This is a genomic window from Streptomyces sp. NPDC088785 (assembly GCF_044750685.1).
Lineage (GTDB): Bacteria > Actinomycetota > Actinomycetes > Streptomycetales > Streptomycetaceae > Streptomyces.
Window position 1 is genome coordinate 736,087 of record NZ_JBIVKH010000002.1, and the last position, 57,151, is coordinate 793,237.

47 protein-coding genes and 1 tRNA gene (2 of these 48 running past the window's edge) are annotated in these 57,151 nt (G+C 72.3%); 21 read left to right on the forward strand and 27 right to left on the reverse strand.

The features are described 5' to 3' along the window. The 5 genes in view from ACIP5K_RS08990 to ACIP5K_RS09010 are tightly spaced (at most 38 nt apart) and all read right to left on the reverse strand, a layout consistent with a single transcriptional unit that may run on beyond the window. Positions 1-16, reverse strand: the 5' portion of a protein-coding gene (locus ACIP5K_RS08990) for an ADP-ribosylglycohydrolase family protein (protein ID WP_401406972.1). 1,067 nt of this gene lie to the left of the window's left edge; the window shows 16 of its 1,083 coding nt (coding positions 1-16); the start codon lies at positions 14-16; its stop codon lies off the left edge, out of view. Positions 17-54: 38 nt separating this feature from the next. After that, positions 55-1,350, reverse strand: a complete 1,296-nt coding sequence (locus tag ACIP5K_RS08995; RefSeq protein ID WP_401406974.1) for an ABC transporter substrate-binding protein — start codon at positions 1,348-1,350, stop codon at positions 55-57. Continuing rightward, complete coding sequence (locus tag ACIP5K_RS09000; protein ID WP_401406976.1) at positions 1,350-2,192, reverse strand: carbohydrate ABC transporter permease; 843 nt, start codon at positions 2,190-2,192, stop codon at positions 1,350-1,352. The genes ACIP5K_RS08995 and ACIP5K_RS09000 overlap by 1 nt, the downstream gene beginning before the upstream one ends. Next, positions 2,189-3,166: a carbohydrate ABC transporter permease gene (locus ACIP5K_RS09005; protein WP_401406978.1), complete on the reverse strand. Its 978-nt coding sequence runs from the start codon at positions 3,164-3,166 to the stop codon at positions 2,189-2,191. Before ACIP5K_RS09005 ends, ACIP5K_RS09000 begins: the two co-directional genes overlap by 4 nt. Before the next feature lie 19 nt (positions 3,167-3,185). Next, the gene (locus tag ACIP5K_RS09010; protein WP_401406980.1) at positions 3,186-4,223 is read right to left on the reverse strand and encodes a LacI family DNA-binding transcriptional regulator; all 1,038 of its coding nucleotides are present in this window, start codon (positions 4,221-4,223) and stop codon (positions 3,186-3,188) included. Between the two features lie 289 nt (positions 4,224-4,512). Between ACIP5K_RS09010 and ACIP5K_RS09015 the strand changes: the two genes are divergently transcribed. The 3 genes from ACIP5K_RS09015 (at position 4,513) to ACIP5K_RS09025 (ending at position 11,646) form a co-directional block, all read left to right on the forward strand. Then, complete coding sequence (locus ACIP5K_RS09015) at positions 4,513-5,244, forward strand: VIT1/CCC1 transporter family protein (RefSeq protein ID WP_401406982.1); 732 nt, start codon at positions 4,513-4,515, stop codon at positions 5,242-5,244. A gap of 344 nt (positions 5,245-5,588) precedes the next feature. Beyond that, positions 5,589-10,190 (forward strand): glutamate synthase large subunit, encoded by a 4,602-nt coding sequence (gene gltB / locus ACIP5K_RS09020; protein WP_401406984.1) that lies wholly within the window; start codon positions 5,589-5,591, stop codon positions 10,188-10,190. Then, the gene (locus ACIP5K_RS09025) at positions 10,183-11,646 is read left to right on the forward strand and encodes a glutamate synthase subunit beta (protein WP_401406986.1); all 1,464 of its coding nucleotides are present in this window, start codon (positions 10,183-10,185) and stop codon (positions 11,644-11,646) included. Before gltB ends, ACIP5K_RS09025 begins: the two co-directional genes overlap by 8 nt. 107 nt (positions 11,647-11,753) lie before the next feature. On the opposite strand, the gene ACIP5K_RS09030 is transcribed toward ACIP5K_RS09025, so the two are convergent. The 5 genes from ACIP5K_RS09030 to ACIP5K_RS09050 form a co-directional block, all read right to left on the reverse strand. Continuing rightward, positions 11,754-12,200, reverse strand: coding sequence for a hypothetical protein (locus tag ACIP5K_RS09030; RefSeq protein ID WP_401406988.1), 447 nt, complete (start codon positions 12,198-12,200; stop codon positions 11,754-11,756). Between the two features lie 8 nt (positions 12,201-12,208). Beyond that, on the reverse strand, positions 12,209-12,541 hold the full coding sequence (locus ACIP5K_RS09035) for a hypothetical protein (RefSeq protein ID WP_401406990.1): 333 nt from the start codon (positions 12,539-12,541) through the stop codon (positions 12,209-12,211). Next, positions 12,538-17,751 carry a caspase family protein gene (locus tag ACIP5K_RS09040; RefSeq protein ID WP_401406993.1) on the reverse strand — a complete coding sequence of 1,738 codons (5,214 nt, stop codon included), beginning with the start codon at positions 17,749-17,751 and terminating at the stop codon, positions 12,538-12,540. The genes ACIP5K_RS09035 and ACIP5K_RS09040 overlap by 4 nt, the downstream gene beginning before the upstream one ends. Before the next feature lie 136 nt (positions 17,752-17,887). Further along, entirely contained in the window at positions 17,888-18,400 is a 513-nt protein-coding gene (locus ACIP5K_RS09045) for a lamin tail domain-containing protein (protein ID WP_401406995.1), read from the reverse strand. A 185-nt stretch (positions 18,401-18,585) separates the two neighbouring features. Then, positions 18,586-19,494: a chitosanase gene (locus tag ACIP5K_RS09050; RefSeq protein ID WP_401406997.1), complete on the reverse strand. Its 909-nt coding sequence runs from the start codon at positions 19,492-19,494 to the stop codon at positions 18,586-18,588. A gap of 141 nt (positions 19,495-19,635) precedes the next feature. On the opposite strand from ACIP5K_RS09050, the gene ACIP5K_RS09055 reads away from it, so the two are divergent. From ACIP5K_RS09055 to ACIP5K_RS09065, 3 genes are all read left to right on the forward strand, one after another. Next, the gene (locus ACIP5K_RS09055; protein WP_401406999.1) at positions 19,636-19,884 is read left to right on the forward strand and encodes a hypothetical protein; all 249 of its coding nucleotides are present in this window, start codon (positions 19,636-19,638) and stop codon (positions 19,882-19,884) included. Next, complete coding sequence (locus ACIP5K_RS09060; RefSeq protein ID WP_401407001.1) at positions 19,881-20,996, forward strand: hypothetical protein; 1,116 nt, start codon at positions 19,881-19,883, stop codon at positions 20,994-20,996. The genes ACIP5K_RS09055 and ACIP5K_RS09060 overlap by 4 nt, the downstream gene beginning before the upstream one ends. Positions 20,997-21,089: 93 nt before the next feature. Next, on the forward strand, positions 21,090-21,692 hold the full coding sequence (locus tag ACIP5K_RS09065) for a HutD family protein (RefSeq protein ID WP_401407003.1): 603 nt from the start codon (positions 21,090-21,092) through the stop codon (positions 21,690-21,692). A 160-nt stretch (positions 21,693-21,852) separates the two neighbouring features. Here ACIP5K_RS09065 and ACIP5K_RS09070 read toward each other — a convergent pair whose 3' ends face one another. The 4 genes from ACIP5K_RS09070 to ACIP5K_RS09085 form a co-directional block, all read right to left on the reverse strand. Beyond that, entirely contained in the window at positions 21,853-22,578 is a 726-nt protein-coding gene (locus ACIP5K_RS09070; protein WP_401407560.1) for an SDR family NAD(P)-dependent oxidoreductase, read from the reverse strand. Positions 22,579-22,756: 178 nt separating this feature from the next. Next, the gene (locus ACIP5K_RS09075; RefSeq protein WP_401407005.1) at positions 22,757-23,809 is read right to left on the reverse strand and encodes an acyl-CoA dehydrogenase family protein; all 1,053 of its coding nucleotides are present in this window, start codon (positions 23,807-23,809) and stop codon (positions 22,757-22,759) included. After that, entirely contained in the window at positions 23,809-24,948 is a 1,140-nt protein-coding gene (locus ACIP5K_RS09080; RefSeq protein WP_401407007.1) for an acyl-CoA dehydrogenase family protein, read from the reverse strand. Before ACIP5K_RS09080 ends, ACIP5K_RS09075 begins: the two co-directional genes overlap by 1 nt. Beyond that, positions 24,948-25,820, reverse strand: coding sequence for an enoyl-CoA hydratase (locus ACIP5K_RS09085; protein WP_401407009.1), 873 nt, complete (start codon positions 25,818-25,820; stop codon positions 24,948-24,950). The genes ACIP5K_RS09080 and ACIP5K_RS09085 overlap by 1 nt, the downstream gene beginning before the upstream one ends. Positions 25,821-25,951: 131 nt before the next feature. Here ACIP5K_RS09085 and ACIP5K_RS09090 point away from each other — a divergent pair, with 131 nt between their 5' ends. The 5 genes from ACIP5K_RS09090 to ACIP5K_RS09110 all read left to right on the forward strand — a co-directional run bounded on the left by ACIP5K_RS09090 (position 25,952) and on the right by ACIP5K_RS09110 (position 30,662). Continuing rightward, complete coding sequence (locus ACIP5K_RS09090; RefSeq protein WP_401407011.1) at positions 25,952-26,734, forward strand: SDR family oxidoreductase; 783 nt, start codon at positions 25,952-25,954, stop codon at positions 26,732-26,734. Between the two features lie 28 nt (positions 26,735-26,762). Further along, positions 26,763-27,377, forward strand: a complete 615-nt coding sequence (locus ACIP5K_RS09095; protein WP_401407013.1) for a TetR/AcrR family transcriptional regulator — start codon at positions 26,763-26,765, stop codon at positions 27,375-27,377. A 34-nt stretch (positions 27,378-27,411) separates the two neighbouring features. Next, the gene (locus ACIP5K_RS09100) at positions 27,412-28,569 is read left to right on the forward strand and encodes an acetyl-CoA C-acetyltransferase (RefSeq protein WP_401407015.1); all 1,158 of its coding nucleotides are present in this window, start codon (positions 27,412-27,414) and stop codon (positions 28,567-28,569) included. A 179-nt stretch (positions 28,570-28,748) separates the two neighbouring features. Further along, positions 28,749-28,952: a cold-shock protein gene (locus ACIP5K_RS09105; protein WP_004985680.1), complete on the forward strand. Its 204-nt coding sequence runs from the start codon at positions 28,749-28,751 to the stop codon at positions 28,950-28,952. Between the two features lie 93 nt (positions 28,953-29,045). After that, positions 29,046-30,662, forward strand: coding sequence for a DEAD/DEAH box helicase (locus ACIP5K_RS09110; RefSeq protein ID WP_401407017.1), 1,617 nt, complete (start codon positions 29,046-29,048; stop codon positions 30,660-30,662). Between the two features lie 28 nt (positions 30,663-30,690). Here ACIP5K_RS09110 and ACIP5K_RS09115 read toward each other — a convergent pair whose 3' ends face one another. The 4 genes from ACIP5K_RS09115 to ACIP5K_RS09130 form a co-directional block, all read right to left on the reverse strand. Beyond that, positions 30,691-31,743: an NAD(P)H-dependent flavin oxidoreductase gene (locus tag ACIP5K_RS09115; protein ID WP_401407562.1), complete on the reverse strand. Its 1,053-nt coding sequence runs from the start codon at positions 31,741-31,743 to the stop codon at positions 30,691-30,693. Between the two features lie 56 nt (positions 31,744-31,799). Then, positions 31,800-32,555, reverse strand: coding sequence for a CoA-transferase subunit beta (locus ACIP5K_RS09120; RefSeq protein ID WP_401407019.1), 756 nt, complete (start codon positions 32,553-32,555; stop codon positions 31,800-31,802). Further along, positions 32,552-33,394 (reverse strand): CoA transferase subunit A, encoded by an 843-nt coding sequence (locus ACIP5K_RS09125; protein ID WP_401407564.1) that lies wholly within the window; start codon positions 33,392-33,394, stop codon positions 32,552-32,554. Before ACIP5K_RS09125 ends, ACIP5K_RS09120 begins: the two co-directional genes overlap by 4 nt. 164 nt (positions 33,395-33,558) lie before the next feature. Continuing rightward, positions 33,559-34,344, reverse strand: coding sequence for an enoyl-CoA hydratase family protein (locus ACIP5K_RS09130; RefSeq protein WP_401407021.1), 786 nt, complete (start codon positions 34,342-34,344; stop codon positions 33,559-33,561). A gap of 86 nt (positions 34,345-34,430) precedes the next feature. Between ACIP5K_RS09130 and ACIP5K_RS09135 the strand changes: the two genes are divergently transcribed. After that, positions 34,431-35,180 carry an SDR family oxidoreductase gene (locus ACIP5K_RS09135; protein WP_401407023.1) on the forward strand — a complete coding sequence of 250 codons (750 nt, stop codon included), beginning with the start codon at positions 34,431-34,433 and terminating at the stop codon, positions 35,178-35,180. 1 nt (position 35,181) lies between these two features. Beyond that, positions 35,182-36,111 carry an SDR family oxidoreductase gene (locus ACIP5K_RS09140; protein WP_401407025.1) on the forward strand — a complete coding sequence of 310 codons (930 nt, stop codon included), beginning with the start codon at positions 35,182-35,184 and terminating at the stop codon, positions 36,109-36,111. Positions 36,112-36,540: 429 nt separating this feature from the next. Here the strand turns inward: ACIP5K_RS09140 and ACIP5K_RS09145 are convergent, their stop codons facing one another. Both ACIP5K_RS09145 and ACIP5K_RS09150 read right to left on the reverse strand, forming a co-directional pair. Beyond that, a complete protein-coding gene (locus ACIP5K_RS09145; protein ID WP_401407027.1) occupies positions 36,541-37,446 on the reverse strand; it encodes a hypothetical protein in 906 nt (301 codons plus the stop codon). A gap of 108 nt (positions 37,447-37,554) precedes the next feature. Beyond that, positions 37,555-39,405 carry a beta-galactosidase family protein gene (locus tag ACIP5K_RS09150; RefSeq protein ID WP_401407029.1) on the reverse strand — a complete coding sequence of 617 codons (1,851 nt, stop codon included), beginning with the start codon at positions 39,403-39,405 and terminating at the stop codon, positions 37,555-37,557. 207 nt (positions 39,406-39,612) lie between these two features. On the opposite strand from ACIP5K_RS09150, the gene ACIP5K_RS09155 reads away from it, so the two are divergent. From ACIP5K_RS09155 to ACIP5K_RS09175, 5 genes are all read left to right on the forward strand, one after another. Next, the gene (locus ACIP5K_RS09155; RefSeq protein WP_401407031.1) at positions 39,613-40,500 is read left to right on the forward strand and encodes a helix-turn-helix domain-containing protein; all 888 of its coding nucleotides are present in this window, start codon (positions 39,613-39,615) and stop codon (positions 40,498-40,500) included. 6 nt (positions 40,501-40,506) lie between these two features. Further along, a complete protein-coding gene (locus tag ACIP5K_RS09160; RefSeq protein ID WP_401407033.1) occupies positions 40,507-40,851 on the forward strand; it encodes a chorismate mutase in 345 nt (114 codons plus the stop codon). 198 nt (positions 40,852-41,049) lie between these two features. Continuing rightward, positions 41,050-43,557, forward strand: coding sequence for an aminopeptidase N (pepN, locus tag ACIP5K_RS09165; RefSeq protein WP_401407035.1), 2,508 nt, complete (start codon positions 41,050-41,052; stop codon positions 43,555-43,557). A gap of 407 nt (positions 43,558-43,964) precedes the next feature. Further along, a complete protein-coding gene (locus tag ACIP5K_RS09170; RefSeq protein ID WP_401407037.1) occupies positions 43,965-45,350 on the forward strand; it encodes a pyridoxal phosphate-dependent decarboxylase family protein in 1,386 nt (461 codons plus the stop codon). Beyond that, a complete protein-coding gene (locus ACIP5K_RS09175; RefSeq protein WP_401407039.1) occupies positions 45,347-46,789 on the forward strand; it encodes a lysine N(6)-hydroxylase/L-ornithine N(5)-oxygenase family protein in 1,443 nt (480 codons plus the stop codon). Before ACIP5K_RS09170 ends, ACIP5K_RS09175 begins: the two co-directional genes overlap by 4 nt. A 27-nt stretch (positions 46,790-46,816) precedes the next feature. On the opposite strand, the gene ACIP5K_RS09180 is transcribed toward ACIP5K_RS09175, so the two are convergent. After that, positions 46,817-48,622, reverse strand: a complete 1,806-nt coding sequence (locus tag ACIP5K_RS09180) for a bifunctional metallophosphatase/5'-nucleotidase (protein ID WP_401407041.1) — start codon at positions 48,620-48,622, stop codon at positions 46,817-46,819. 185 nt (positions 48,623-48,807) lie between these two features. Between ACIP5K_RS09180 and ACIP5K_RS09185 the strand changes: the two genes are divergently transcribed. Further along, positions 48,808-49,527, forward strand: coding sequence for an SIMPL domain-containing protein (locus tag ACIP5K_RS09185; protein ID WP_401407043.1), 720 nt, complete (start codon positions 48,808-48,810; stop codon positions 49,525-49,527). A 140-nt stretch (positions 49,528-49,667) separates the two neighbouring features. After that, positions 49,668-51,104, forward strand: coding sequence for a pyruvate kinase (gene pyk, locus ACIP5K_RS09190; RefSeq protein ID WP_401407045.1), 1,437 nt, complete (start codon positions 49,668-49,670; stop codon positions 51,102-51,104). A 101-nt stretch (positions 51,105-51,205) separates the two neighbouring features. Here the strand turns inward: pyk and ACIP5K_RS09195 are convergent, their stop codons facing one another. After that, the gene (locus ACIP5K_RS09195) at positions 51,206-51,970 is read right to left on the reverse strand and encodes a transcriptional regulator (RefSeq protein WP_401407047.1); all 765 of its coding nucleotides are present in this window, start codon (positions 51,968-51,970) and stop codon (positions 51,206-51,208) included. Between the two features lie 106 nt (positions 51,971-52,076). Next, positions 52,077-52,149: transfer RNA gene (locus ACIP5K_RS09200), tRNA-Leu, on the reverse strand. Positions 52,150-52,257: 108 nt separating this feature from the next. Here ACIP5K_RS09200 and ACIP5K_RS09205 point away from each other — a divergent pair. After that, positions 52,258-52,914 carry an ANTAR domain-containing response regulator gene (locus tag ACIP5K_RS09205; RefSeq protein WP_401407049.1) on the forward strand — a complete coding sequence of 219 codons (657 nt, stop codon included), beginning with the start codon at positions 52,258-52,260 and terminating at the stop codon, positions 52,912-52,914. 76 nt (positions 52,915-52,990) lie between these two features. Here ACIP5K_RS09205 and ACIP5K_RS09210 read toward each other — a convergent pair whose 3' ends face one another. The 4 genes in view from ACIP5K_RS09210 to ACIP5K_RS09225 are tightly spaced (at most 5 nt apart) and all read right to left on the reverse strand, a layout consistent with a single transcriptional unit that may run on beyond the window. After that, positions 52,991-53,707, reverse strand: a complete 717-nt coding sequence (locus ACIP5K_RS09210; RefSeq protein WP_401407051.1) for an ABC transporter ATP-binding protein — start codon at positions 53,705-53,707, stop codon at positions 52,991-52,993. After that, the gene (locus ACIP5K_RS09215; protein WP_401407053.1) at positions 53,704-54,570 is read right to left on the reverse strand and encodes an ABC transporter ATP-binding protein; all 867 of its coding nucleotides are present in this window, start codon (positions 54,568-54,570) and stop codon (positions 53,704-53,706) included. Before ACIP5K_RS09215 ends, ACIP5K_RS09210 begins: the two co-directional genes overlap by 4 nt. Further along, the gene (locus tag ACIP5K_RS09220) at positions 54,567-56,369 is read right to left on the reverse strand and encodes a branched-chain amino acid ABC transporter permease (RefSeq protein ID WP_401407055.1); all 1,803 of its coding nucleotides are present in this window, start codon (positions 56,367-56,369) and stop codon (positions 54,567-54,569) included. Before ACIP5K_RS09220 ends, ACIP5K_RS09215 begins: the two co-directional genes overlap by 4 nt. A 5-nt stretch (positions 56,370-56,374) precedes the next feature. Further along, positions 56,375-57,151, reverse strand: the 3' portion of a protein-coding gene (locus ACIP5K_RS09225; protein WP_401407057.1) for a branched-chain amino acid ABC transporter permease. It continues 153 nt past the right edge of the window; 777 of the gene's 930 nt are visible here — the last part of the coding sequence; its start codon lies off the right edge, out of view — the gene reads right to left on this strand; its stop codon occupies positions 56,375-56,377.

The following is a 57,151-nucleotide window of genomic DNA, read 5'->3' on the forward strand; positions in this document are numbered from 1 at the left end:
CGACGCTGACGCTCATGGTGATGCTCATTTCTGGGGTCGTGCGGGTGGTGCCGCTCAGCGCTGGTAGCGGTCGAGGATGCGGTTGCCGTCCCCGGCCAGGCGCCTGCGCAGGTCGGCGATGCCGATCGCGCCGTTGTAGTACTCCTGGTAGGCCGGAGTGGCGATCTTGTCCTTCCACTCGGCGTAGCCGCGCACCCCGAGGACGGGGGAGGGGCGCAGGGACGCCGCTATGTCGGCGCCGGTCCTCCAGCCGTACGCCGTCGTGGTGAGCGCGGGGTCCTTCAGGGCCTCGGCGCTGGTGGGCAGCAGCCAGTCGCCGCGGGCCAGTTGCACCTGGTGCCGGGCCTGGGTGAGGTAGGCGACGAAGGCGGCGGCCTCCTTCTTGTGCCGGCTGTCGGCGGAGACCGAGAGGGTCTGCGGCGCGGTGCCCTGGGCCAGGCCCCCGGCGCCCGCGGGCATCGGCAGGACCGTCCAGTCGAAGCCCTTGGGCGCCTGCTGCTGCACCTGCTGGCGGTAGGAGAAGTTGAGCGGCAGCATCGCGTAGCGGCCGGCGAAGAAGCCGGGCAGGGTGTCCGAGCCGGACATGCCGAGGCCCGACGTGGGGGCGGTGCGGTCCCGGCTGACCTGGCGGTTGATCAGCTGGGCGATCGCCGAGTCGGCGCCGTCGTAGCGGATCTCGTTCTTGCCGTCCTTGTCCCGGTAGAAGATCCGGCCGCCGGTGGACAGGGACAGGTTCACCGACTGGCTGACCGGTTCCTTCATCGACCAGGCGACGCCGTAGCGGCTCCTGCCGTGGGTCAGCCGCTTGGCGACGGCCTCGAACTCGTCCCAGGTCCAGGGGTGTGCGGCGGTGGGGATCCGGACGCCGGACGCCTTGAGCAGCTTCGCGTCGGCGATGATCACGCGCGGTTCCTGGAGGAACGGCACGCCGTAGATCCTGCCGTCGTACGTCGTCGTCGCCCAGGCCGCCTTCGGGATGTCCCGCGTCAGGGACGCCGGCAGGTACGGGGACAGGTCAGCGAGGTAGCCGCCGTAGCCGAAGTCGGTGAGGTCGGAGGCGTCGTCGTGGAAGATGTCCGGCGCCTCGCCGCCCTCGAAGGAGGTGAGGAGCTGGTCGTGGATGTTGTCCCAGCTGCCCTGGATGTACTTGACCCGGACGTCGGGGTGGGCCCTGTTCCACCGGGCGACGAGCGCCTTGTTGGCGTCGACGGACTCCTTCTGCCAGGCCAGGCTGAGGAATTCGAGGGTGATCGTGCCGTCGGCCGACTCGGGGTCCGGGCCGCCGCAGCCCGCGACGGCGGTCGTGGCGAGGCCCGCCGCGGCGGCGGTGAGGAAGGTGCGCCTGCGCATCAGCCCTTCACCGCCCCGCTCATCATGCCGCCGACCAGGCGCCGCTGGAGCAGCGCGAAGAAGACGAGGCTGGGGATGGTGGCCAGGACCGACGCGGCCGCCAGCGGGCCGAGGTCCGCGACGCCCTCGGCGCCGAGGAAGCGGGTGAGGATGACCGACATCGTCTGGTTCTCCGGGGACTTGAGGAGCACGAGGGCGAAGAAGAACTCGTTCCAGGCGGTGACGAAGGAGAACATCAGCGTCGCCACCAGGCCGGGTGCGAGGAGCGGCAGGACCACGCTGACCAGCGTGCGCAGCCGGCTCGCGCCGTCCATCGCCGCCGCCTCCTCCAGGGAGGCCGGCACGGACTTGACGTAGCCCTGGAGCATCCACAGGGAGAACGGCAGGTTCCAGACGACGTACACGATGATCAGGCCCAGCAGGCTGTCGATCATGTGCAGGTTCTTCAGGACCAGGAACAGCGGGATGATCACCAGGACGAACGGGAACATCTGGCTGACCAGGATCCAGGCGGTGCCCGCCTGGCCGACCCGCGACCTGTAGCGCACCATCACGTACGCGGCCGGGACCGCGATCGCGACCGAGATCACCGAGGCGCTGACCGCGACGAGCAGGCTGTTGAGCGCCGAGCGCAGCAGCGGCTGGGCGTCGAAGGCCGCGCGGTAGTTGTCGAGGCTGGGGTGTTGCGGGATCCACGTCGGGTCGATCGAGCCCAGCTCCTGCGCGGACTTGAAGGACGTGGAGAGCAGCCAGAGGAAGGGGAAGGCCAGGAAGACCATGTAGCAGAGCAGGGCCAGGTACTGTCCGGCCCGGCCGGCCGCCCGGGGGAGGGGAGTGCTCATGCCGCGGCCTCCGTGCCTGTCGCGTCTTCCTTGAGCTTCTTGCGCAGGAACACGGTGAGCAGCACCGCGATCACCGCGACCATGACCAGGCCCATCGCGGCCGCGTAGCCGAACTGGCCGTACTTGAAGGCCTCCTCGTACGCGAACAGCATCGGCAGCCGGGTCTTGCCGCCGGGACCGCCCTGCGTCAGCACGTACACCAGGCCGAAGGAGTTGAAGTTCCAGATGAAGTTGAGCGCGGTGACGGCGAGGACGACGGGCTTGAGCGCCGGCCAGGTGACGGTGGTGAAGCGGCGCCACAGGCCCGCGCCGTCGATCTGGGCGGCCTCGCGCAGCTCGTGCGGCACGTTCTGGAGGCCGGCCAGGAGCACGACCGTCGTCTGGGGCATGCCCGCCCAGACGCCGACCACGATGACCGCGGGCAGCGCGTAGGACAGGTCCGAGAGCCAGTCGACGTTCTCGTGGATCAGCCCGAACTGGGTCAGCGTCTTGTTCAGCACGCCCGCGTCCGAGTGGTAGACGAGCCGCCACATGATGCCGACGACGACCTCGGGCATCGCCCAGGGGACGAGCGCCAGGGTGCGGGCCAGCCAGCGGAACCGCAGGTTCTGGTTGAGCAGCAGGGCGAGGCCGAGGGCCAGCGCGAACTGGAGCGCGGTGACGCAGACCGCCCAGGTCAGGCCGATGCGGAACGACTCCCAGAACAGCCCGTCGTGGCGCAGGTCGAGGAAGTTGTCCACGCCGGCGAACCGGGTGGGCGCGGTGCGGCCCGCCTGGGAGTCGGTGAAGGCGAGGGAGATGCCGTACAGGAGGGGGCCCACGCTGAGTATCAGGATGGGGATGAGCGCGGGGAGCAGCAGGAACCAGGCGCCCCGGTCCAGACCGAGCGCGCGCTTGCGCTGGTCCGGGGTGCGGGGCGGCGGTGTGCCGCGGCTGCCCGGGACGGCGCTGTCCCGGGAGGCGGTGAGACTCATGGTGCGAACCTCGTGACTCTCAGCTGTCGGGCGCCGCCCGGCCCGTGGAGGCGCGGACGACGAGGCGGGGCGGGGCGGTGGTGGAGCGGGGGGTGGTGGTCCCGGCCACCGGCTCGGCGGGGTCGAGGCGGTGCAGGAGGAGTTCGGCGGCGCGCCGGCCGCGTTCGGTGGAGCCCAGGTCGACGCTGGTCAGGGGCGGCCAGCCGGCCTGCGCGAGCATGCTGTCGTCCATCCCGGCGACGGCGACGTCCTGCGGTATGCGCAGGCCGCGGGCGTGCAGGGCGCGGGCGGCGCCGAGCGCGAGCTGGTCGTTGGCGCAGAAGACCGCGTCGGGGCGGCCGTCCGCGAGCAGCCGGTCGGCGGCCTCGGCGCCCGATTCGATGCCGAAGTCCGTGTGCACGACCAGCTCCGGGTCGTATACGAGTCCGCAGTCGGCCAGCGCGGTCCGGTAGCCCTCGTCGCGGTTGCGGCCGGGGACCGTGTCGGCGGGGCCGTTGACGAAGGCGATCCGGCGGCGGCCGGTGGCGTGCAGATGGCGCACGGCGAGCGCGGCGCCCGCGACGGAGTCGGCCCGCACGCTGTCCACGGGCACGCCGTCGGGCAGCGAGCCTATGACCACGACCGGGCCCGCGGCGCTGCGCAGGGCCTCGATGTGGGCGTCCGTGATGCGGATGGGGCAGAGGATGAGACCGTCGCTGGTCCGGTCGCCGAGGCTGCGCAGCACCGCGAGTTCGTCTGCGACGACGGCGTCCGTGGAGTGCAGCAGCAGCCGGTAGCCGGCGGTCTTGGCGACGGCCTGGATGGCGCGGACCATCGCCACGTACACCGGGTTGCCGATGTCGGGCATCGCGAAGGTGAGCTGGCGGGTGCGGCCGCCCTTGAGGGAGCGGGCCACCGCGTTCGGCACGTAGCCGAGTTCGGCGGCGGCGCGCTCGACCGCGAGGACGGTGTCGCGACGGGCCCCCACGCCGTTCAGGACGCGGGAGACGGAGGCGATGGAGACGCCGGCGCGCTCCGCGATCGAGACGATCGTCGGTTGACCCGTGCTCGTGCCCATCGCGCTACCCCCATGCGTCGGTTGTGTCAGGCGTGTCCGGGAGATCCCGGCTCCTGTAAACGTTTCCCGCATCTGGAAACGTTTACAGATATTGCGACCAGGTTTCCCCGACGGTCAACGCGCCGATCGCGTGATCCATCTCACGAGTGATCACCGAGCGCCGTTGCGCAGGGCGCAAAAGTGCAGGTAAGTACGGCCTTCCTTGCTAGCGGAGGCGGTTTTTCGCGCGTACTTTCGAGGCCGTAGTGAGCAGGACACGTACGGAACTCAGGGGACGGGGATCAGCGGCATGGCCATCATCGAGACCGAGGCGACACTCCACGACGCGCACCGGGACAACCACACGCACCGCGATGTGAACGGCGGCTGGCTGCGCCCCGCGGTGTTCGGCGCGATGGACGGCCTGGTCTCCAACTTCGCGCTGATGGCCGGCGTCGCGGGCGGCTCCGTCGCCCAGCAGACCGTCATCATCACCGGCCTGTCCGGGCTGGCCGCCGGTGCCTTCTCCATGGCGGCGGGCGAGTACACCTCCGTCGCCTCCCAGCGCGAGCTGGTCGAGGCCGAACTCGACGTCGAGCGGCGCGAGCTGCGCAAGCACCCGGCGGACGAGGAGCGGGAGCTGGCCGAGCTGTACGTCTCGCGCGGCGTCGAGCCGGAGCTGGCCCGCAAGGTCGCCCAGCAGCTGTCCGCGGACCCCGAGCAGGCCCTGGAGATCCACGCCCGCGAGGAGCTGGGCATCGACCCGGGCGACCTGCCCTCGCCCGCGGTGGCCGCGGTCTCCTCCTTCGGCGCGTTCGCGCTGGGCGCCCTGATCCCCGTACTGCCCTATCTGCTCGGTGCGGACGACCTGTGGCCCGCCGTGGTGCTCGCGCTCGTCGGACTCTTCGCCTGCGGCGCGGTGGTGGCCCGGGTGACGGCCCGCTCGTGGTGGTTCAGCGGAGTGCGGCAGCTGGCCCTGGGCGGGGCCGCCGCCGGTGTGACCTATCTCCTGGGCAGCCTTTTCGGCACGGCGATAGGTTGACGGTCGCCAGGTCACGGCCGGATGATGGCTATACAGGGCCTTGCATAAGTAGTCGTTACCGGACGGTTTCGAGTACTTGACCACGGGGCATGAGCCGTAAGCGCTGTGGGCAATGAGGCCCACGGCGCACCGTCGGCTCCCCCGGTCGTCGATCTGCCCGCCGGGCGCCCTTCTGCCGCCACCCGCGGCGTCCGCATGTTGGAACGAAGTATCCACTTCTCGGGAATCGCTCCATCATGTAACCTGCACGAAATTTTGCAGCAGCATGAACTTCGCACCACCCAGCAGAGGGCCAACGTCGTCCCTCGGCACTTGAAAATGCCACGACGACGACGGGAGAGCCGATGCGTACGCCGCGCCAGCCGTCCCAGCATTCCACCAGCGGCCAGAACTGGTCGCACATGGATGCTCGCCCTGCCGCCCAGGGCATGTACGACCCGCGCAACGAGCACGACGCCTGCGGCGTCGGCTTCGTGGCCACCCTCACCGGTGAGGCGAGCCACACGCTGGTCGAGCAGGCGCTCACCGTGCTGCGCAACCTGGAACACCGCGGTGCCACCGGCTCCGAGCCCGACTCGGGCGACGGCGCGGGCATCCTGTCCCAGGTTCCGGACGCCTTCCTGCGCGAGTCGGTCGCCTTCGACCTGCCCGCGGCCGGTGCGTACGCCGTCGGTATCGCCTTCCTGCCGGAGCACGACGCGGAGTCCCACGTCGCACGGATCGAGACGCTCGCCGCCGAGGAGGGCCTGAGCGTCCTCGGCTGGCGCGAGGTCCCCGTCGCCCCGCAGCTGCTCGGCTCCATGGCCCGCTCGACGATGCCGTCGTTCCGCCAGGTCTTCGTCGCGGACGGCACCTCCACGGACATCGCGCTCGACCGCAAGGCGTTCGTCCTGCGCAAGCGCGCCGAGCGGGAGGCCGGCGTCTACTTCCCGTCGCTCTCCGCCCGCACGATCGTCTACAAGGGCATGCTGACCACCGGCCAGCTCGAACCCTTCTTCCCCGACCTGTCCGACCGCCGCTTCGCGTCGGCGATCGCCCTGGTCCACTCGCGCTTCTCGACGAACACCTTCCCGTCGTGGCCGCTCGCGCACCCGTACCGGTTCGTCGCCCACAACGGCGAGATCAACACCGTCAAGGGCAACCGCAACTGGATGCGCGCCCGTGAGTCGCAGCTCGCCTCCGAGCTGTTCGGCTCCTCCCGGGAGACGCTGGACCGGATCTTCCCGATCTGTACGCCGGACGCCTCGGACTCGGCGTCCTTCGACGAGGTCCTGGAGCTGCTCCACCTCGGCGGCCGTTCGCTCCCGCACAGCGTCCTGATGATGATCCCGGAGGCGTGGGAGAACCACGACTCCATGGACGCGGACCGGCGCGCCTTCTACCAGTACCACTCCACGATGATGGAGCCCTGGGACGGCCCGGCCTGTGTCACCTTCACCGACGGCGTCCAGGTCGGCGCCGTTCTCGACCGCAACGGCCTGCGTCCCGGCCGCTACTGGGTGACCGACGACGGCCTCGTCGTCCTCGGCTCCGAGGTCGGCGTCCTCGACATCGACCCGGCGAAGGTCGTCCGCAAGGGCCGCCTCCAGCCCGGCCGCATGTTCCTCGTGGACACCGCCGAGCACCGCATCATCGAGGACGACGAGATCAAGGCCGGTCTCGCCGCCGAGCAGCCCTACGCGGAGTGGCTGGAGGCCGGCGAGATCGAGCTGTCCGACCTGCCCGAGCGCGAGCACATCGTGCACACGCACGCCTCCGTCACGCGCCGCCAGCAGACCTTCGGCTACACCGAGGAAGAGCTGCGCATCCTCCTCGCGCCGATGGCCAAGGCCGGCGCCGAGCCGATCGGCTCGATGGGCACGGACACCCCGATCGCGGCCCTCTCGGCCCGCCCGCGGCTCCTCTTCGACTACTTCACCCAGCTCTTCGCGCAGGTCACGAACCCGCCGCTGGACGCCATCCGCGAGGAGCTCGTCACCTCGCTGCGCTCCTCGCTCGGCCCCGGCAGCAACCTGCTGGAGCCCACCGCCGCCTCCTGCCGCTCGGTCACCCTGCCCTTCCCGGTGATCGACAACGACGAGCTGGCCAAGCTCATCCACATCAACGCCGACGGCGACATGCCCGGCATGAAGGCCGCGACCCTGTCCGGCCTGTACCGGGTCTCCGGCGGCGGCGACGCCCTCGCCGCCCGCCTGGACGAGATCTGCGCCGAGGCCGACGCCGCCCTGGAGGCCGGCGCCCGCCTGATCGTGCTCTCCGACCGGCACTCCGACGCCGAGCACGCGCCGATCCCGTCGCTGCTGCTCACCGCCGCCGTCCACCACCACCTCATCCGCACCAAGCAGCGCACCCAGGTGGGCCTGCTGGTCGAGGCCGGCGACGTCCGCGAGGTCCACCACGTCGCGCTGCTCATCGGCTTCGGCGCCGCGGCCGTCAACCCGTACCTGGCGATGGAGTCGGTCGAGGACCTGGTCCGCGCGGGCACGTTCCTCAACGACATAGAGGCCGAGCAGGCCATCCGGAACCTGATCTACGCGCTCGGCAAGGGCGTCCTGAAGGTCATGTCCAAGATGGGCATCTCCACCGTCGCCTCCTACCGCGGCGCCCAGGTCTTCGAGGCCATCGGCCTCGACCAGGGCTTCGTGGAGAAGTACTTCAACGGCACGACCACCAAGCTCGGCGGCGCCGGTCTCGACGTCGTCGCCGGTGAGGTCGCCGCCCGCCACGCCAAGGCCTACCCCGCCTCCGGCATCGCCCCGGCGCACCGCGCCCTGGACATCGGCGGCGAGTACCAGTGGCGCCGCGAGGGCGAGCCGCACCTGTTCGACCCGGACACCGTCTTCCGGCTCCAGCACGCGACCCGCTCGCGCCGCTACGACATCTTCAAGAAGTACACGGGCCGGGTGAACGAGCAGTCGGAGCGTCTGATGACGCTGCGCGGCCTGTTCGGCTTCAAGGACGACGGCCGGCAGCCGATCCCGATCGACGAGGTCGAGCCGGTCTCGGAGATCGTCAAGCGCTTCTCCACCGGTGCCATGTCCTACGGCTCCATCTCGCGCGAGGCCCACGAGACCCTCGCCATCGCGATGAACCAGCTCGGCGGCAAGTCGAACACCGGCGAGGGCGGCGAGGACGCCGACCGGCTGTACGACCCGGCGCGCCGCTCGTCGATCAAGCAGGTCGCCTCCGGCCGCTTCGGCGTCACCAGCGAGTACCTGGTCAACGCCGACGACATCCAGATCAAGATGGCCCAGGGCGCCAAGCCCGGCGAGGGCGGCCAGCTGCCCGGCCACAAGGTCTACCCGTGGGTCGCGAAGACGCGTCACTCGACGCCGGGCGTGGGCCTCATCTCCCCGCCGCCGCACCACGACATCTACTCCATCGAGGATCTGGCCCAGCTGATCCACGACCTGAAGAACGCCAACCCGCAGGCCCGCATCCACGTGAAGCTGGTCTCCGAGGTCGGCGTCGGCACGGTCGCCGCGGGTGTCTCCAAGGCGCACGCCGACGTGGTGCTGATCTCCGGCCACGACGGCGGTACGGGCGCCTCCCCGCTGACCTCGCTGAAGCACGCGGGCGGACCCTGGGAGCTGGGCCTCGCCGAGACCCAGCAGACGCTGCTGCTCAACGGCCTGCGCGACCGCATCGTCGTGCAGACCGACGGCCAGCTGAAGACCGGCCGCGACGTCGTCATCGCCGCGCTGCTCGGCGCCGAGGAGTTCGGTTTCGCGACCGCGCCGCTCGTCGTCTCCGGCTGCGTCATGATGCGCGTCTGCCACCTGGACACCTGCCCGGTCGGCATCGCCACCCAGAACCCGACGCTGCGCGAGCGGTTCTCCGGCAAGGCCGAGTACATCGTCAACTTCTTCGAGTTCATCGCCGAGGAGGTCCGCGAGATCCTCGCCGAGCTGGGCTTCCGCACCATCGAGGAGGCCGTCGGCCGCGCCGAGCTGCTCGACACCGAGCGGGCCGTGCGGCACTGGAAGGCGCAGGGCCTCGACCTGGAGCCGCTCTTCTACGTCCCGGAGCTGCCGGCCGGCGCCGTCCGCCACCAGATCGTCACCCAGGACCACGGCCTGGAGAAGGCGCTGGACAACGAGCTGATCAAGCTCGCCGCCGACGCCCTCGCCGCGAACGACCAGACCGACGCCCAGCCGGTCCGCGCCCAGGTCGCCATCCGCAACATCAACCGCACGGTCGGCACCATGCTCGGCCACGAGGTGACCAAGAAGTTCGGTGGCGCGGGCCTGCCCGACGACACCATCGACATCACCTTCACCGGCTCGGCGGGCCAGTCGTTCGGCGCCTTCGTCCCGCGCGGTGTCACGCTGCGCCTGGAGGGCGACGCCAACGACTACGTCGGCAAGGGCCTCTCCGGCGGCCGCGTCGTGGTCCGCCCGGACCGCGGCGCCGACCACCTCGCCGAATACTCGACGATCGCCGGCAACACCATCGCGTACGGCGCGACCGGCGGCGAACTGTTCCTGCGCGGCCGCACCGGCGAGCGCTTCTGCGTCCGCAACTCCGGTGCCACGGTCGTCTCGGAGGGCGTGGGCGACCACGGCTGCGAGTACATGACCGGCGGTCACGCGGTCGTCCTCGGCGAGACGGGCCGCAACTTCGCGGCCGGCATGTCGGGCGGCATCGCCTACGTCATCGACCTGGACCCGGACAACGTGAACGCCGCGAGCCAGTCCGCGGTCGGCCCGCTGGACGACACCGACAAGCAGTGGCTGCACGACGTGGTGCGCCGCCACCAGGAGGAGACCGGCTCCACGGTCGCCGAGAAGCTCCTGGCCGGGTGGGACACCGCGGTGGACCGCTTCAGCAAGATCATCCCCAGTACGTACAAGGCAGTGCTCGCCGCCAAGGACGCCGCCGAGCGAGACGGTCTGACCGAGACCGAGATCACCGAGAAGATGATGGAGGCGGCGACCAATGGCTGATCCCAAGGGCTTTCTCAACCACGGGCGCGAGGTCGCCACGACCCGCCCCGTCGGCGAGCGCGTGCGGGACTGGAACGAGGTCTACGTTCCGGGCTCCCTGCTCCCCATCATCAGCAAGCAGGCCTCGCGCTGCATGGACTGCGGCATCCCCTTCTGCCACAACGGCTGCCCGCTGGGGAACCTGATCCCCGAGTGGAACGACTACGCGTACCGCGAGGACTGGTCGGCCGCGCAGGAGCGCCTGCACGCGACGAACAACTTCCCGGAGTTCACGGGCCGGCTGTGCCCCGCCCCGTGCGAGTCGGCGTGTGTGCTGGGCATCAACCAGCCGCCCGTCACCATCAAGAACGTCGAGGTCTCGATCATCGACCAGGCGTGGGACCGGGGCGACGTCGCCCCGCAGGTCCCCGAGCGCCTGTCCGGCAAGACCGTCGCCGTCATCGGCTCGGGCCCGGCGGGTCTCGCCGCCGCCCAGCAGCTGACGCGGGCCGGCCACACGGTCGTCGTCTACGAGCGCGCCGACCGCATCGGCGGCCTGCTCCGGTACGGCATCCCCGAGTTCAAGATGGAGAAGCGCCACATCAACCGCCGCATCGAGCAGATGCGCGCGGAGGGCACCAAGTTCCGTACGGGCGTGGAGATCGGCCGCGACCTCGACGCCTCGAAGCTGCGCAAGCGCCACGACGCCGTGGTGATCGCCGCCGGCGCCACGATCTCCCGCGACCTGCCGGTCCCGGGCCGTGAGCTGAACGGCATCCACTTCGCGATGGAGTACCTGCCGCTGTCGAACAAGGTGCAGGAGGGCGACTTCGTGCAGCCCCCCATCACCGCCGAGGGCAAGCACGTCGTCGTCATCGGCGGCGGCGACACCGGCGCCGACTGCGTGGGCACCGCCCACCGCCAGGGCGCCGCCTCGGTCACGCAGCTGGAGATCATGCCGCGCCCCGGCGACGACCGGAACCCGCTCGCCCAGCCGTGGCCGACCTTCCCGATGCTCTACAAGGTCACCTCGGCCCACGAGGAGGGCGGCGAGCGCGTCTACTCGGTGTCCACGACCCACTTCGAGGGCGACGAGGACGGCAACGTCCAGGCGCTGCACCTCACCGAGGTCGAGTTCATCGACGGCAGGCTGACCCCGAAGCCGGGCACGGAGCGCAGCATCCCCGCCCAGCTGGTCACCCTCGCCATGGGCTTCACCGGCACCGACCAGGAGAACGGCATGGTCGGGCAGTTCGCCCTGGACCTCGACGAGCGCGGCAACATCGCCCGCGACGCCGACTTCCAGACGAACGTGCCGGGCGTGTTCGTGGCGGGCGACGCCGGCCGCGGCCAGTCGCTCATCGTGTGGGCCATCGCCGAGGGTCGCTCGGCCGCCCAGGGCGTGGACCGCTTCCTGACCGGCGCGTCGGAACTCCCGGCCCCGATCAAGCCGACGGACCGGGCCCTGGCGGTCTGACGCCCGTCCGAGAACGTCCCGTACAAAGGCGTACGGAACAGAGCGCGACGCTCGCCCCACTGTCCCCGACCGGACGACTGGGCGGGCGTCGCGGTGCGTCCGGGCGCCTACGCGGCGGGCGCGACCCAGGTGGTGATGACGGCGGCCGCGACGGCGAGGACCCCGGTCAGGCCCAGCCAGCGGGCCGCCTCGACGAGCCGCCAGACGGTGCGGGTGCGCCGGCGCTCGTAGGCCAGCAGGCGGTTCGGTTCGCTGTAGACCTCTTCGCCGGGGCGGCCGTGCACGGCGAGCACGCTGAGCCAGGAGGCGGCCACGAGGGCGAGGAAGCCCACGGCGAGCAGCGGGATCACGGTCCAGCGCGCGCCGTCGGGCAGCTTGCTCAGGTTCTCCTGCCCCTTGAGCACGAACACGGCGGCGAGCAGGCCGGTCAGGGACGACAGGTAGGTGCGGTAGCCCTCGGCCTGGTGCAGGGCGACGGCGAGCTGCCGGTGCGGGTCGCGCAGGGCGGCGGCCCGGTCCTCGGCGTTCTCCAGCTGTTCGTCGGTGAAGGGCACGGGACGGCTCAGCTCCCCTGGAGCAGGTGGGCGGGCGGCGCGGTGACGGTCAGCATCGCGCCGCAGCCCCGGCGGTTCTCGGGGCGCGGCTGGTGGTAGCCGTCGCACTGGCAGGACGTGTTCCACGGCAGCGTCCCGGTGGGCTGTTCGCGGCGCCCGAGGAAGCCGCCCTTGGCCAGCACCGGCTGGACCGGCCCGAAGGAGCGAGACATGGCGCACTGGCAGACGGGGCAGGTGCCGCTGGCCGTCAGCTCGGGCTGCCCGTCCTGGTGGCTCAGCGACCAGACGAAGGTGAGGGTCACCGGGTGCCGGTGGCGTCGGTAGGGGGCGGGGGAGGTCATACGGGGGGCTCCGTCGCGGGGTCGTCGTCGGTCGGCGGGGTCGGGTCCCCGGCCGGCAGGGTCAGGCCGAAGAGGCGTGCGTAGCGGGTCAGTCGCGCGCGGACCCCGTCCTCGCCGAGGTCGGTCTCCTCCGCGCAGAGGGCGAGGTGGTTCCGCGGCACGGCCCCGCGGACGGCCGGGGCGCGGCCGGTGAGCTGCTCGGTCAGGACGATGACGTCCTGCCAGTCCGGGACGAGGGCGCGCTCCGACGGGTCGGGGGCGCGGACCGTGACGTCCAGCCCCAGGGCGAGGAAAGGGGCGTAGCGGTCGTAGGTCCTGCCCAGGGTCCAGCCGAAGCGGCCGGCCACGAGGACGAGTTCCAGGGGGCCGAGGACGCCCGGGCCCAGCAGGCCCGCGTCGAACGCGGCGTGGTCGAAGACGTCGGGCGCGAAGGCGTCGAGCTCCTCGGGCAGGGTCTGCGGGGAGGAGCCGGGCAGGGCGGGCGCGCCCAGCCCGGCGAAGGCGGCGAGGCGGCGGACCGTCTCGCCGAGGAGGCAGCGGCTGCTCTCCGCATGGGAGAGGAGGTCGCTGATGGTCAGGTGCTCCTTGAAGCGCTGCGCGCGGCTCAGACCCCAGCGGGAGTTCTGGAGGACGTTCAGGTCCGCGTAGCTCAGGCGGAGGTCGCGCGCGGGGGCCGGTATCCGTACCGCGGACAGCGGGAGGACGGTGTCGGCCGCGGTCAGCTCGTCCGCCGTCAGGCCGAGCTTCTCGCCCGACAGGCACGCCGCCATCAGGAGGTAGAGAAGGGCCGCTCCGGGCTGGGTGAAGTCGGCCCGGGCCCCCTTGTAGCGACTGGGCAGCGTCAGGCGCGACAACGGCGGGAGGCGCTGCCCCGGGTCCCGGTCCACGCCCGTCCAGTCGATCTGGCCGCAGGCGTCCAACGCCGCCAGCGCCTCGGGGAGTTCGTGGGCCGAGTCCGCGTTGTTGGCGCAGATCACGAGATCGGTGAGGAGGATCGGCGCACCGACGTGCTTGCTGCCTCTGGTGTCCATCGCGTCGAGGACCCACGGCGGCACCTGCCAGTCGGCGGCCGGCGGCGGCACCGGCGGGGCGGACACCTTGCTGGTCGGGTGGGTCGTGTCGATCCGCTGAGCGGCCTCCTTGAGGGAGACCTCGGCCTGCTCGGCGATCCGCATGACGTGCAGGATGTCCATGTCGCCTTCGAACCACGGCTCCCGGCGGCCGCCGTCGAAGGAGAGCACCAGCCGCTGCTCCGCCGTCAGCGCCGTGTCGGGCGGGAACGACGTCGGCACGGCCGCGGAGAGGGAGAAGCCGAGCGGCGCCAGGGTCCGTACCCGCTCCGCCAGTTCGTCGTTGCTGTAGGGCGGCGCGGCCCGGGTGAGGAGCGCCACGGGCCCGAACCCGCCCGCGTGCCAGTCGCGGTGGTGGAACCAGGTCGTGCGGTGCCGAAGCCCGTCGGACACCAGCAGGCCCGCGTCGTCCAGGGAGGGGCGCGACCGGGCGAGCGGAAGAGGCAGCGGGGGCGGGCCCGGCACGGCCGACGGGATCCGCGCGTGCAGGCGGGACAGCAGCTCGGCCGTCTCTCCCAGGGAGAGCTCGTGCAGGGCGGCGACGCCGAGCAGCGGCGCGTGCCGGGCGGGCGGGTTCCGGGTCCAGAGGGCGTCCTCCCAGCTGCTCCACGGGCCCTTGTCCTCGCTGCCCAGGGCGCCCAGGAACTGGTCGAGGGACGTGTAGGCGCCGCAGAGGTCCGCCTCGGCCTGGGAGACCTCGAAGCCCTCCCAGGCGCGGATGTCCGCGGTGGCCGGGACGTGCACGCCCGTGATCGCGTAGCGCCGCAGGGCCCGCAGGATCTCCCGGACGGGGCGCTGCCCCTGCGCGGCCGCGTGCAGGAGGCTGTACCACGACTCCGGCAGCAGGGTCTGCTGGAACAGCAGGGCGTCCAGGCCGCCGGGGTCCGGGTAGCCGGGCGGTGCGAAGTCGTCCTCCATGTGGCGCACGCCCAGCCGGGTCTTCCGCCACCGCTTCAGGATCAGCGACTCCTTGGCCCGTCGCCGGCCGAATTCGAAGGTGTTGTCGTCCTCGTCGAGGGGGAGGCACCCGACGACGGCGAGGGGGACGTGTCCGCGGCTCAGTCTCCTCCAGTCCTGGACGTCGGTCCGCGCCAGGGCCTGCTCCGGCAGGGCGTTCAGCACCGTGACGGCCACCCGGGGCGCGAGCCGGGACAGCTCCCACAGCCAGTGCAGGGACACGTCCGTGCACGCGACGACCGCGTCCGGGACACGGTCGAGCACCTCCTGCTCGACCAGCTCTTCGTCGTAGGAGAGGAGCTGGTCACGGTTGACGCTCGGCACCGGCGCGTGCCGTTCCCGCAGATTGACGACCTGTCCGAACAGCTGGGGGGCGTCCTTGATCACGACCCCGTCGAGGAGCAGCTGCCCCTCGCCCTGCACGAGCCAGGCGTCGGTGTCGCCCTCGGACCCGAGCGGGAGGGGAGCGCCGTACCACCCCTCGCGTTTGGCGAGCACTCCCGGTTTCCACGCGAACTCCTTGCTCGTCCCGTCCTCGCCCACCTCCCGTACCGAGACCCGGTGTTCCGTCACCCACAACAGCGCGCGCAGCGTGTCGAGCGCCGAGGCCCGCTTCTCCTCCCCGGTGGCCTCGGCGAGGTAGAGCCGGACCCGGGTGCCGCCGCGCTCCGGCGCCTCCGGGTCCCTCGTTGCGTTGATCTGCAACAGCCCCGACCCGGACTGGATGTCGGCGCGCAGCGCCTCGGTGGCGGGGATGCCGTACCGGTCCACCGGACGCGTCCAGACCACCACCTCGTCGGCCAGCATGAAGTAGCTGAACACCCCGATGCCGAAACGGGAGTTCATGGACTGGTCGGTGATCCCGGCGCGGCGCCAGTTGCGGCGTTCCTGGACGAAGTCGGGGTCCTGCTCGTAGCGCTTGCCGGCGCGCGCGAACATCGACGTCAGGCGGGTGCGCGTCATGCCCGAGCCGTTGTCGCCGCATTCGATGTAGGGCCGCCCGTCGTGCCGGCCCTGGGTGAAGACGATCTCGCCCTCCCACGGCGAGCGGGCCTTTCCGTACTGGCGGCGCATGTCCCGGTAGCGGCAGGCGTCCAGCGCGTTCTGGTACAGCTCGCGCACGGCCAGCATCCGATCGCCGTACAGCTGGGTGCCCATGAGCAGCGGCCGGATCTCGTCCTCGGCCAGCCGGAAGCGCTCCAGGGGTTCCTTGTAGCGGTCCGGCACGGCTCTGAGCTGATCGGTCGTGACGTGCACCGGCAGCCCCCGCAGCAGCGCGGGCCGGGCCGGGTCCTCGCGGAAGGACCGCACCGCGGCGTCGGCCGTGAGCGCCAGCTCCTCCAGGGCCGCGTGCAGCGCGGGGTGCGGGCAGCGGAACCGTACGGTCATCTCGTGCGTGCCGTCGGGCCGCTCCCGCGCGTCGTAGCCGAAGCCGCGCAGCGCCCCCGCCACGTCCCCCGCCACCAGCGGATCATGGGCGCCGAGGTGGTCGACCAGGACGCTGGACAGCCGGCGGGGGTCGGCGGCGAGCAGCGCCGCCGTCCACAGCAGGCGGGCGAGGTCCGGGCCGCGCCACTGGTTGCCGGGCATCGGCCAGTCCGTGATCCACTCCTCGCCGTGCTCCTGCGGGTTGATCCGCGGGCTGTTTCCCGGCTTGACCGTCAGATGGCCCAGGACCTGGCGGAGCTGGTGATCGATCTGCTGTCGGTCGGCGGCGGTGCACGCCGCGTCCGCCGACGCGCCGGCGGACGCCGTGACCGCCCGTACCGTCAGGTCGATCAGCTCGTCGACCGGCCGGTACTCCGGGGGGACCCTGAACCACGGCCGGTCCCAGTCGGCGACGAAGCGGTGCCGCAGCCAGTGGTCGGCGGCCTTCGCCGCGTCGTCGCGGCCGCGTGCGCGCAGGGTCTCCGCGGTGCGCAGGACGAGGGAGTGGGCGCGGCACACGTCCCGCGCGGCGTCGATGACCTGCCGGCGGTGCGGGTCCCGCTCGGTGTGGCGGCCGCGGGGGCCGGGGTCGAACCGGTCGGGTTTCGGCAGCACGGTCCGCAGTTCGTCGAGGGTGATCGCCACGATGCCCTGATGGACGACGGCCGCGGCCAGGAGGCAGGCCGTCTCGGCGGGGGAGAGCCGCTCCTCGCCCCGGAGCGCGGCGCGGCCCACCAGGTCGGCGAGCCGGGCCGCCACGCGCACCGGGTAGTCGGGGTCGTGCCACGGGTCGTCGCGCAGGGCACCGGAGCCGGCCCCGCTGCCGACCACGCACCGGACGAGGTCGGCGAGCCGGTCCTGCACCCGCCGGTGCGTCCCGTCGGTGCCGGAGGTGCTCTTCCACAGGGGCGACTCGCGGATGGCGCGGGTCCACTCCGAGACCTGTTCGGAGCCCGCGCAGATCACCGGGTCCCGCAGCTGTTCGTCCCGCACCGGCCGCGGCACCCGCACCCGCACCTCGGGCGGCTCGATCCCGCGCTGGGTCTCGGCGGTGCGGGCCAGTTCGTCCTGGGTGTGCTCGACCACGTCGTGCAGGGTGCGCGGCGGAGTGAGCGGGGACAGCGCGTCCGCGAGGGCGCGCGCGAACCAGCTGCCCTCGACGGGATCCGCGTACGACCGCTGTCCGCTGCCGCAGCTGTACACCCAGTACGCGTCGTGGTGCACGGACACCGTGCCGTGCTCGGCGTTCTCCTGCGGGGCCTCGGGGTCGGCGGTGCGGCAGATGTCGAGGCAGACGATCGCGGTGACCCCCTGCGGCAGGCGGCGCAGCAGGTGACCGGGTTCGGCGGGCAGCAGGGTCCCCGGGTCGAGGGCGACGGCACCGCCGGGGAGGGGGTAGTCGGGCTGGGCGTCGGCGAGGACCAGGTGGTCGCGTCCGTTGATCGCCTCGCCGTGGCAGGAGAAGTACAGGAAGGCGGTGTCGCCGGGCGCGCACGAACCGAAGAAGCGGGACACCTCGCCGAGCACCGGATTCTGCCCGGTCTTCTCCAGCTTGGTGATCGCCTCGACGTCGTCGGGGGCGTAGCCCGAGTCCCGCAGGACGCCGCGCAGCATCGACACGTCGCGCTCGGCGGCGGCGAGCGGCGGGTACTTCGCGGCGAGTTCGGGAACCTCGTCGAGGTAGGGGGTCCTCGGTACGCCGATCAGCAGCGCCCTTCGTCGTCCCGGACCGCTCGTCCCCTGGACCAGTGCCACCTGCGCGCCCCCTCGTCAGCGTCGGCATCGGCGCCCATTATCGACCCGACGGACCGTGCGCATGCGGGAGTTGGCCAAGGTGGGGACGCCCGGGCGGGTGCGGGCGGCCCGTCGCCCGCCCGGGTGTCCGGGTCACTCAGTTGTGGAAGCCGATGTACCCGTTGCCGTCGCGGTCGTTGCCGGACTTCGTGTACGCGTGGGTGTCCGCGTGCGCGTCCGACGGCTTGTACAGGTAGACCGTGTCCTTGTCGTTGTTCCACATGAAGTTGCAGTTGTTGCGGTAGACGACGTTCTTCGCGTCCGAGTCGCTGCCCTTGCCGCCGCGCAGGCGGACGAAGTCGCCGGGCTGGAGCGTGTGGCTCCTGGTGAACGTGAACCGGTTGCCGGTCCTGTCCTTGACCACGTACCCCTTGAGGTTCACCGACGCGGTCCTGGAGTAGTTCTCGATGGTCACGTACTCCTGGGACGTGTTGCCGCCGGAGCAGCGGTTGTCGTCCCTGCCCGGGGCGTCGTACTGCACCCCGCGGACCTTCAGGGCCGAGCTGTACTCGGTGCCCGCGTGCGCGGGAGCCGCGGTCAGCAGGGTCGCTGCCGCCAGCGCGGAGACGGAGAGCGCGGAGGCGGCGGTCAGAGCCGGACGTATCTGCATGTGTTCCTCACAGGCTTGCGTGGAGACGATGTCGAGCGCGCGTGCGCGGGCGTCCGCGTGAACGCGTGGGGACTTCCGCACGTGGGTGTCCGGGGCGTCAACGGCGCGCTGCGCACGGGTACTTCACAGGTGAGACACATCATCTTCACGTTTGGTTGCGCTGGTTCACCGCGGAACCGCCCGCCTCACCGCACCCGGTAGGTCTCCCCGTACACCCGCCAGGTCAGCGGAGGGTCGAGAGAGAGGTTTCCGTCGTAGAGGAACTGCCGCTGGGCCGTGTCGATGCGGCTGGTGTCCAGGCCCGCCCTCTTCGTCCGCATCGCCTTGCGGCGCAGGTCGAGGAAGATGTCGAGATACGACGCCTCCTCGCCGCCCTGCGAGGGGGTGTCGGCCTCTTTGATCGTCGCCTCGCGCAGGCCGTAGAAGCCGGTGGGCCCGGTGCCCGGACCGTGGAAGACCATCGCGTCGTAGTAGATGAACTGGCCCAGCGTGCCGAGGCCGTCGAGCTTGGCGAGGCGGACCGCCGGGTCGAAGTAGACCCGGTCGCGGTCGGCGTCCTGGGCGTCGCGGAACGCCTGGTGGGTGGCCTCCTTCCGCCAGGCCGCCGGGAAACCGGGATCCAGGCCGTCGTGCGCGTCCGTCCCGTCGACCTCGCGCAGGGCGGGGAGGTAGCGGGCGAGGCCGTTGTCCGGGTGGCTCCTCGTGTAGCGCTCGACCAGGGCCAGCAGGTCGTGGGTGCCGGTGCAGAAGCCGATGACGCCGGCCGTGTAGCCCTGGCCGTCGCCTATGTCCTCGATATAGCCGTACGCGCTGCGCCAGTCGAGCGTGGAGTTCTCCGCGCTGGCCACGATCCGCTGCGCCAGCTCCTTCTTCTCCGGCGCGGCCAGGCCCGGCGGGAGGCTCGCGATCATCCGGTCGTCGGCCCTGCGCTCCGCGGCCGATCCGTCCCGCCCGGGGGAGTGCGCCGACGCGGACGCCGAGGGACGGGCCGGGGAGCCGTCGGCCTCGCTGCCGGGCGACAGGAGGTAGAACGCCGCGGTGGTGGCGGGGGCCACGGCGACGAAGGAGAGGAGCAGGCATCCGGCGCGTTTCATGCGGCACACAGTAAAGCCACGACACCTCCACCCCGGAGCGGGGCGGGCGCCCGCCGGCCCGGCCCACCATTGACTCCACGTCGGCCGAGGGCCAGGCTCGGGCCGGTCGCCCTTCCGGCACACAAGGTCACGGGAGGTCCGATGAGCACCGGAGCACGAGCGGGACTGGAGGAACTGAGTGCGGAGCTGGGCGCCCGGCCCCCGTCCTCCTTCACCGCGCTGTCCGCCGAGGGGCTCGCCGTGCTGAGCGACGCGCTGCGCCGGGAACGCGCGCGCCGCGCCGCCGGTCTGCACGAGGCCGCGGAGCAGGCGCTCACCCTCGTGCCCGCCCCGGCCAGGGGCGCCGTCCGCAAGATCCTGTTCCGCCCGTCAGGAGGCGCACGACCGTGAACGGTTCCGACCGGCTGGAGTGCCGGGCCGAAGTGCTCAAGATCGAACGGGTGCTCGCCGTCGCCCCGGGCGGGCTCTCCTTCCTCGACGGGCGGTCCGCCGCCGACCTGCGGCGCTTTCGCGAGCAGGCCGTCGCCGCGCTCTTCGACCGGGCGCCCGACATGATCGACCGGATCGCCGCCGCCACCCGGCTGGTGCCCGCGGCCGTCTCCGCCGCCATCGCCCAGAAGGCGCTCGGGCCACGGCTCGCCGGCGCCGTCGCGGGCCGGCTCGAACCCGCCCGGGCCGCCGCCGTCATCGACAGACTGCCCGTGGCCTTCACCGCCGAGGCCTGCGCCCACCTCGACCCGCGCCGTATCCGCGCCGTCGTCGACCGGCTCGACGAGGACCTCCTCGTCCGCATCGCCGTGGCCCTCGCGGAGCGCGGCGACCACCTCACCATGGGGCGGTTCGTCGGACACCTGCGGGACTCGGCGCTGCTCCGCATCATTCCCCGGGTCGACGACGAGGCCGTGCTGCGCACCGGCTTCCTCATCGACCGGCGCGACCGGCTCGCCCAGGTCGTCGAACTGATGGGGCAGGAGCGGCTGGCCCAGGTCGTCGCGGCGGCCTCCGGCGCGGGACTGTGGCCGGAGGCGCTGGCCGTGGCCGGCATGGTCACCGGCGAACGGCGCACCCAGATCGCCGAACTCACCGCCGACCGCCCGCGGGCGGAACTGGAGTCCCTGGTGGCCCTCGCGACCGCCGAGGGGCTGTGGCCCGCGCTGCTGCCGCTCGTCGCGCTCCTCGACGACGACCGGCTGCGCACCGTCGCCGCGCTGCCCGCGCTGCGTGATCCGGCCGTGCTCGCGGACCTGGTGCGGGCGGTGGCGGCGGGCGGCCTGTGGGGTGCGTTCCTGCCCCTGGCGGACGCGCTGCCGACCGGATCCCGCGCCGTGATCGCCGCGACGGCGGCCGGGCTGGCGCGGGCCGATCTGACGGCGTTCCTCGTCGAGGTGGCCGAGCGGGGGCTGTGGGAGACGGCCCTGCCCCTGGTCGAGCTGATGCCGGACGCCGGGAAGGAACGGGTCTTCGCCCTCCCGGCCTTCCGGGGGGCCGGTCCCCGGGCCTGAGCGGGTGGCCGCCGGTCGGGGCCTCGGCGCGCCCGGCCGACCGCGCCGAGGCCCCGACCGGCGCGCGGAAGCGGTCCCGTACGCTCGGTCTCCGTGATCCACATAGACGTACGGGACCTCCCCGCCGCCGACCGCACCGCCGCCACCTGGAAGAACGGCGGTGGTGTCACCCGCGAGATCCTCTGCGACCCGCAGGGCGCGGACATGGCGGACTTCGCCTGGCGGGTGAGCCTCGCGGAGGTCGGGAGCGACGGCCCCTTCTCGGCGTTCCCCGGCGTCGACCGCACCCTCGTCATGGCCGCGGGCGACGGCATGGAACTGACCGTCGACGACCGGCCCGTCCTCGTCGACGGCCCGTACGTGCCCCGGGACCTGCCCGGGGACGCCCCCACCGACTGCCGGCTGCTCGGCGCCGGGAACGTCGTCAACCTCAACGTCATGTGGCGACGCGACGTCCTCCCCACACCCCCGTCCGTCTCCGTCGTGCGCGGCCGCCTCGAACTCGGCCCCGGCCCCACGCTCGTCGTGGCGCTCGGCGAGGACGGCGCCGAGGTGGCGGGCCGGGTGCTCGGCCGGTACGACGCCGCTCTGGTCACCGGCGCCGCGCCGCTCCGCGCCACGGGCCCCACCGCCGTCGTCACCGTTCCCGTGTCCGTATCCGGGGCCGAGTCCGGGGCCGGGGCCGTCGGCCCCTGATCCGCGGTTCGGGAGCCGAAGGCGACGCACACGGCAACCCCGTCCACGCCTGGGTCCGTCTCCGGGGCCGGGTCCGTCTCCGGGTCCGGGTCCGGGTCCGTCTCCGTCTCCGGGGCACACCCGGGGTCCGGCCGGGCGTTTCCGTGGTCCCTCCTGGTGTTCAGCCTGTGGTCGAACCCCCGTCCACCGTGAACTCCGTCCCCGTGACGTACGACGCCGCGTCCGACGCGAGGAAGAGCACGAGCGCCCCGACCTCGTCCGGGCGGCCCATCCGGCCCAGGGGCAGATGCGACCAGTCCCGCCCGGCGGCCGTCGACGCCACCATCGGGGTGTCGATCGCCCCCGGGTGCACCGAGTTCACCCGGATCCCGTACGGCGCCAGGTCCAGCGCCGACGACCTCGTGAGCCCGCGCAGGCCGAACTTCGACGACCCGTACGCCGCGTGCCCCTTGATGCCGACGAGCCCGGCGGTCGATGAGATGTTCACGATCGAGCCGCCCCCGGCCGCTCTCAGCGCCGGGACCACGGCCTGGATCCCGAGGAACGGCCCGAGCAGATTGACCCGCAGCAGCATCGCGAAGTTCTCGTACGTCTCCTCCTCGACGGACGCGGTACGCCACAGCGCCGCGTTGTTCACGAGCACGTCGAGGCGCCCGAAGGTGTCGAGCGCCGCGCGCACGGCCCCGGCCCAGTCGTCCGCGGACGTCACGTCGTGCCGCACGAACACCCCGCGCACGCCGAGCGACGCGGCGACCTCCCGGCCCTCCTCCTCCCGTACGTCCGTGACCACGACCCGCGCTCCGGCCTCGGCGATCAGCCCCGCCTCGGCCGCACCCTGACCGCGTCCGGCACCCGTGACGATCACGACCTTGCCGTCCAGCGACACCGCCACCCACCTCCCCTCCGGCACCTCGCCCCACTTCTCACCGGGTACTCCGACCCGTGCGGTAACCCCGGCCCCCCTCTCTCTCAGCTCCTCTTCTCCTTCTCCCCGGACGAGCCCTCCTCCGGCGAGTTCTCCTCCGGTGCCCTCTCCTCCGATGACCCCTCCGCCGATGCCCCTCCTACCGCGAGTCCTCCTCCCGCGAGTCCTCCTCCCGCGAGTCCTCCTCCCGCGACCGGTACGGAGCCCTCCCCGCCGCCCCGGAGGAGCACTCCGCGGCCACCACGCGCGCCCGGCACCACGCCGGCGTCCCCCACGCGTCCCGCAACGGCCGCGCCTTCCGCAGCCACAGCGACAGGTCCAGCTCCTCCGTGTAGCCCACGGCGCCGTGCAGGTGCAGTGCTGCCCGAGCCGCCCGGTACGCCGCCTCACCCGCCGCCACCTTGGCCGCCGCCACGTCCCGCCCCGCCAGGGACACCGCCGCCCCGAACACGAGGGGCCGCGCGAACTCCAGACCGAGCAGCGCGTCCGCGAGCCGGTGCTTGACCGCCTGGAACGAGCCGATCGGCACCCCGAACTGTCTGCGCCGCCCCACGTACTCGACCGTTCTGCGCAGCAACTCCAGGCCGACGCCGAGCGACTGCGCGGCCGTGAGCAGCGCGGCCAGATCGGTGGCCCGCGCCACGGCCGGTGCCGCGTCCCCGGCGATCACCTCACCGGCCTCGGCCCGGAACAGCCGCCGGGCCGGATCGGCGGACTCCACGAACGCCCCCCGCGCCGCGGCGCTCCGCACCTCGGACCCCTCCATGAGGAACGCCGCGTCCACGACATCGGCGTCCAGCAGATAGCCGTCCGCCCCCGCCCCCAGCGACACCGCCGCCCGCCCGTCGGCGATCCTCGGCAGCCACTCCTTCGCGGCCCCACCGTCCCGCGCGAGCCCGCCCAGCAGCACCGCCGCGGCGGCCGTCTCCACGAGCGGGCCCGGCACCGCGTGCCGTCCCAGCTCCACGAACGCCAGCGCCAGCTCGACCGGCAGCACCCCCACGCCCTCGTACGCCTCGGGCACGGCGAGAGCGAAGACGCCCGCCTCCGCGATCCGCGCCCACAGCTCCCGCCCCGGCTCCGGATCGCCACCCGCCCACGCGCGAACGGCCGACGGGGTGTCCGCCGCGCCCAGCATCCGGTCGAGGGTGCGGCCGAACTCCGCCTGCTCGGGGTCCAGCAGGAACCTCATCAGCGGCGCCCCTTCGGCAGGCCGAGCAGCCGCTCGGCGATGATGTCGCGCTGTATCTCGTTCGTCCCCGCGTAGATCGGGCCCGCCAGCGAGAAGACGTACCCCTCCGCCCACGCGCCGTCCGCCCGCTCGCCCTCCGCACCGAGCAGTTCGAGCGCGGTCTCGTGCAGCGCGATGTCGTACTCCGACCAGAACACCTTGTTGAGACTGGACTCGGCGCCGATCCGCCCGCCCGCCGCGAACCGCGACGCGCTGGCGTACGTGAACAGCTCGTAGGCGCGCGCCCCGATCAGCGCGTCCGCCACCCGGTCGCGCACCGCCGGATCCGCGCCCTGCTCCCGCCACAGCCGCAGCAGCCGCTCCGCGGAGGCGAGGAACCGGCCGGGGGAGCGCAGGGTCAGCCCCCGCTCGTTCCCCGTCGTCGACATCGCGATGCGCCAGCCCTGGCCGGGCTCGCCGATCACGTCCTCGTCCGGCACGAACACGTCGTCCAGGAACAGCTCGGCGAAGGCCGGCCGCCCGTCGAGCCGGCCGATCGGGCGGACCGTGACACCCGGCGCGCGCAGGTCGAACATCAGATAGGTGAGCCCGTGGTGCGGCGCGGGCGCGTCCGGGTCCGTGCGGAAGATGCCGAACGCCCGGTCCGCGAACGCCGCCCGCGACGACCACGTCTTCTGCCCGCGCAGCAGCCAGCCGCCGTCCGTGCGCACCGCCCGCGACCGCAGCGCCGCCAGGTCCGAACCCGCCTCCGGCTCCGACCACGCCTGCGCCCAGACCACCTCACCGCTCGCCATGGACGGCAGCACCCGCGCCCGCTGCTCGTCCGTCGCGTGGTCGAACAGCGTGGGGGCGAGGAGATGGATGCCGTTCTGCGAGACGCGCCCCGGGGCGCCCGCCGCGTAGTACTCCTCCTCGAAGACCAGCCATCCGAAGATGTCGACCCCACGGCCCCCGAACTCCTCGGGCCACGACACCACCGACCAGCGGTCGGCGGCCAGTTCGGCCTCCCACGCGCGGTGCGCGGCGAACCCCTCCGCCGTCTCCAGGGACGGCAGCGGCCCGGCCGGCACGTGCGCCGCCAGCCACCGCCGCGCCTCGGCGCGGAACGCGTCCTCGTCCGCCGTGAAGTCCAGATCCATCACCCACCCGCCCTTCCGGCCCCGGCCCGCTTCATCGCTCCGACATCCATGCCGCCCAGGGGGTCGGCGCCCGTCTCCGCGTTGTGCGCGTGGGCGAGCTGGTGCAGGCCGAACACCGAGTCCAGGCCCGGCTGAAGGCCTTGCAGGTCCTCCGCCTGGTTCACCGCGCGCTTGGCCAGGGCGAGGCCGAGCGGCGGCATGCCGGCGACCCGCCGCGCCAGCTCGTCCGTGGCGGCGCCGAGCTCGGGCCGCCGCACCACCTTGTTCACCATCCCCACCTCGTACGCCCGGCGGGCGCTCATCCGGTCGCCCGTGAACAGGAACTCCTTCGCGATCCGCGGCGGCATCACCCACGGGTGCGCGAAGTACTCGACGCCCGGTATCCCCATCCGCACCACCGGGTCCGCGAAGAAGGCGTCCTCGCTCGCCACGATCAGGTCGCACACCCACGCCAGCATCAGCCCGCCCGCCACGCACGCCCCGTGCACCGAGGCGATCACCGGCTTGGGCAGCTCGCGCCAGCGGCGGCACATGCCCAGATACACCTCCGACTCGCGCGCGAACCGGGACTCCGCGCCCCGCCGGTCGCTGTGGTCCCACCACAGCCCCGCGCGCCGCTCGAACGGCAGGTGCGCGTCCCGCTCGGGGCTGCCGATGTCGTGCCCCGCCGAGAAGTGCTCGCCCGCGCCCGCGAGCACCACGACCTTGACGGCGGAGTCCGCCGAGGCGTCGTAGAACGCCGCGTCGAGGGCGTACGTCATCGCCGAGTTCTGGGCGTTGCGGTACCGCGGCCGGTTCAGCGTCACGTGCGCGACCGGGCCGTCCACCGCGTACAGAACGGGCGGTGCGGCGTCGCCGTCTGGTCCGGGCATCGGAACCCTCCTTCCCTAACAAGTGTTTGGTAGGTTATCGTAGCGACATGAGCGGCGTCGAGGGTCTCCGGCAGAAATCCGCTCAAACCGACCGGCCGAGCAGCGAGTTAGCGAGTTGAGGAGGTGCGGACATGGCCGCTCCCGCATACGAGCCGGCGCACGACCTGCTCGCCGGCCGGACCGCAGTGATCACCGCGGCCGCCGGGGCCGGCATCGGCGGCGCCACGGCCCGCAGATTCCTGGAGGAGGGCGCCCGCGTCCTCATCAGCGACGCGCACACCCGCCGCCTCCAGGAGTCCGAGCGGGCGCTCGCCGAGGAGTTCGGCGCCTCGCGGGTGGCGGCACTCCCGTGCGACGTCACCGACGAGGAGCAGGTCGCCGCCCTGTTCGCCCGCGCCCACGCCCTGCACGGCGGACTCGACATCGTCGTCAACAACGCGGGACTGGGCGGCACTTCGGCCCTCGTGGACATGAGCGACGAGCAGTGGAGCAAGGTCCTCGACGTGACGCTGAACGGCACGTTCCGCTGCACCCGTGCCGCTCTGCGCGCCTACCGCGACACCGGCCGCACCGGCGTCGTCGTCAACAACGCCTCGGTGGTGGGCTGGCGCGCCCAGGAGGGCCAGGCGCACTACGCGGCGGCCAAGGCGGGCGTCATGGCACTGACCCGCTGCGCCGCCGTGGAGGCGGCGGCGTACGGCGTCCGGGTCAACGCCGTGTCACCGAGCCTCGCCATCCATCCTCACCTGGTGAAAGTCACCTCGGAGGAGGTGCTGGCGGAGCTGACCCGCAAGGAGGCCTTCGGCAGATACGCCGAGCCGTGGGAGGTGGCCAATGTGATCGTGTTCCTCGCCTCCGGCTACTCGTCGTACATGACGGGCGAGACCGTGTCCGTGAGCAGCCAGCACCCATGACCGATCCGACGAGGACCACAATGGTCGCGTGCCTACGAAGAAGAAGCCCCAGGTGACCGCATCGCCCGAGCGGCGTCGTGAACTCCTCGACACCGCCGCAGAGGTCTTCGCGGCCCAGGGGTACAACGCCACCACCGTCCGCAAGATTGCCGACCGGGCGGGCATGCTCGCCGGCAGCCTCTACTACCACTTCGACTCCAAGGAATCGATGCTCGAGGAGATCCTGCGGACCTTCCTCGACGAGCTGTGGGCGGGCTACGACGCGGTGCTCGACGCCGAGCACGACCCGCGCGAAACCCTGGAGGCCCTGGTCACCGAGTCCTTCCGGGAGATCGACCGGCACCGCGCCGCCGTCGCGATCTACCAGAAGGAGGCCAAGCACCTCGCCGTGCAGGACCGCTTCGCCTTCCTCGCGGCGTCCCAGCGCGCGTTCGAGAAGGCGTGGCTGACGACCCTGGAGCGCGGGGTCGAGGACGAGAGCTTCCGCGCCGATCTCGACATCCGCCTCACCTACCGGTTCGTCCGCGACACCGTGTGGGTGGCCGCCTCCTGGTACCGGCCCGGCGGACAGCACAGCCCCGAGGAGATCGCCCGCCAGTACCTCTCGATGGTGCTGGACGGCATCGCCGTACGGCCGACCTAGCCGTACGCGTCCACAGACACGGAAGGGTTCCGCCATGGCCGAGGCCTACATCGTCGAAGCGGTCCGCACGCCCGTCGGGCGGCGCAAGGGAGGCCTCTCGGGTGTCCACCCGGCCGACCTGGGCGCCCACGTCCTCAAGGAACTCGTCACCCGTGCCGGCGTCGACCCGGCCGCCGTCGAGGACGTCGTCTTCGGCTGCCTCGACACCGTGGGCCCGCAGGCCGGCGACATCGCCCGCACCTGCTGGCTGGCGGCCGGCCTGCCCGAGGAGGTCCCCGGCGTCACCGTCGACCGGCAGTGCGGCTCCTCCCAGCAGGCCCTCCACTTCGCCGCCCAGGGCGTGCTCTCCGGCACCCAGGACCTGGTCGTCGCGGGCGGCGTGCAGAACATGACGATGATCCCGATCGCCTTCGCCTCCCGGCAGGCCGCCGAACCCCTCGGCCTCACCGACGGCCCCTACCTCGGCAGCGAAGGCTGGCGCGCCCGCTACGGCGACCTGCCGGTGAACCAGTTCCACGGCGCCGAACTGATCGCCCAGAAATGGCGGATCACCCGCCGCGACCAGGAGGAATGGGCCCTCCAGTCGCACCGGCGCGCGCTCCGCGCCATCGACGGGGGCCGCTTCGAGCGCGAGACGGTCGCCTACGCGGACGTGCGCGTCGACGAGGGGCCGCGCCGCGACACCACCCTGGAGAAGATGGCCGGCCTCAAGCCCGTCGTCGAGGGCGGCACCATCACCGCCGCCTGCTCCTCCCAGGTCTCCGACGGCGCCGCGGCCCTCCTCGTCGCCTCCGAGCGGGCGGTCCGTGAGCACGGACTCACCCCCCGTGCCCGCGTCCACCACCTCTCCGTCCGCGGCGAGGACCCCATCCGCATGCTGTCCGCGCCGATCCCCGCGACCGCGTACGCGCTGAAGAAGACCGGCATGAGCATCGCCGACATGGACCTCGTGGAGATCAACGAGGCGTTCGCACCCGTCGTCCTCGCCTGGCTCAAGGAGACCGGCGCCGACCCGGAGAAGGTCAACGTGAACGGCGGGGCGATCGCCCTCGGCCACCCCCTCGGCGCCACCGGAGTCAAGCTGATGACCACCCTCCTGCACGAGCTGGAGCGCACCGGCGGACGCTTCGGTCTCCAGACCATGTGCGAGGGCGGAGGCCAGGCCAACGTGACGATCATCGAGCGACTGTGAAGATCCACCTCCGCCGTGCTAAGGTCTCCGTGTTGCAGTTTTGGTACCCATAGACTTTATGTGCGCCTGACGGGAATGTTCCTCAGGCGCATTATTGTTTTCCGGGGTGTGTTCCCGGAATCCGGCGTTCTCATGAGCGTTCTCGGAATGGGGGCTGCTACCTGTTCAAGGAGAATGACATGGCCACCGGTACCGTGAAGTGGTTCAACTCGGAAAAGGGCTTCGGCTTCATCGAGCAGGACGGCGGCGGCGCCGACGTCTTCGCCCACTACTCGAACATCGCCACCTCGGGCTTCCGTGAGCTCCAGGAGGGCCAGAAGGTGACGTTCGACGTCACCCAGGGTCAGAAGGGCCCCCAGGCGGAGAACATCGTCCCCGCCTGATCTCGCCTGATCGAGCATTTCCGGGCCGGGGTCCGCACCGCTGTCGGTGCGGGCCCCGGCTCATGCTGTCCCCGTCCCCGGAAGGCCTGTCGCATGACCAGCTCTGCCCGTCCGTCCCGCCGCCGCACCACTCGTCCCGCGGCGGGAAAGCGTCGCGCCCCTGAGCAGCAGCGCAGGCAGCAGCCCACGCCGCCGCGCGAGTTCACCATGCCGGAGAACACCTCTCCGGCACTGCCGCCGGTCGCGGAATTCGCCGACCTCGACATGCCCGCCGCGCTGCTGAAGACGCTGGGCGAGCAGGGCGTCACCGCACCGTTCCCCATCCAGGCGGCGACCCTCCCCAACTCCCTCGCCGGCCGCGACCTGCTCGGCCGAGGCCGCACCGGCTCCGGCAAGACGCTCGCGTTCGGTCTCTCGCTGCTCGCCCGCACCGCGGGCACCAGGGCCGAGCCGAAGGCGCCGCTCGCCCTGGTCCTCGTCCCCACGCGCGAGCTGGCACAGCAGGTCACCGACGCCCTCACCCCGTACGCGACCGCACTCAAGCTGCGTCTCGCGACCGTCGTCGGCGGCATGTCGATCTCCCGGCAGGCGGGCGCGCTGCGCCGCGGCGCCGAGGTCGTCGTGGCCACCCCGGGCCGCCTCAAGGACCTCATCGAGCGCGGCGACGTGGCGCTCGGCCAGGTCCGCATCACGGTGCTCGACGAGGCCGACCAGATGGCCGACATGGGCTTCATGCCCCAGGTCACCGCGCTCCTCAAGCAGGTCGCGGCCGGCGGACAGACGATGCTGTTCTCGGCGACCCTGGACCGCAACGTGGACCGGCTCGTCAAGCAGTTCCTCACCGACCCCGTCGTCCACTCCGTGGACCCGTCGGCCGGCGCCGTCACCACCATGGAGCACCACGTCCTGCACGTGCAGGACGAGACCGACAAGAAGGCCGTCACGGCCCGGATCGCCGCCCGCGAGGGCCGCGTGATCCTCTTCGTCGACACCAAGCGCTCCGCCGACCGGCTCGCCAAGCGCCTGCTCGCCAGCGGCGTCTTCGCCGCCCCGCTGCACGGCGGCCGCAGCCAGCCGCAGCGCAACCGCACCCTGGAGCAGTTCAAGGACGGCCGCGTCACCGCGCTCGTCGCCACGAACGTCGCCGCGCGCGGCATCCACGTCGACGACCTCGACCTCGTGGTCAACGTCGACCCGCCGACCGAGCACAAGGACTACCTGCACCGCGGCGGCCGGACCGCCCGCGCCGGGGAGTCCGGCAGCGTGGTCACCCTCGTGCTCCCCGAGCAGAAGCGCGAGATGCAGCGCCTCATGCAGCACGCGGGGATCCGGCCGACCACCACCCAGGTCCGCTCCACGGACGAGGAGCTGGTGAAGATCACCGGCGCGCGTGAGCCGTCCGGTGTCGCCGTGACCATCGCCGTGCCGGAGCCCGTCGCCCCCGCGGGCGACGCGGACAAGCCGCGCCGGTCGCGCCGCTCGCGCGGGTCGCGCGCCGGTGGCACGGGCAAGCCGGCCGGCGAGGGCCAGCAGCGTCAGCCGCAGCAGCGCCAGCGCACCGCGGGCGGCACGAAGGCCGCCGGAACCCCCGCGGGCGGCGCCCGCCGCCGCTCCTCGGGTGGCGGCGCGGCCGGTGCCGCGAAGCCCGCGTCCGGATCGGGCACCGGCGCCAACCGCCGCGGACGCGGTCCGCGGCAGGCCGCCGCGTAACCGGGCGTCCGGCGCCGCGTCCGCGCGCTCACCCCTCCGGCGACGGCAGGGCGGTGAGCGCGCGGCGGGCCTCGCTCATCACCCGGTTCACCAGCTCCGCACAACTGGGCAGATCCTCGATCAGCCCCGCGACCTGCCCCGACGCCATGACGCCCAGGTCGGTGCGGCCCTCGACCATGGACGCCCTCAGCAGCATCGGCGTATTGGCGGCGAGCAGGACCTGGCTCCAGGCGAGGTCCTTGCCGTGCTTCATGGCGAGCCCGTCCCGCACCATCTGCGGCCAGGTCAGCCCGGACAGCTTCCTGAACCCTGCCGCGTGCCGCACGGCGCGCAGCAGGGTGCGTGCCCGCCCGCTTCGCTCCAGGGAGTCGACGAGGTCGCTCCGGAGCATGCGGTGCGGCAGTCCGTCCACCGCCCTCGTCACCGTGACGTCCTTGACGCCCGCCGCCAGATACCTCGCCTTCACCGCGTCCGGCACGGTGGAGTCCGAGGTCAGCAGGAACCGCGTGCCCATCGCGATCCCGGCGGCGCCGTAGGCCAGCGCCGCCACCAGACCGCGCCCGTCGCGGAAGCCGCCCGCGCCGACCACCGGTATGCCTACGGCGTCCACCACCTGCGGAAGCAGCACGGACGTCGCCACCTCCCCGGTGTGCCCGCCGCCCTCCCCGCCCTGCACGATCACCGCGTCCGCACCCCACGCCGCGACCTTCTCCGCGTGCCGGCGGGCGCCGACGGAGGGGATCACGACGACCCCCGCGTCCTTCAGCTCGGCGATCAGCTCCCGGGACGGCGCGAGCGCGAACGAGGCCACCTTCACCCCCTCCGCCACGATCACCGCGACCCGCTCGCGCGCGTCGCCCGCGTCGGCCCGCAGATTGACCCCGAAGGGCTGGTCGGTGCGGGACCTCACCTCCCGCACGGCCGACCGGAGCTGGTCGAGCGTCATGGTCGCGGAGGCGAGGATGCCGAGCGCGCCCGCGTTCGCCGCCGCCGACACGAGCCGGGGGCCCGCCACCCACCCCATCCCCGTCTGGACCAGGGGATGGCGGACACCGGTCAGTCTTGTGAACGCCGTGGGGATCGTGAAGTCCCCCGTGGCGCCCCCGGGGGAACCCGCCGGAGCGGGCCCGGCCGCGCTCATCGGGACCCGACCTCGCGCTCGCGCGTGCCCTTCGGGTCGATGACCTCGCGGACCAGCCGCAGCTCGGCGGCGGTCGGCTCCCGGGTGAACGGCACCGCGCCGCCGTCGGGCAGGGCCAGTGCGAACCCCGTGGCCTCCTGGACCTCCTCGACAGTGACGCCCGGATGGACGGACGCCAGCCGCATCGAACGGTCCGGCGTCTCGAAGTCCAGGACCGCCAGATTCGTGACCACCCGGGGCAGGCGGTGGTACCGGGTGGCCGAGGGGCCGGCGGCGGCCGCGCTGTCGTAGCCCACCCCGCTGATCATGTCGACCTTCTCGACGAACACGCGCGTGCTGTGCCTGGGCACCCAGTAACTCACCGGGTTGTTCAGCGTGTTGACGGGCGCGCCGCGCACCCCGAGCAACTGCCGGTCGGGGCGGCTCCAGTCGCCGATGCACGAGATGTTCTGGTTCCCGAACCGATCGAGCTGGCTCGCGCCCATCATCACGTGCCGGTCGCCTCCCGTGACCATCGCCAGATGCTGCCGGTACGGCAGCCAGCCCTCCGGCGACCCGTCCGGGCCGACCAGCATCGCCTCGCCGTCGGTGAGCATCAGCTCGGGCGAGAAGGTCCGCCGGGCCAGCCGCGCCCCGATCGACGGGATCAGGCCCATGGGGCTGGCCAGCACCTCCCCGTTGCCCCGCCAGGCCTCGGCGCACGCGATCACGCAGTAATCGGCCCGGGTGATGACACTTGCGGACGTCGTCACTTCTGCTCCTCGTGCCAGGCCTGTACGGCGGACCAGTACTGCCTCTCGTCGCCGTCCGGCGGCAGGAACCGGGCCGCGAACTCCGGCCAGGAGGTCGACGCGTACAGCTTCTGGAACGCCTCGTCCCGATCGTGGTCGGGGGCGCAGGAAGTGAAGTGCGCGCCGTTCGGCGCCTCGACGACGCCGGCCACGGCATGCCGCTTCACCAGCAGCGACTGCGGTACGACGTCCTTCCCGAAGCCGTCCGCGGGGTCGACGAGCCGCTCGCACGACAGGTACGCCGCGTCCGCCGCCTCGCAGAACAGGTCGTCGAAGTACGGGTCCGGGCCCAGATACTGGCCGTTGCCCGAGCGGTCCGCGCGGTTGACGTGGACCAGCGCGGCGTCCAGGCGCAGGGCCGGCATCGCGACGAAGGTCTCGCCGTCCTCGTACGGCGAAGTGACCGTCCGCAGCCCCGGATTGACCCGCATGACGTCCGAGCCGATGCCCGCGCGGACCGGCAGGAACGGCAGCCGGTTCGCCGCCGCGTGCAGTCCCCACATGAACATCGCCTCGTCCACCTCCATCAGCTCCAGCGTCCCCTGCTGGCGCGCGGTCCGGAAGTGGGGCTCCAACGGGATGGAGTCGAGCGTGACGAACGCGGCGACCAGTTTGCGGATCCGGCCCGCCGCGGCGAGCATCCCGACGTCCGGGCCGCCGTAGGCGACGACGGTCAGATCCGTGATGCCGCTGCGCAACAGCGCGCGCACCAGCGCCATCGGCTTGCGCCGTGATCCCCAGCCGCCGATGCCGATGGTCATGCCGCTGCGCAACCGCCCGACGACCTCCTCGGGCGACATCGTCTTGTCCGGACCGGACAGACCGCCGGAGCTGCTCGACGTGTCTGTGGTGCGGTCCGTGCCGTCAGTGCGGTCTGTGCCGTGAGGGCGGTCCGTGCTGTCCGTGCTGTCACTGGTGTCCGTGCTGTCAGTGGTGTGCGGTGTGTCTTTGGTGTCGGGCATGGTCAGTCGGCCTCCTGTCCGGCCTGTCCGAACGTGTCGCGTACGCGGTCGGCGACCCCGCTGAGATTCGCCTCGAAGGTGAAGCCCTGCTCGAATCGGTAGCTGCGGTGGACGTCGACGGGGTCGATGCCGTTGAGCGCGGCCTTCGCGAGGCGGATCAGGTAACTGTCCTTGCGGGCTATCTCCCGTGCCAGGTCGAGCGCCGCCTCGTGCAGGCCGGGTCGCGGCACCACCTTCCACACCGAGCCGTGCGCCTGCAGTTCGACGGCGGTGGCGGTGCGCGAGGTGTAGAAGAGCGCGCGCATCAGGTGCTGGGGGACCAGGCGGGAGAGGTGGGTGGCGGCGCCGAGCGCGCCCCGGTCCAGCTCGGGGAGGCCGAAGGTGGCGTCGTCCGCGGCCACGATCGCGTCCGCGTTCCCCACCAGCCCGATGCCGCCGCCCAGGCAGAACCCGGCCACCGCGGCGATCACCGGGACCTCGCACCGGTACACCGCCGAGAACGCCTCGTAGCAGCCCCGGTTCGCCCCGATCAGCGCCGTGTGACCACCCGTGCCGCCGGACGCGGAGGCCGTCTCCCGCTGCATCTCCTTGATGTCCACGCCCGCGCTGAATCCACGGCTGCCCGCGGCGGCCGTGAGCACCACGCAGCGGATGTCCTGGTCGCGGCCCGCCGCGGTCACCGCCTCGGCCAGGTCGTACCAGCCCTGTACCGGGAGCGCGTTGACCGGAGGGAAGTCGAGCGTGACGACCGCTATCCCCTTTTCGGGTGAGGAGGTGGAGACACCCATGGCGTTCAGCTACCTTTCCACCTAACGTTTGTTTGGTACGACGACGACGGTAGCAGCCGGCGGGAGTCCAGGGAATGGGTGCGGGGATGGACGGGACGGATCCGAGCAGGCGGACAGTGGTGGTGACGGGCGGTACGAGGGGAGTGGGCGCGGGGATCGCGGAGGCGTTCGTCCGGACCGGGGCGCGCGTCGTGGCGTGTGCGAGAAGACCTCCCGAAGTCCCCGCGCCGGGATGTGAGTTCGTGCCGGTGGATCTGCGCGACACGGTGGCCGTGCACGAGCTGTTCGCCGGGCTCGACCGGTTGGACGTGCTGGTCAACAACGCGGGAGGGACGCCGTACGGCCTGCTCGGTGAGCGCGACGCCGAGCGGCACGCCCGGGTGATCGAGCTGAACCTGACGGTGCCGCTGACCGCCTCGCTCGCCGCGCGCCACCACCTCGCCGCGGCGCGCGGATCGATCGTGATGATCGGCAGCGTGAGCGGTGCCCGTCCGTCGCCGGGCACGGCGGCCTATGGCGCGGCGAAGGCCGGCCTGGACAGTCTGGCGCGCACCATGGCCGTCGAATGGGCGCCGGAGATACGGGTGAACACGCTGGTGCTCGGCATGGTGCGCACCGAGCTGTCCGCTCTGCACTACGGCGACGAGGAGGGCATCGCCGCCGTCGGCGCGACCGTGCCGCTCGGCCGGCTGGCCGAGCCGCGCGAGATAGGAGAGGCGGCCGTGTTCCTCGCGTCGGACGCGGCCGCGTACATCACCGGTTCCAGCCTGCTCGTGCACGGCGGCGGCGAGCGCCCCGCGTTCCTGGACGCGGCAACGGTCAACAAGGAGGCCTGAGATGACGGACACGGACGACAGCGCGGGGCTGTGCGCGGGGCGGGTGGTCGCGGTGACCGGTGCCGGGCGCGGGCTCGGCCGGGCCCATGCCCTCGCCTGCGCGGCGGCGGGAGCGGCGGTCGTGGTCAACGACCTGGGGGTGGGGCTCGACGGCGCACCCGCGGCCGACAGCCCGGCCGCCCGAGTGGTCGAGGAGATCAGGGCGTCGGGCGGCCGGGCGTTGGCGCACGGTGGCGACATAGCGACGGCGGAGGGCGCCGCCTCACTGGTCGCGACGGCCGTCGACGGATTCGGGCGCCTGGACACCCTGGTGAACAACGCCGGGTTCCTGCGCGACCGGATGCTGGTGAACCTGGCGGAGGACGACTGGGACGCCGTGATGCGGGTCCACCTCAAAGGGCACTTCCTGCCGCTCAAGCACGCCGCCGCCTACTGGAGAGCGGAGGCGAAGGCGGGCCGGACACCGACGGCCAGAGTCGTCAACACCTCGTCCGGAGCGGGCCTGTCGGGCTCGGTCGGGCAGGGGAACTACAGCGCGGCCAAGGCGGGGATCCTGGCCCTGACCCTGGTCGCGGCGGCGGAGTTGGGACGGTACGGCGTCCAGGTCAACGCGATCGCGCCGGCCGCGCGGACCCGGATGACCGAAGCCACGTTCGCCGAGACGATGGCGGCACCCGAGGAGGGCACGTTCGACGCGATGGCCCCGGAGAACGTGTCACCCCTGGTGGTGTGGCTCGGGTCCGGGACGCCCAGCGACGGGGTGACGGGCCGGGTCTTCGAGGTGGAGGCCGGTCGCATCACGGTCATGGAGGGCTGGCGTCCCGGACCGACGGCCGACAAGGGGGAGCGGTGGACCCCGGCGGGGGCGGGCGAGACGGCCCGGGAACTCTTGGCGCGGGCCGCCGCGCCGGAGGAGGTGTACGGGGCCTGAGGGAGGGAGCCCGCCGAGGGTCGGCGGGTGCGGGTGCGGGTGCGGGTGCGGGTGCGGGTGCGGATGGGTGCGGTGCACGGGGTGTGTGGCTCCGCGCACCTCGAAGGGGGGCTTGTCGTGACGGGTTGGGGTCTGGGTTTGTTGTGGATGGCCGCGCAGGTCCTCGCGCCTCTGGTGGGGCGTTCGCTGGGACGGCGGACGGCAGGGGTCGGTGGTGGTGGGGCGGAGGGATACGGGCGCCGTGTGGGGGAGGCGGCCACGGGACGCGCGGGGCGGGAGGCCGAGGCGGGTGCTGATCGAGGACGGGGCCGGTGCGGGCAGGACCACCGTGGAGTGCCCGTCCGCGGAGGACACGGCTCGGTGCTACCGCTGGCAGGGTCACAGGTCGCGGTCCGCGGAGGCCGCGGCTCGGGGCCGCCGGTGGCAGGGTCAGGTGTCGCACTCCAGGACGGTGTGGCACAGGCCGCAGCGGGCCCGGACCCGGCCGCGCACCGGCACCCGGACGCGCTGGTGGCACGTCGGGCACGGGAACGCCACGCGCAGGCCGTCGCCGCCCTGCGCCCCGGCCGTCGAGAAGACGTACGGGACCGAGGACGCGGGGCCCCGCACGCCGTGGTCCTGGGCGTAGCGGCGGTCCTTCGCGTACCGGCGCCGCCCCGCCCGGCCGGCCGCCGTCAGCGGTGGCTGCTGCTCGTCGTGGCGGGCCTGCGCCAGGCCCTTGGTGTACGCGGTGTACGCCTGGGGGCTGGTGAACCACGTCTCCGGGGCCTCCCCGAATGCCAGCGACCGCTTCGCCAGCACGTACCCGAACTCTTCCGGCGTCAGGTAGCCGAGCTTCTGCGACGACGCCGCGTCCTCCCGGTAGGCGTCCAGGAGCAGCCAGCCCGCGCCCAGATAGGTCGCGGCGACGTCGGTGAGGATCTCGTTGTCCCGCGTCCCCGGGAACGACAGGTCCAGACGGTGCAGGTACACGTGCATGATCTCGTGGGACAGCGCCGCCCCGATGTCCCGGCGGTGGGTGCGGAACCGGTCGTTCAGCTCGATGAAGTACTCCGGCCCCGCGGCCAGTTCGACGCTCGCCGCGTGCTCCATCTCGCGGAAGCTCACGATCATGCGGGCGTCCGGGAGGTGGTAGTGCCGCACCAGTTCCCGCGCCACCCGCTGCGCGCCCATGTGCAGGTCGTCCTGGTCGCAGAAGGCCACGTCGACCGGGGCGACGCTCGTCGCGAAGGTGTGCACGGTGTCGTAGGAGAGGCGCTTGTACAGCGCGGTGATCGCCGACCGTACGGTCTCCAGGTGCGGGTAGCCGTGCATCACCGGCCCGTCGTTCGCCACCTGCGCACCCCCTGGCGCCGCCGGGCCGTGTCCCCCCGGGGCCCGCGCCCGGACCCGGCGTTCCCAGCCTACGGCGCCCCCGGCGCTCCCGAACAGCACGCGCCCCGGCTACCTGAAGCGGATCCGGGGCCCGGTCGCCGCCCTATCCAGTCGGTCCAGTTCCAGTACCCACACGTCGTTCGCGCCCTCGCGCAGCACGGGCCCGGGGACGTACAGCGCGTCCTGCGGTCCGACCGACCAGTACCGGCCGAGGCAGAAGCCGTTCACCCACACGAACCCGCGCGTCCAGCCCGGCAGATCGAGCGTGGCGTCCCCGGCACCCGACACCTCGACCACACCCCGGTACAACCCCCGTCCGGCAGCCGGCTCCCCGGCTTCGGCCCCGACCCCGGTCCCGACCCCGGTCCCGGCCCCGGTCCCGACCCCGACCCCGGTCCCGACCCCGGCCGCGGCCCCGCTGCGGTCCGAGGCGGGCAGCCCGGCGACCGCGTCCGAGGTGAACGCGTCGAGGCGCAGACCCCGCGCCCGCACCCCGTGCAGGAACTGCCGTTCGTGCAGCAGGCCGCCCGTGAGACCCTTCGGCTCGCCCAGGCGCGGCCCGTAGTTGACCCGGCCCAGCGACTCCACCCACAGTTCCACGCGCGCGTGCCCAGACACCGGCTCGGCCAGCAGCGGCTCCTCCTCGGTGAGCACCCCGGCCCGCTCCCCGTCCACGTACACGACCGCGAGATCCCGCAGCCCCCGCGCCCGCAGCTCGTACGCGCCGCGCGGCCCCGGCACCGTCACCGCGTACCGCACCAGCCCGCGGTCCACGTCCAGGGCCTCGAACGACGGCGGCACGGTGTGCTCCGTCTCCGGCCCGCCCAGCGCGTCCAGCACCCCGTCGAGCGGGGTGAACGCGGTCAGCTCGGCCGTGACGGGCGCCGCCAGGACGGCCGGCCGCTCCGGCACCTCGGGCAGCGGCCCGTCCGCGTACCGGCCGAGGATCTCCCGGAACAGCCAGAACTTCTCGGTGGGCCGGCCGAACTCGTCGATCGGCGCGTCGTAGTCGTACGACGTGACATCCGGCTCCAGCGCGCCCGAGTGCAGGGCGTCACCGCCCCGGTTCGCCCCCGCCCAGCCGCCGAAGCTCGTCCCGCCGTGCGCCATGTACAGGTTCACCGACGCCCCGCAGGCGAGGATCTCCTCCAACGTGCGCGCCGCGTCCGCCGCGTCCCGCGTCGTACGGGGCGCCCCCCAGTGGTCGAACCAGCCGCACCAGAACTCCGCGCACATCAAGGGTCCCGCGGGCCGGTGCGCGCGCAGCATCGCGAAGCTCTCCCGCGCGCGCGAGCCGAAGTTCGCCGTCGCCAGGACGCCGGGCACCGAACCGCCCGACTGCATGTGCGCGTCGGGCCCGTCCGAGGTGAACAGCGGCACGCTCACCCCCAGCTCGACCAGCAGGTCGGCGAGGGAGCGCAGGTAGGAGGCGTCGGAGCCGTAACTGCCGTACTCGTTCTCCACCTGCACCATGATCACCGGCCCGCCCCGGTCGAACTGCCGCTCCACGACGTACGGCAGCAGCACCCGGAACCAGCGCTCCACAGCCGCCAGGAACTCGGCGTCCCGGGTCCGGATCCGCGACCCCAGCGGACCGGTCAGCCAGTGCGGCAGCCCGCCATTCTCCCACTCGGCGCAGATGTACGGGCCCGGCCGCACGATCACCCACAGGCCCGCCTCCCGCGCCGCGTCCAGGAACCGCCCCACCGCCGCCGCGTCCTCGACCCGGCCGGGCCGCGGCTCGTGCAGGTTCCACGGCACGTACGTCTCCACGCAGTTCAGGCCCATCGCCCGCAGCATCCGCAACCGGTGCGCCCACTGCTCCTCGTGCACCCGGAAGTAGTGCAGCGCGCCCGACAGCAGCCGTACCGGCCGGCCGTCCACCTCGAAGTCGTCCTCGCCCACCCTGAACTCGGCCATCACGCGTTCCCCTCTGCCTGCCCGGGCGTCCCGCCCACCAGCCGCCACAGTGACCCCTGGCGCCCGACCGGGTCCATGGACAAAGATCAGCTGTTGTTGGACCGCCGAAGACCCGGGGGAGACGGGAGGCCGGGCGGACAGCGCAGGACGCCGGGGGCCGGCCGAGCACCGCAGGGCACGCGACACCGCACACCGCAGGAGGGGCACATGTCCGCCTACCACACCTGGATGCGCTACTTCACGCCCAGCCCCCTCCACCACCGGCTCGGCCTGGTCTGCCTCGGCGTGGGGCTCCAGCACGGCCGGCTGCCCCCGGTGGGCCCGCGCACCCTCGACCACCACGTCGCCGTCGTCGTCACCGCGGGCAGCGGCTGGTTCCAGGACACCGACGGCCGCCGCGCCACCGTGACCGCCCCCGCACTGATCTGGCTGACCCCGGGCCGCCCCCACCACTACGGCGCCGACCCCGGCACCGGCTGGGACGAGTGCTTCGTCGACTTCACCGGGCCCGCCACGGCCACGTACACCGAACTCGGCTGCATCGAACCCGACCGGCCCGTCGTCCCGCTCTCCGACGCCGCCCCGGCCCGCGCCGCCGTCGGCCGCATCGCCCGCGCCGCCCGCCGCGGCAACCCCCTCCTGGAGGTCGAGACCGGCGCCGCCGTCCACGAACTCCTCGTCGCGCTGCGCCGCGCCCGCGCCGACCTGGCCCCCGACGGCGACCCCGTCCTCCAGGCGCTCGCCCGCGACGCCTTCCAGCCGCTGTCCGTCGCCGAGCACGCCGCCCGGCACGGCATGACCCCCGCCGAGCTGCGCACCGCCGTCCGCCGGGGCGCCGGCCGCAGCCCCAAGGACTACCTCCTCGGTATCCGCCTCGGCCGCGCCAAGGAACTCCTCGCCGCCACCGAACTGCCCGTCGCCGCCGTCGCCCGCCGCGTCGGCTACGACGACCCCGCCTACTTCTCGCGCCTGTTCACCCGCCGCGTCGGCACCGCACCCGTCCGCTTCCGCGAGCAGCAGGGCCGCGCCGTGCCCGGCGGCTGGTCGGACAGCATCCCCGACCCCGACGACCCGCCGATGCTCCACGTAGGCTGATCCGTCATGACCACCAGCAAGCCCGCCCCCCAGTCGGACGTCGACCCCGCCGTGCGCGCCGAGCTCGGCCGACTGCGCGACAGCATCGACAACATCGACGCCGCCGTCGTGCACATGCTCGCCGAGCGCTTCAAGGCCACCCAGCAGGTCGGCCACCTCAAGGCCGAGCACGCGCTGCCCCCGGCGGACCCGGCCCGCGAGGCCCGCCAGATCGAGCGGCTGCGCCAGCTCGCCGAGAACGCCAAGCTCGACCCGGCCTTCGCCGAGAAGTTCCTGAACTTCATCATCAGCGAGGTCATCCGGCACCACGAGCAGATCGCCGCCAAGACGAGCCCCGACCCGCAGGCCTGAGCCCCCACGGCGGCGGCGCGGCACGGCCCGGGGCCTGCGCCCCGGCCCCTCCACCCGGCTGGCGGGCCCCCGCCCCGGACCCTCCGCACGGCCGCCGGGCGCGGCGCCGTCGTGGCCGCTCACGGGGGTGCCCGCGCCGCCGCCGGGGCGCACGGATCACCGTTGTTCCCCGCCGGAGACGTACGGCAGCATGGGCTCATGCCCGTACTGACGCGCGACGAAGCGCAGACCCGAGCCCGGCTCATCGACGTCCACCACTACACCGTGGACCTCGACCTGGACCGCGGCCCCGACACCTTCGACTCCCACACCGCGATCCGCTTCACCGCACGCACCGCGGGAGACACCTTCGTCGAGCTCAGGCCGGCCGACCTGCGCACCGTCACCCTCGACGGACAGCCGCTCGACCCCACCGCCCTCGACGACAACCGGCTGCCCCTGACCGGCCTCGCCGCGGGCGAGCACGAACTCGTGCTCGACGCCGCCATGCACTACTCGCACACCGGCGAGGGCATGCACCGCTTCACCGACCCCACCGACGGCGAGACGTACGTCTACACGCAGCTGTTCATGGACGACGTGCAGCGCGTCTTCGCCGCCTTCGACCAGCCCGACCTCAAGGCCGTCTTCGACCTCACCGTCACCGCCCCCGAAGCCTGGACGGTCCTCGCCAACGGCGTCACCGAACACCTCGGCGGCGGAAAGTGGCGCGCCACCACCACCCCGCTCCTGTCGACCTACCTCGTCGCCGTCGCCGCCGGCCCCTGGCACTCCCTGCGCACCGAACACCGCGGCCTCCCCTTCGGCCTGCACTGCCGCCGCTCCCTCGCACCCCACCTCGACGCCGACGCCGACGAGATCCTCGACGCCACGCGCGCGTGCTTCGACCGCTACCACGAGAAGTTCGACGAGCCCTACCCCTTCGACTCCTACGACCAGGCGTTCGTCCCCGAGTTCAACGCCGGCGCCATGGAGAACCCCGGCCTGGTCACCTTCCGCGACGAATTCGTCTACCGCTCCGCCGTCACCGACACCGAGCGGCAGACCCGCGCCATGGTGATCGCCCACGAGATGGCCCACATGTGGTTCGGCGACCTCGTCACCCTGAAGTGGTGGGACGACATCTGGCTGAACGAGTCGTTCGCCGAGTACATGGGCTACCAGACCCTCACCGAAGCCACCCGCTTCCGGGACACCTGGGTCGACTTCGGCATCGCCCGCAAGGCCTGGGGCTACGACGCCGACCAGCGGCCCTCCACCCACCCCGTCGCCCCCGAGGCCGTCCCCGACACCGCCTCCGCACTCCTCAACTTCGACGGCATCTCCTACGCCAAGGGCGCCTCCGCACTGCGCCAGCTCGTCGCCTGGCTCGGCGAGAAGGACTTCCTCGCCGGCATCAACACCCACTTCGCCCGCCACAGGTTCGGCAACGCCACCCTCGCCGACTTCATCGAGTCCCTGGCCTCCGGCACCGACCGCGACGTCCACGCCTGGGCCGACACCTGGCTGCGCACCACCGGCGTCGACACCCTCACCGGCCGCGTCGAGGACGACGCCGCGGACGGCGACGGCTGGACCCTCGCCGTCGACCGGCAGGGCAGCCGCCCGCACCGCATCGCCGTCGGACTCTACGACCACGACCCCGCCGACGCCCGCGCCCTCGTCCTGCGCGAACGCGTCGACGTCGACGTGCCCGGCGCACCCCGCACCCTCCACGGTGCCCGCCCCGCCCTGATCGTCCCCAACGACCAGGACCTCACCTACGCCAAGGTCCGCCTCGACCCCGCCTCCGGGGAAGCCGCCCTGCACCACCTGTCCGGCATCCCCGACCCGCTCACCCGGGCCGTCGTCTGGAACAGCCTGCGCGACATGGTCCGCGACGGACAGCTCGCCCCCGCCGACTACCTGACGGCCGCCCAGACCCACCTGCCGCAGGAGACCGACCTCGCCGTCGTCCAGGGCGTCCTCGCCTTCGCCCACACCCAGGTCGCCGACAAATGCACCGCCCCCGAGGACCGGCCGGCGGCCCTCACCCTCCTCACCACCCTCTGCGAGGACCTGCTCCGCCGCACCGAGGACGGCAGGCACCCCGGCCTGCGCCTGACCGCCGTACGCCACTTCATCGACGCCGCCCAGTACGCCGACGTCATCCGCGACTGGTACGACTCCGGCGCCGTCCCCGGCGGACCCGAACTCGACCCCGAACTGCGCTGGCGCATCCTCGGCCGGCTCAGCGTCCTCGGCGCCGTCGACGACGCCGTCATCGAGGCCGAACTCGCCCACGACCCCAGCGCCGTCGGCCAGGAGGGCGCCGCCCGCTGCCACGCCGCGCTGCCCGACCCGCAGGCCAAGGCCGCCGCCTGGGACGCCCTGTTCCCCGCCGACCCCGACCGCGACCTGTCCAACTACCTGTTCACCGCCACCGCCCAGGGCTTCTGGCAGCCCGAACAGGCCGACCTGCTGCGCTCCTACGTCCCCCGCTACTTCACCGAGGCCACCCCGCTCGCCGAGCGGCGCGGCCCCGCCATCGCCGCCGCCGTCGGCCGGTACGCCTTCCCCGAACACGCCATCGACACCGACACGCTCCGCCTCGGCGAACAGTGCCTGGCCCACGACAACCCCGCCCCGTCCCTGCGCCGCCACCTCGCCGACCAGCTCGACGACCTGTCCCGCGTCCTGAAGGCCCGGCAGACCCCGCGCCCGTAGCCACCACGGACGACCGCACCCCCGCACCCCCGGACCGCCCCCAGCGGACCGGGGGTGCCGCCGTTCCCGGACCCCGCCACAACGGGCCATACCACACCAACTCCCCACCCCCACAGGCTCATCCCCCTTTCGGGTTCCCTTCACCGGTACATCGGGCGCGCCGCCGGACGGACGGCCACGCTGAGACCGACCGCAGCCACCCGGCCGGCCACCACACGCCCCCACGCGCGTGCCCGCACCCGCGCACGTGCGCGCACGCACCGGTCCGCGCGGACGCCACCGACCCACCAGCCCCGCGCGGCGCGCACCCGCACCCACAGCCGCACCCACAGCCGCACCCACAGCCGCACCCACAGCCGCACCCACAGCCGTACCCGCACCCGCACCCGACGCAGCGAAGGACCCGCATGAGCAGCATTCCGCCCCTCGCCGGCGGCGCACAGGGACCCGCCGCCCTGCGGCCCCTGCTCAGCACCGTGCTCGACGCCCTCCACGAAGGAGCCGTGCACCGCGCGGGCCCCCTCCCCGCCGGCGGACCCGCGCACGTCACCGCCCGGCTCCTCGCCGCCACCGGCGACCCGCTGCCCCAGGACGGCACCGGAGCCGAGGAAGCCCTGCGCACCCTCATCACCGCCCTCGCCGCTGGCGCCGCCGACCCCGCCGACCCGCTCTGCGCCGCCCACCTGCACTGCCCGCCGCTCGCCGTCGCCACCGCCGCCGACCTCGCCGCCAGCGCCCTCAACCCCTCCATGGACTCCTGGGACCAGGCCCCCGCCGCCTCCGCCCTCGAAGCCGCCCTCACCACGGCCCTCGCCCGCCAGACCTACCCCGCCGCCGCCCGGCCCGACGCCCTCGTCACCACCGGCGGCACCGAGGCCAACCAGCTCGCCGTCCTCCTCGCCCGCGAGACCAACCCCCACCCCGAACCGGTCCGGCTCCTCGTCGGGCAGAACGCCCACCACAGCCTCGCCCGCGCCACCTGGCTCCTCGGCCTGCCCGAACCCCTCGTGCTGCCCGCCCCCACCGGCACCCTCGACCCGGCCGCCCTCGACGAAGCCCTCACCGACCTGCCGGGCCCCAAACTCGTCGCCGCCACCGCGGGCACCACCGACGCCGGACTCATCGACCCCCTCCCCGACATCGCCGACCTGTGCGACCGGCACGGCGCCCGCCTCCACATCGACGCCGCCTACGGCGCGGGACTCCTCTTCAGCACCCGCCACGCCGCCCTCCTCAGCGGACTCGACCGCGCCCACACCACCACCCTCGACCTGCACAAACTCGGCTGGCAGCCGGTCGCCGCGGGACTCCTCGCCGTACGGGACACCGACGACCTGCGCCCCCTCACCCACACCGCCGACTACCTCAACGCCGACGACGACACCGAAGCCGGCCTGCCCGACCTCCTCGGCCGCTCCCTGCGCACCACCCGCCGCCCCGACATCCTCAAGACCGCCGTCACCCTCAAAGCCCTCGGCCGCACCGGCATCGGTGCCCTCGTCGACCACGTCATCGCGCTCGCCCACCACCTGGCCCACCTCGTCGACAGCCACCCGGACCTGGAGCTCTACGACACCCCCACCCTCTCCACCGTCCTCTTCCGCCCCACCGGCGCCACCGACGACCAGCTCGCCACCACCCGCCGCACCCTCCTCGCCGAAGGCCGCGCCGTCCTCGGCCGCGCCCGCATGGACGGACAGCTCTACCTCAAAGCCACCCTGCTCAACCCGCACACCACACCCGACGACCTCACCGCACTGCTGAAACTGGTGGAAGGACACACCCCCCGATGAGCGCCGCGCCCACCCCCCACCCCGCCCCGCCCACCGAAGCACCCCGCGACCTCGTCGGCATCGGCATCGGCCCCTTCAACCTCTCCCTCGCCGCCCTCGCCCACCCCCTGACCGAACTCGACACCGCCTTCTTCGAACAGCGCCCCGCCTTCCACTGGCACCCCGGCCTGCTCATCGACGGCGCCACCCTCCAGGTCCCCTTCCTCGCCGACCTGGTGACCCTCGCCGACCCGGCCAGCCAGTGGACCTTCCTCAACTACCTCAAGACCCGCGAGCGCCTCTTCCCCTTCTACTTCGCCGAGCGCTTCCACATCCAGCGCGCCGAATACGACGCGTACTGCCGCTGGGTCAGCGAGAACCTGCCGGGACTGCACTTCTCCCACCAGGTCGACGCCGTCCGCTGGAACCCCGAGCGCGGCCTCTTCGAGGTCGACCACACCCAGCTCGACGCCGACGGCGAAGCCGAAGCCCTCGGCCGCACCTACACACGGAACGTCACCCTCGGCGTCGGCACCGAACCCTTCGTGCCCGAACCCCTCCGGCCGCTCGCCGAAGCCGCCGGCGTCCCCGTCCTGCACTCCGCCGACTACCTCGCCCACCGCGCCGCGCTCCTCGCCGCCGACCACGTCACCGTCATCGGCAGCGGCCAGTCCGGCGCCGAGATCTTCCTCGACCTCCTGCGGAACCGCCCCGCAGGCCGCGAGAAGATCCACTGGCTCGCCCGCACCGAAGCCTTCGCACCCATGGAATACAGCAAGCTGGGGCTCGAACACTTCACCCCCGACTACTCCCGCTACTTCCACGCCCTGCCCGAACGCGAACGCGACCGCCTCGTCCCCGCCCAGTGGCAACTCCACAAGGGCATCGACGCGGACACCATCGCCGCCATCCACGAAGAGCTCTACCAGCGCACCCTGCACGGCGGCTGGCCCGACGCCACCCTCACCCCCGGCGTCAGCGTCCGCACCGCCGGACGCGTCGCCACCACCAGGGTCGAACTCCACCTCGAACACCGCCAGCAGGGCACCCGCTCCCGCCTCACCACCGACGCCGTCGTCCTCGCCACCGGCTACCAGGAACGCCCCCTCGGCCAGATGCTCGCCGGACTCGACCCCTACATCCGCCGCGACGCCGCCGAACGCCCCCGCGTCGACCAGCGGTTCCGGCTCGTCCTCGACGACTCCATCAGCTCCACCGGCTGCCACGTCTACGTCCAGAACGCCGAACGGCACACCCACGGCGTCGGCGCCCCCGACCTCGGCCTCGCCGCCTGGCGCAGCGCCACCATCCTCAACTCCCTGACCGGCAAGGACCCCTACCCGCAGCCGGAGCGCACCGCCTTCACCAGCTTCGGCCTCCTCGCCCACGAACACCGCGCCCCCCGGCCCGTACCCAACCCGGCGGGGGAACACGGCATCATGGTCAAACTCCAGGGCTGACCGGCCACGGCCCCGCCCCGAGAACGGTCACGAGAACACCGGCGTCCCGTCCCGCGTCAGCCTCCAGTCCACCGACGCGAAATCGGCCGGGTCGAGGACGCCCTTCGCCGTCACCCACTCCGCGATCCGCGTCCGGATCTCGATCGACTCCGACCACAGCTCCGGCGCCGACGCCACGTGCGGGAACGCGCCACCCCCGTTCGCCCGGTAGTTGTTCACCGCGAACACGAACTGCGCCGCGTCGTCCAGCGCCGCACCCCGGAACGTCAGATTCCTGATCCGCGACCCGGCCGGCTGCGTGATGTCGATGTCGTACGCCAGCCCCGACACGTAGTCGTAGTTGTAGTCCGGCCGGTTCTCCGCGTTCGTCAGCTTCTCCACGTCCACGGCCGCGTCCGCCGCCGTCCGCACGAAGTACTGCGCCGAGTACTCCAGGTACGCCCGCACCTGCGCGCCCGTCAGCAACTTCGCGACCAGCGTGTTGTCGTACACGTACAGGCTCGACAGATCACGGATCGTCACGTCGCCGGCCGGGATCTCCGACGTGCGCGAGAACGGCGACGCCTGCGACAGCACCGGCAGCGACGCGTACTGCGTCGACTTCAGCGCCTCCGTCACCACATCGGCCTGCACCTGGTTGATCAGATCGATGATCGGCGCGTCCTTGTACCGGGCGTCCTCCGTCGTCAGCGTCGTCGTCGCCCGCCCCACCACCTGGTTCACGTACTTCACGACCAGATCGTGGTCGGCCTTCAGCAACTTCGTGATCTTCGGGTCGTCCGGCACCGAGTTCGAGTTCAGCAGCTTCGACGACACCGAATCGACCGACCAGCGCCCCTTCTCCCACACCAGCTCGAAGTCGAACTGCGCCAGCCGCTCCGCGTAGCACAGCGGCTCCGCGAGAACGACCGTCCGCCCCGTCTTCTCGTTCGTCACCAACTGCTGCGCGATCTCCACATGCGCGTGCCCGACCAGGATCGCGTCGATGCCCGGCACCTTCGCGGCCACACTCGCCGCCGCGTTCTCCACGTACGGCAGCTGGTCGCCCCACGACGAGGTGCCCGACGCGCCGGAGTGCGCCGAGACGATGACGACGTCCGCACCCATCGACCGCAGCTTCGGCACCCACTTGGCCGCCTGCTCCTCAAGCCCCGGGAACTTCAGCACGCCCTGCACGTACGCCTTGTCCCAGATCGCGATGCCCGGATTCGTCAGCCCCAGGATCGCCACCTTCACGTCCCGGCCGTGCGGCGTGCGCAGCTTCTTGATGACGTACGGCCGGAACGCCGGCTTCTCCGTCTTCGCGTCCACCGCGTTCGCCCCCAGCAGCGGGAAGCGCAGCTGCGACTCGAACGCGCGCAGCGTGTCGATGCCGTAGTTGAACTCGTGGTTGCCCAGCGCCGCCGCGTCGTAGCCGATCGCGTTCATGGCCTGCGCCATCGGATGCACCGGACCGTGCGCCGCCGTGATCGGGTCCACCCGCGCGAAGTAGTACGACAGCGGCGTGCCCTGGATGGTGTCACCGGCGTCGATCAGCAGCGTGTTGTGCCGGCCCTTCTCCTCCCGGATCCGCCGCACCAGCGTCGAGATCCGCGACAGGCCCTGCGCGTTGCCCGCCGCGTCCTGGTACTCGGCGTCCTTGTAGTAGTCCCAGTTGAAGACGTGACCGTGCAGGTCCGTCGTGCCCATGACGGTGAACGCGTACCGCTTCCGCCGCGTGGGCGGCCGGTGGGAGTGGGCCTGCGCCGACGGCGCGGCCACCGCACCGGCCAGCGCCGCACCGGCCCCGGTCGCGGCGGACTTGCCCAGGAAGGATCTGCGGTTCAACGGCATGGAAGAGCTCCTGACCTACAGGGACGTTCGGACGTTCGCGCGGCGCCGGGCACAGGCCGTTCGACCGGGCGCGCACCATGGCAACGCGCGTAGATTCTGGCGCAGGCGACCCCCTGCGCAACAGCCCCCGCAGGTTTCTATCTGGTGACCTGCCGCCGAACACGAACAGTGCCAAAGTGGGATCCATGACCCACGACGACCAGAACCCCGGCCACCACCCGAGCGTCCCGCACGGAACACCCGAGGCCCCCCGCCTGGCCGTCCGCGGCGAAGCCCACCTCGAAGCCGACCCCGAACTCGCCCGCATCGGCATCACCGTCACCGCCCGGGGCACCGACCGCCGCGCCGCCCTCGACGACCTCACCCGCCGCAACACCACCACCCTCGACCTCGTGAAGACCTACGGAGAAGCCGTCGAGGAACTGGAGACCGGCGCCTTCTCCCTCACCCCCGAATTCACCAAGCACGGCCGCGGCGAACGCATCCGCACCTACCACGGCAGCGTGCATCTCACCGCTCTCCTCGCCGACTTCACCGCACTCGGCGAACTCGTCACCCGGCTCGCCGACCAGGAACTCACCCGCGTCGACGGCCCCTGGTGGTCCCTGCGCCCCGCCTCGCCCGTCCACGCCACCGCCCGCCGGCAGGCCGTCCACGACGCCGTCCAGCGCGCCCGCGAATACGCCGACGCCCTCGGCACCACCCTCGCCGCGCTCGTCGAACTCGCCGACATCGGGGCCGAGGACGCCCACCGCCCCATGTCCTACGGCATGTCCCGGGCCGCCATGGTCCGCGGTCCCGTCGACGACACCGCGGCCCCCGCCCTCGACCTCGAACCCGAACGGCAGCACGTCCACGCCACCGTCAACGCCCGGTTCACCCTTCACCCGCCCCACCTGCAATGAGCGGAATAAATGCTCATCGGAGCAGCATGCCGCGCAAATTCAAAACATGATGGCTCTTGTCAATAGCCCTTCACGCAAAGGACGTTGAGTAGTCATACCCATCCAATTACCTACCCGCCGGTAGGGCCTAGGCTCGAACCATGCGCCGAGCAAAGATCGTCTGTACCTTGGGCCCCGCCACCGACTCGTACGAGCAGATCAAGGCACTCGTAGAAGCCGGAATGGACGTAGCCCGCTTCAACCTCAGCCACGGCACCTACGCCGAACACGAGGAGCGCTACCAGCGCGTGCGAAAGGCCTCCGACGAGACCGGCCGCAGCGTCGGCGTCCTCGCCGACCTTCAAGGCCCGAAGATCCGCCTCGGCCGCTTCAGCGAAGGCCCCGTACTCCTTGAACGCGGGGACGAGTTCATCATCACCGTCGAGCACGGCGTCCAGGGCGACCGCCAGACCTGCGGCACCACCTACAGCGGCCTCGCCGAGGACGTCACACCCGGCGAGCGCATCCTCGTCGACGACGGCAAGGTCAGCCTCGAAGTCACCCGCGTCGACGGCCCCCGCGTGCACACCGAGGTCGTCGAAGGCGGCATGGTCTCCGACCACAAGGGCCTCAACCTCCCCGGCGTCGCCGTCTCCGTCCCCGCCCTCAGCGACAAGGACGAGGCCGACCTGCGCTGGGCCCTGCGCACCGGCGCCGACATCATCGCGCTCTCCTTCGTCCGCAGCGGCCGCGACATCGAGGACGTCCACCGCATCATGGCCGAGGAGGGCCGCCACCTCCCCGTCATCGCCAAGGTCGAGAAGCCGCAGGCCGTCGAGAACATCGAGGACATCGTCGCCGCGTTCGACGGCATCATGGTCGCTCGCGGCGACCTCGGCGTCGAGATGCCCCTGGAGCAGGTGCCGATCGTCCAGAAGCGCGCCGTCAAGCTGGCCAAGCGCAACGCCAAGCCGGTCATCGTCGCCACCCAGATGCTCGACTCGATGATCGAGAACTCCCGGCCCACCCGCGCCGAGGCCAGCGACGTCGCCAACGCCGTCATCGACGGCACCGACGCCGTGATGCTCTCCGGCGAGACCAGCGTCGGCAAGTACGCCATCGAGACCGTCAAGACCATGAGCCGGATCGTGGAGGCCGCCGAGGAGGACATCCTCGGCAAGGGCCTGCCGGCCCTCAACGAGCGGAACAAGCCCCGCACCCAGGGCGGCGCCGTCGCCCGCGCGGCCGCCGAGATGGGCGACTTCCTCGGCGCCAAGTTCCTCGTCGCCTTCACCCAGTCCGGCGACACCGTCAAGCGCCTCTCCCGCTACCGCTCGCCCATCCCGCTCCTCGCCTTCACGCCGGTGGCCGCCACGCGCTCCCAGCTCAACCTGACCTGGGGCGTCGAGACCTTCCTCGGCCCGCACGTCGACTCCACCGACGCCATGGTCGCCCAGGTCGACGACCAGCTGCTGAAGATCGGCCGCTGCCAGAAGGGCGACATCGTGGTGATCACGGCCGGCTCCCCGCCCGGCGTCGCCGGCTCGACCAACCTGGTCCGCGTCCACCACATCGGCGAGGACGACAGCCCCAAGTAGCCCCCACCCACCCACCACCGAGGGCCGCCCTTCCACTGGTGAGGGGCGGCCCTTTCACGGTGCCGGGTCAGGGGGCGGTGGGGTCGGTGGGGTCGGTGGGGTCAGTGTTTCGGGCCTACGTGGAGGTCGAGGAGGGCGACGGCTTCTTTGCGGGCGATGGAGATGTTCCGGCTGCCGGCCCGCTTCCAGGCGACACCGACCGCGTCGAGGGTGCTGGTGAAGAGGCGTGTGATGTCGCCGGACAGATTGGTGAAGAAGTAGCGCGGATACTCGTAGCGCTTCGGCCTGCCGCCGATGGTGCGCGTCGTCCAGTTGGTGATGCGGCACCCGTCGGAGTGGATGAGCCCGCGGAGGAAGTCCCAGGGGTGCGCATCGACGATCTCCCGCTGCCAGGGGGCGAGCACGATCGCGCGGTCGTGCTTCTTGCCGGGGCCGTGCTGGGGGAAGAGGCAGGGCCAGTGGTTGCTGTAGCAGGTGACGTCCTGGCAGCCCTGCCGCTGGACGCGGAAGACCTTGTCGGCCGGGCGCGCGGCCCGGACGGCGTCGGCGCACCGGTCGATGAGGCCGGGCCAGGCGTCGGCGCAGGCGATGCGCAGGAAGTACGTGCCGCCGCGGAAGCGGCTGATGCAGCCGTCGCCGAGGTAGAGGCCGAGCAGGTAGGAGTACGCGGCCGGGTCCTCGGGGGGCCGTGGGGTTCCGTCGCATCGCGGGCACGGCGCCGAGCGGCTCCGGCCGAGTGGTTCGAGGCGCTGTCCCCAGGAGCGGAGGGCGGCTCGCGAGATGCCGGTCTCCTTGCTGACGGAGTTCAGGCTGCGGCCCTGGGCCACCAGTGCGAGCGCCCGCTCGCGCGTGCTCATGTCGTACATGCGAGCAGCGTGGGAGAGTGCGCCGGGCGACACGCAGCAAAAAGCGGACGTTCACGAGAACGCGATCGTCCGCTTTTCTTCCTTGACCTTGGAATCCAAGGAAAAGTGCCCCGAGTCGGATTCGAACCGACGCTGTATGGGTTTTGAATCCATGGCCTCTACCGCTGGGCTACCGGGGCCCCCTTCAAAATGAAGGTTGGCGGCCACCCGCCGTGTGAACACCATACCGCAGCTAGGTACGCTCTTGGGAGCAGTACCCCCGCCCTGCTCACCCAAGGAGCGCCCCCGTGACCGGCCCCGAGTCGACCCAGCCCGCTGACGCCGCCGACGACGACAAGTCGCACGTCCCGCCGCTGACGACCCGCGTCGTCATCGCCGAGGACGAGGCCCTGATCCGCCTCGACCTGAAGGAGATGCTCGAGGAGGAGGGGTACACCGTCGTGGGCGAGGCCGGTGACGGTGAGCAGGCCATCGAGCTGGCCCGTGAGCACCGGCCCGACCTGGTGATCCTCGATGTGAAGATGCCGAAGATGGACGGCATCAGCGCGGCGGAGAAGATCGCCGAGGAGTCGATCGCCCCGGTGCTGATGCTCACCGCGTTCTCGCAGCGCGACCTCGTCGAGCGGGCCCGGGACGCCGGTGCCATGGCGTACCTGGTGAAGCCGTTCAGCAAGAGCGACGTCGTCCCGGCGATCGAGATGGCCGTCTCGCGCTTCACGGAGCTGAAGACGCTGGAGAAGGAGGTCGCGGACCTCACCCAGCGCCTGGAGACGCGCAAGCTGGTGGACCGCGCGAAGTCGGTCCTCCAGACGGAGTACGGCCTGACGGAGCCGGCGGCGTTCCGCTGGATCCAGAAGACGTCGATGGACCGGCGCCTGTCGATGCAGCAGGTCGCGGAGGCGGTCATCGAGGACGCCGCGGAGAAGAAGGCCGCCAAGGGCTGACCCCGCGCCGAGCACGACGTGAGGCCCGCACCCCGGAGAGGGGCGCGGGCCTCACGTGCGTGCGGGGACGGGCCGCTCAGTCCTCGCCGAGGTAGGCCTTGCGGACCGACTCGTCGTGGAGGAGGTCCTGGCCGCTGCCGGACAGGACGATGGAGCCGATCTCCATGACGTGCCCCTGGTCGGCGAGGGAGAGCGCGGCCTGGGCGTTCTGTTCGACCAGGAGGATGGTCGTGCCCTGGGCCTTCAGCTCGGCGATCGTCGACATGATCTTCTGCATCATGATCGGCGAGAGGCCCATGGAGGGTTCGTCGAGCATGAGCAGCTTGGGCTGGGACATGAGGGCCCGGCCCATGGCGAGCATCTGCTGTTCGCCGCCGGAGAGGGTGCCCGCGGCCTGCTTGCGCCGTTCGCCGAGGATCGGGAACAGGTCGTAGGCGCGCTGGATGTCCTTCTGGACGCCCGCGGTGTCCTTGCGCAGGAAGGCGCCGAGCTGGAGGTTCTCGGCGATGGTGAGGCGGGGGAAGATCCGGCGGCCCTCGGGGGAGTGCGCGAGCCCCATGGAGACGATCTTGTGGGCCGGGACCGCGTTGAGCGGGGTGCCGGCGAACGTGATCTTTCCGCTGACGGGCTTGAGCAGTCCGGAGAGGGTGCGCAGGGTGGTGGTCTTGCCGGCGCCGTTGGTGCCGATGAGCGTGACGACCTGGCCCTCCTCCACGGTGAAGGAGATGCCCTTGACGGCTTGGATCTTGCCGTAGGCGACCTTGAGGTCCTCGACCTCCAGAAGCGCGGTCACTGGTCGTTCCCTTCGGCTGCGTCTGCTGCTTCGGCTGCTTGGACCTCTGCGAGGGCGGGGTCCTCGGGGGCGCCTTCGAAGGGGGTGCCGAGGTAGGCGGCGATGACGCGTTCGTCGCCCTGGACGACGTCGCTGGTGCCCTCGACGAGTTTCTCGCCCTGGACGAGGACGGAGACGCGGTCGCAGAGGTTGAAGATGAAGCGCATGTCGTGCTCGATGACGAGGACGGCGATGCCCTGGTCGCGGATGGCGAAGACCAGTTCCTCGGTGGCGCGGGTCTCCTGCGGGTTCATGCCGGCGGTGGGCTCGTCGAGGAGGAGGAGTCCGGGGTCGCTGGCGAGGGCGCGCGCGATCTCCAGCTTGCGCTGTTCTCCGTAGGGGAGGTTGCGGGCGAGGTGGTCGCGCTTCTTGGCGAGGCCGGTGAACTCCAGGAGTTCCATGGCGCGTTCCTCGGAGGCCCGCTCCGCCTTCTTGAAGCCGGGGCCGCGCAGGAGGGCGGACCAGAGGCCCTCCTTGGTCCGGGTGTGGCGTCCGACGAGGACGTTCTCCAGGACGGTCATGTTGGCGAAGAGGCGGATGTTCTGGAAGGTGCGGGCGACGCCTGCCTGGGTGACGAGGTGGGGCTGGGGCGGCAGGACGGTGCCCTTGTAGGAGACCTTGCCCTCGGTGGGGACGTAGAGGCCGGTGAGGCAGTTGAAGAAGGTGGTCTTGCCGGCGCCGTTGGGGCCGATGAGGCCGACGATCTCGCCTTCTCCGACGGTGAGGTCGACGTCGCGGACCGCGGTGAGGCCGCCGAAGCGCATGGTGACGCCGGTCGCTTCGAGGACGGTCGTGGTGGTCGTGGTGGTCGTCATGGTGGTCACGCCCCAGCCTTGGTGACGGCCGGTTCCTCGGGCAAGCGCTGTTCTGGCACGTCGAGTTGGTCGGTCTCGTGGAATTCGAGCTGCTTGCGGCGGTCGGCGATGAGGCCTTCGGGGCGGAACCGCATCAGGAGGATGAGGGCGACGCCGAAGAGCAGGAGCTGGTACTCGCCGATGAACTGGAGCTTGGCGGGGATCAGGTAGAGCAGGGCGGCGCCGACGAGGGGTCCGCTGACCGTGCCCATGCCGCCGAGGATGACGGCGGCGAGCAGGAAGGCGGAGTTGGGCGGCGCGTTCTCCACGAACTTGTACTGGTCGGGGGTGACGGAGTACTGGACGTGGGCCTGCACGGTGCCTGCCATGCCGGCGAGGGAGGCGCCGAGGGCGAAGGCGAGGAGCTTGAGCCGGAAGGTGTTGATGCCCATGGCCTGCGCGGCGGTCTCGTCCTCGCGGATGGCGACCCAGGCGCGGCCGATGCGGGAGGTGCCGGCGCGGCGGAAGACGGTGACGACGATGATGGTGAAGACCAGCATCAGCAGGTAGTAGTTGGCGAAGCGGCCGAGGTCGACGCCGAGGACGGTGTGGGTCTCGCCGAGGTCGAACCCGAAGATCTTGAGGTCCGGGATGTTCGGGATGCCGTTGGGTCCGTTGGTGACGTCGGGGCCGGAGTCGCCGTCCAGGTTGTTCATGGTGATGCGGAAGATCTCACCGAAGCCGAGGGTGACGATGGCGAGGTAGTCGCCGCGCAGTCGCAGGGTCGGGGCGCCGATGACGATGCCGAAGACGAGCGAGGCGCCGGCGCCGGTGAGGACGGCGGCCCAGAAGGGGAAGTGGACGCCGATGGTGGAGTCCGGGGAGCCGGAGACGAGGGCCGCGGCGTAGGCGCCGACGCCGAGGAAGGCGACGTAGCCGAGGTCGAGGAGTCCGGCGAGGCCGACGACGACGTTGAGTCCGAGGGCGACGGTCGCGAAGACGAGGATGTTCGCGGCGACGTTGGTGTACGTGTCGTTGGTCTGGGTGAAGGGGAACGCGGCGGCGGCGACGAAGGCCGCGGTGAGCGCGATGGTGCGGTGCTTGGCGGTGAGCGCGGTGAGGCGCGCGGGCAGTCCGGTCTTGGTCAGGGCGACGCCGCCGAAGAGGACCAGGATCAGGAAGCCGGTGAAGAGTTCGACGTACTCGGTGTCGATGCCGTACGTGAAGACGTAGAGGGCGATGCCGAAGGCGACCGCGATGACCAGGATCTCGGCCCAGGAGGGCAGGCTGATCGTGGCGGGGCGGGCGGCGGGTGCCTTGAGGGCGGTGCGCAGGCGGTCCCAGGCGCCGGTGGCGGCGGGGTCCGGCTCGTCGGCGGGGAGGCCGAGGGCGCAGAGGGCGGTGAGGAGCGCGGCGATGCCGGCGATCCAGGCTCCGGGTTCGAGGTTGACGACGCCGCCGAGCCGGTAGCTGATGGCGCCCATGGTGTAGCCGGTGGTGCCGAGGGTGCCGAGGGCGAAGAGCAGGGTGGGGGCGGTGGTGCCGCCGGGGGTGAGCCAGCGCAGGCCGCGGATGCCGAGGGCGGAGAGGCCCAGCAGCAGGGTGATGAGGGCGCCGATGAGGGTGAGGACCTGGAGGCCGCCGGGGTAGCCGGTGACGGTGAGGTCGCCGGGGAATTCGGCGGTCCAGGTCCAGGCCAGGAAGGTGGCGACGGCGGTGACGACCGCGCCGCCGAGGGTGCCGTAGCGGGCGGCCTTCTCGGGCAGCGGGAGGAGGGCGCTGTGCGGGGCCCGTCCGCCGGCCGGGGTGGTGGTCGTGGTGTCGGTCATCGTGATCACGCCCTGTCCGCGACGCGCTCACCGAGCAGGCCCTGGGGGCGCAGCAGGAGCACGAGGATGAGGAGGACGAAGGCCCAGACGTCTTTCCAGGCTCCGCCGCCGAGGAGTTCCATGCCGGGGATGTCCTGGATGTAGGCGGTGGCGAGGGCTTCGGCGAGGCCGAGGGCGAGGCCGCCGATCATGGCGCCGTAGATGTTGCCGATGCCGCCGAGGACGGCCGCGGTGAAGGCCTTGAGGCCGGCGATGAAGCCCATCTTGAAGCCGACCTGGCCGTACTTGAGGCCGTAGGCCATGGCGGCGACGGCGGCGAAGGCGCCGCCGATGGCGAAGGCGGTGACCACGATCCGGTCGGTGTTGATGCCCATGAGCTGGGCGGTGTCCGGGTCCTGGGAGGTGGCCTGCATGGCGCGGCCGGTGCGGGTGCGGGCGACGAAGTAGGCGAGGAAGCCCATGCACACGGGGGCGGCGATGATGAGGAAGAGGTCGCCGCGCTGGATGGTGAAGGCGCCGAGGTCGATGGGTCCGCCGGAGAACTGGGGGAAGGTCCGGTCGGCCTTGGCGTCGGGGTAGAAGGCCCAGACGGCCTGCTGGAGCGCGATGGAGAGGCCGATCGCGGTGATGAGCGGGGCCAGCCGGGGGGCGTTGCGCAGCGGGCGGTAGGCGAAGCGTTCGGCGCCGACGGCCACGAGGACGGAGCAGGCGATGCCCATCAGGAGCATGAGGGGCATGGCGATGGCGAGGGACGTGCCGCCCGGGAGCCAGAGATACATGGT

What these genes read in the sequence shown, in the direction of transcription:
- ACIP5K_RS09010 (WP_401406980.1), bottom strand. Translation starts at nt 4,223, where the DNA reads ATGGGCACGAGCACGGGTCAACCGACGATCGTCTCGATCGCGGAGCGC.
- ACIP5K_RS09195 (WP_401407047.1), bottom strand. Translation starts at nt 51,970, where the DNA reads ATGTACGACATGAGCACGCGCGAGCGGGCGCTCGCACTGGTGGCCCAG.
- ACIP5K_RS09175 (WP_401407039.1), top strand. Translation starts at nt 45,347, where the DNA reads ATGAGCGCCGCGCCCACCCCCCACCCCGCCCCGCCCACCGAAGCACCC.
- ACIP5K_RS09185 (WP_401407043.1), top strand. Translation starts at nt 48,808, where the DNA reads ATGACCCACGACGACCAGAACCCCGGCCACCACCCGAGCGTCCCGCAC.
- ACIP5K_RS09080 (WP_401407007.1), bottom strand. Translation starts at nt 24,948, where the DNA reads ATGGATCTGGACTTCACGGCGGACGAGGACGCGTTCCGCGCCGAGGCG.
- ACIP5K_RS09035 (WP_401406990.1), bottom strand. Translation starts at nt 12,541, where the DNA reads ATGACCTCCCCCGCCCCCTACCGACGCCACCGGCACCCGGTGACCCTC.
- ACIP5K_RS09180 (WP_401407041.1), bottom strand. Translation starts at nt 48,622, where the DNA reads ATGCCGTTGAACCGCAGATCCTTCCTGGGCAAGTCCGCCGCGACCGGG.
- pepN (WP_401407035.1), top strand. Translation starts at nt 41,050, where the DNA reads ATGCCCGTACTGACGCGCGACGAAGCGCAGACCCGAGCCCGGCTCATC.
- ACIP5K_RS09005 (WP_401406978.1), bottom strand. Translation starts at nt 3,166, where the DNA reads ATGAGTCTCACCGCCTCCCGGGACAGCGCCGTCCCGGGCAGCCGCGGC.
- ACIP5K_RS09135 (WP_401407023.1), top strand. Translation starts at nt 34,431, where the DNA reads ATGGACGGGACGGATCCGAGCAGGCGGACAGTGGTGGTGACGGGCGGT.
- ACIP5K_RS09155 (WP_401407031.1), top strand. Translation starts at nt 39,613, where the DNA reads ATGTCCGCCTACCACACCTGGATGCGCTACTTCACGCCCAGCCCCCTC.
- pyk (WP_401407045.1), top strand. Translation starts at nt 49,668, where the DNA reads ATGCGCCGAGCAAAGATCGTCTGTACCTTGGGCCCCGCCACCGACTCG.
- gltB (WP_401406984.1), top strand. Translation starts at nt 5,589, where the DNA reads ATGCGTACGCCGCGCCAGCCGTCCCAGCATTCCACCAGCGGCCAGAAC.
- ACIP5K_RS09085 (WP_401407009.1), bottom strand. Translation starts at nt 25,820, where the DNA reads ATGCCCGGACCAGACGGCGACGCCGCACCGCCCGTTCTGTACGCGGTG.
- ACIP5K_RS09220 (WP_401407055.1), bottom strand. Translation starts at nt 56,369, where the DNA reads ATGACCGACACCACGACCACCACCCCGGCCGGCGGACGGGCCCCGCAC.
- ACIP5K_RS09015 (WP_401406982.1), top strand. Translation starts at nt 4,513, where the DNA reads ATGGCCATCATCGAGACCGAGGCGACACTCCACGACGCGCACCGGGAC.
- ACIP5K_RS09050 (WP_401406997.1), bottom strand. Translation starts at nt 19,494, where the DNA reads ATGAAACGCGCCGGATGCCTGCTCCTCTCCTTCGTCGCCGTGGCCCCC.
- ACIP5K_RS09150 (WP_401407029.1), bottom strand. Translation starts at nt 39,405, where the DNA reads ATGGCCGAGTTCAGGGTGGGCGAGGACGACTTCGAGGTGGACGGCCGG.
- ACIP5K_RS09105 (WP_004985680.1), top strand. Translation starts at nt 28,749, where the DNA reads ATGGCCACCGGTACCGTGAAGTGGTTCAACTCGGAAAAGGGCTTCGGC.
- ACIP5K_RS09075 (WP_401407005.1), bottom strand. Translation starts at nt 23,809, where the DNA reads ATGAGGTTCCTGCTGGACCCCGAGCAGGCGGAGTTCGGCCGCACCCTC.
- ACIP5K_RS09045 (WP_401406995.1), bottom strand. Translation starts at nt 18,400, where the DNA reads ATGCAGATACGTCCGGCTCTGACCGCCGCCTCCGCGCTCTCCGTCTCC.
- ACIP5K_RS09110 (WP_401407017.1), top strand. Translation starts at nt 29,046, where the DNA reads ATGACCAGCTCTGCCCGTCCGTCCCGCCGCCGCACCACTCGTCCCGCG.
- ACIP5K_RS09125 (WP_401407564.1), bottom strand. Translation starts at nt 33,394, where the DNA reads ATGTCGCCCGAGGAGGTCGTCGGGCGGTTGCGCAGCGGCATGACCATC.
- ACIP5K_RS09160 (WP_401407033.1), top strand. Translation starts at nt 40,507, where the DNA reads ATGACCACCAGCAAGCCCGCCCCCCAGTCGGACGTCGACCCCGCCGTG.
- ACIP5K_RS09100 (WP_401407015.1), top strand. Translation starts at nt 27,412, where the DNA reads ATGGCCGAGGCCTACATCGTCGAAGCGGTCCGCACGCCCGTCGGGCGG.
- ACIP5K_RS09140 (WP_401407025.1), top strand. Translation starts at nt 35,182, where the DNA reads ATGACGGACACGGACGACAGCGCGGGGCTGTGCGCGGGGCGGGTGGTC.
- ACIP5K_RS09055 (WP_401406999.1), top strand. Translation starts at nt 19,636, where the DNA reads ATGAGCACCGGAGCACGAGCGGGACTGGAGGAACTGAGTGCGGAGCTG.
- ACIP5K_RS09090 (WP_401407011.1), top strand. Translation starts at nt 25,952, where the DNA reads ATGGCCGCTCCCGCATACGAGCCGGCGCACGACCTGCTCGCCGGCCGG.
- ACIP5K_RS08995 (WP_401406974.1), bottom strand. Translation starts at nt 1,350, where the DNA reads ATGCGCAGGCGCACCTTCCTCACCGCCGCCGCGGCGGGCCTCGCCACG.
- ACIP5K_RS09170 (WP_401407037.1), top strand. Translation starts at nt 43,965, where the DNA reads ATGAGCAGCATTCCGCCCCTCGCCGGCGGCGCACAGGGACCCGCCGCC.
- ACIP5K_RS09130 (WP_401407021.1), bottom strand. Translation starts at nt 34,344, where the DNA reads ATGGGTGTCTCCACCTCCTCACCCGAAAAGGGGATAGCGGTCGTCACG.
- ACIP5K_RS09000 (WP_401406976.1), bottom strand. Translation starts at nt 2,192, where the DNA reads ATGAGCACTCCCCTCCCCCGGGCGGCCGGCCGGGCCGGACAGTACCTG.
- ACIP5K_RS09025 (WP_401406986.1), top strand. Translation starts at nt 10,183, where the DNA reads ATGGCTGATCCCAAGGGCTTTCTCAACCACGGGCGCGAGGTCGCCACG.